Origin of the sequence: Prevotella ihumii, assembly GCF_900155655.1 — a bacterium.
Classification (GTDB): Bacteria; Bacteroidota; Bacteroidia; order Bacteroidales; family Bacteroidaceae; genus Prevotella; species Prevotella ihumii.
The window spans coordinates 2219433-2277103 of record NZ_LT706987.1; the positions used below are offsets into that span (position 1 = coordinate 2219433).

The window sequence follows — 57671 nt, forward strand, 5'->3', positions numbered from 1 at the left end:
CAAATGGATGAAGGAAGTTCTTTCAAGACCCCTGCCCGACATGACGGAGGAGGAACTCACGAAAATGCTACCTTCAAACTTCAAATAACAAATAACCCTTATATGCTGCCAGACATATAAGGGTTATTTGTTGGTGTGAAAGTCGGCTAATATTGGATGCTTACAATCCTTTTATTCAAAGTTACAATACTAATTATTAATACTACTTTACTACAAAGAGATATAAAGCATTGAAAGAAAAAAGGTTAGACCGTAGTAAATAATGATATAAGGTATTACTACCTCATTACTACCAACCGACCATATACATGTGCAATGATTACTACAAAGATAGTTTGTACTACATATTTTTCTTTCATTGCCAATGACTTACAAGAATATCACATTGTAGTAAGTACTAAACTTAAAAGTTACAAGTATGACAATAGATGAAATTAAAGCAATATCAATTAAAGATTACTTAGGTAGTATGTCTATATACCCTATAAAAAATTATGGCTATTATGGAATGTATAAAAGTCCATTCCGAAATGAACATACTCCAAGTTTCAAAGTTGATTATAACCAAAATCTATGGTATGACTTTGCACTTAATGAAGGTGGAAGTCTTATAGATTTAGTTATGAAATTACATAATTGCAGTTTAGTACAAGCTATAGAGTTGTTTAATAGCAAACAAAATAATCTACCAAAATTTTCCATAGCTAATAGCAAAACATTTTCTCCAAGCCAATCACGTATAGAGGTTGTCGGCTCTACCAACTTATGCCATCCAAATCTCATAGAATATTTCACACATAGAGGAATCAATCTGAACATTGCGAAAAAATATTGTAGGGAAATCCATTATAGAATTGGTTATAAGAGTTTTTACGCAATAGGCTTTCCAAACAATTCTTATGGGTATGCGTTGCGCAATCCATACTTCAAAGGATGTTTGCCACCTTCCGATGTGTCGTATGTTCCCAATCCTTCAGAACAAATCAATCTATTTGAAGGTTTTATGGATTATCTTAGTCTGCTTACGATGAGTCCAGATGAAGAGAAGAAAGCTACACTGATACTTAACTCGATTAATAATATCAAAAAGTCAAGATTTTTTCTTTCAAAGCACAAGCTCATCTGTTCATATTTAGATAATGATGAAGGAGGAAAGCGAACTTTAGAACAACTTAAAAGAGATGGTTTTACTGTCCAAGACTGCTCTTTCGTATTCCAGAATTATAAAGACCTAAATGAGTATTTATGTGCTGAATTCAAGCATTCAAAGAAAACAGAAAACAAGAAAATCAAAGGGATTAAGCTATGATTGTAGGATTTGCTTTGCGTAATCTGTTTTTCGAGGAGCAAGTTTATGTTTTGGGCATACCAAAACCACTTGCTCCACCTCCTGACAGTCGTTGCAGAGAATTATCCCGCTGGTCTCCATCAAATCAAATTAAAGAAACAAGTATGATAAAAACAGAATATAAAAAAGGTGGTCGTCCAACCAAGGGCGTAGCCGAAAAGAAGAAATACCGTATCACGGTGAAACTGAATACGCAGGATTACTATACGCTCAAAGGCAAAGCCAAAAGCGTAGGAGTAACCATGAGTGAGTTTGTAAGAAAAATTCTTGATAAAGGAAATGTCATTGAACGACTGACCGTAGAGCAAGCAGACTTCATCCGCAAGCTGTGTGGAATGGCAAATAACCTCAATCAATTGGCACATCGTGCCAATGCGGATGGGTTTCATGCCGTTGCTCCTTTCCACAAAATCATCATTGGCAAGATTGACGAAATTCTAAATCTGATACGAAAATGATTGCCAAGATAATGAAAGGTTCAGGCTTCAAGGGTGTTATTAATTACATCCTTGACCCGAAGAAAGGAACGGAGCTCATTGATAGTTCCGGAGTGAGAACGGAGAGCATCAACCATATTGTCCAAAGTTTCATCGACCAGACAAAACTGAATCCACGAGTAAGCAAGGTTGTGGGGCATATCTCCCTGAGTTTCTCGGCACAGGATTCTTCCAAGCTCAGTAATGAATGGATGGCGCAGATCGCTCGTGAATACATGGAGAAGATGGGAATAAAAGATACGCAGTACATTATCGGTCGCCATTTCGATAAGGAGCACCCTCATATACATATCGCTTTCAATCGGATAGATAACAACGGCAAGACTATCTCTGACCGTAACGATAGGTTCAAAAGTGAGAAGATTTGTAAGGAACTGACCACCAAATATGGTTTATACTTTGCTGATGGCAAGGAGAAAGTCAAAGAGTATCGCTTAAAAGAACCTGATAAGACCAAGTATGAAATTTATCAGATGTTGAAAGCAGAGATTGCTCAGTGCAGGAATTGGAAAGACCTTCTTGCTCACTTGAAAAAGCAAGATATTGATGTCCGTTTCAAGTACAAAGGCAACTCACAGGAAGTTCAAGGTATTATCTTTGAAAAGAATGGCTATCGTTTCAATGGCTCTAAGGTGGACAGGAGTTTCAGTTATTCCAAGATTGACTTTGCCCTGCAACAAAATGATAGGGAACACGGTCAGCAGATGCAAGGAACGATGAATCTTATATCTAATGTTGCAGATGTTACGAGCCAAATAGCCAACGACCTTATAGAAGGAGGATTGGGATTGTTCCAGATTCATGGCACTGTCCCTGCGGAGGTTTACAATACGCTCGACAAAAAGAAGAAAAGAAGAAACGTAAAATACATTTATAATTATGGCAGATAATAATACATTTGTCCTCTTTGAGGAAATCAAAAACAAACTGGAGACAATTTACAGGGAACTAAAGGAGTTGAAAGAAAAGGAGAACGGTTCTATTTCCCTCCCTGTTCAATCTACACCAGCACAAAGTGACGAACAGAAGGAACAGGAATTGCTCAATCAGTATGAACAGCGAACAAAAGAAGTGATTAACAAGTATATTGGTGTGCAAGTGCGCATCAAGGACGAGGAGGCTAAATCCATAGACAAATTGGTGGCAAGTGTCTTGACTATGCTGCACGAATGGCAGGAGAATAAAGAGCATCCAATACCGCAGGAACATATTCACAGGCACAGTTTTGACCTCAAGTCCTCGAAAGTCTTTACTTATATGGTAGCAGTGTCTATCCTTTGTCTTGTTTCTTTGGTCGGCAATTACTCCTTGTGGCAAAGTAAACAGCAATACAAAGACGATGCCTTGAAATTTCGTATCATTAGAGTATGGCGAGGTTGTAGCCCTAAGGAAATCCTATGGCTCAATGATGTGTTTGACATTCATCGCAATGAAAAAATTATCAAACTAATCAAGGAAAAAGCAGATTATTACGACATGGAATTAAAACAAAAGGCGGATAGTTTGATGCAGAATAACCTGCAAAATAAGAAAAACAAATAGTGTTGAACACATAAACTCTAATAAGAGGGGAAAATTCCCCTCTTATTAAGTATTTTATACAAGAAAATTTACTATATTTGCAAACAATCAGATGATATTTATGGAAAGTCCAACTAATAGAATTAAAGAAGTGCTTATCGAGAAAGGGATTAAGCAAACATGGCTTGCAGAGAAACTCGGTAAGAGTTTCACTATTGTGAACTCCTACGTTTGCAATCGTCGACAGCCAAGCCTAGAATTGCTATTTCAGATAGCAGAAATCTTGCAGGTTAATCCAAAGGAATTGATTAACACCCCAGATGACTAATAAGAAGTTTTTCGATATACACCAAGAATAAAGTTTAGACATTATAAAAAAGAATCATGGCAAAACAAAATACAGCTGATATTGGATTTGAAAAGGAAATATGGAAAGCAGCAGATTTGCTTCGTGGCAATCTTGATGCTTCCGAATACAAATCGGTAGTATTGGGATTGATTTTTCTAAAATACATCTCCGATAAGTTTGAAACCAAATATCAAGAATTAGTCAATAATGGTGAAGGATTCGAGGAAGACCGCGATGAATATATGGCGGATAATATTTTCTTTGTCCCACAAGAAGCACGGTGGAGTGTGGTAGCAAAAGCAGCCCATACACCAGAAATAGGTACGATAATCGACAATGCCATGCGTCTTATTGAAAAGGAGAATCTCCGTTTGAAAGGCATTCTGCCCAAAAATTTCGCCCGACCAGAATTAGACAAAAGGCGTTTGGGCGATGTGGTAGATTTATTTACTAATATTCAAATGAAAGAACATGGAGATTCCAAAGATATATTGGGACGTACATATGAATATTGTCTTTCTAAATTTGCAGAAGCAGAAGGGAAATTAGCAGGAGAATTTTATACACCTGCTTGTATTGTTCAAACACTTGTCGAAGTTCTGAAACCTTATCACGGACGAGTATATGACCCTGCTTGCGGATCTGGTGGAATGTTCGTACAGTCTGCCAAATTCATAGAAAGGCATCAAGGCAATATCAAAGATATTTCTGTCTATGGTCAAGACAGCAATCCTACGACATGGAAGATGGCTCAGATGAATCTTGCCATTCGAGGCATTGAGGCTGATCTGGGTAAGTTTAATGCAGATACATTCTTTGACGACCAACACCCCACATTAAAAGCAGATTTTATCATGGCTAATCCGCCTTTCAATCTCAGTGATTGGGGAGCAGACAAGTTGCAAGATGATGTGCGTTGGAAATTTGGCATTCCACCATCTGGCAATGCCAACTTTGCATGGTTGCAACACATGATTCATCATTTATCTCCCAAAGGGAAAATAGGTATGGTATTGGCAAATGGTTCTTTATCTTCACAGACAGGAGGGGAAGGAACGATTCGTGAGAATATCATCAAGGCCGATTTAATAGAAGGTATCGTTGCCCTACCCTCACAGTTGTTTTATACCACAGGTATTCCTGTTTCTCTATGGTTCCTCAATCGAGAGAAGAAACAGAAAGATAAAATTCTGTTTGTAGATGCAAGAAACATGGGAACAATGGTTACCCGCAAACTTCGTGAGCTCCAAGAAGCAGATATTAAAAAGATTGCAGACACTTTTGATAAATATAGTGATGGTACACTTGAGAATGAAAAAGGCTTCTGTGCAGTTGTAGCCCTTGACGATGTGGCAAAACAAGACTATATTCTTACCCCCGGACGCTATGTTGGCATTGCAGAACAGGAAGACGATGGTATTCCTTTTCAAGAGAAGATGGACAAACTCACAACTGAATTGTCCGATTTGTTTGCCCAATCTCATGATTTGGAGGATGAGATACGAAAACAGTTGGCAAGCATAGGATTCATTATCAAGTAAATGACCGCATGTTCTTCCATATTATCAATTCATTAATATAGAAGAACATGAAAGAAAATTTGATTTTAGAAATTAGCAATGCAATGGCAGGTATATTAAGTGTAGAACAAATGGCACAACTCAATGGAGTATTATTGCAAGTAATTAGTAACTACTCCATTACGGCAGGCGACGAGCTGATGCAGGAGAACAATGCATCTAACGAACGTCTGTTAGAGATATTCTTGTCAGCTAAGCAAGTTGAAGGTTGCACCACACCTACCATAAAATATTATGGCTCGACCATCAATCAGCTTTTCAAGAAAATGCCAAAAAAAGTTACGAACTATACAACAGAGGATATTCGTGCTTATTTGGCTGTATTTCAACAGAAACACAAATCGAGTAAAGTTACAATAGACAATATCCGTCGTATCTTTTCATCTTTCTTTTCATGGTTAGAGGATGAGGATTACATCATTAAAAGTCCTGTACGTAGAATACACAAGGTTAAGACAGGAACACAGATTAAGGAAGTCCTTACTGACGAAAATTTGGAACAACTGCGCGATAACTGTTCAAGGGTACGAGATTTAGCAATGATAGACCTATTGGCTTCTACTGGTATGCGTGTTGGAGAACTTGTAAAGCTCAATCGCGAGGATATAAACTTCAATGAGCGTGAGTGTATCGTTTTCGGTAAAGGCAACAAGGAACGTATCGTATATTTCAATGCTCGTGCAAAGATACATTTACAGCAATATCTCGCAGAGCGGAAAGACAGAAACAAAGCATTGTTCGTGTCCCTTGCCAAGCCACACAATCGATTACAAATATCAGGAGTTGAGACAAGATTAAGAAAGATTGGGAAGCTTTCAAAGATTGTCCGTGTCCATCCACACAAGTTCCGTCGGACACTTGCGACTATGGCTATAGATAAAGGTATGCCCGTGGAGCAAGTACAAAAACTCCTTGGGCATGTTAAAATTGATACAACCATGCACTATGCAATGGTTAATCAAACAAACGTCAAACTCTCTCACCGCAAATTCATCAGTTAAATCAAAATGCAAACAGCATATCACACATATAGCTCATATCAACCGCTATTTCATAAAAATAGGCGGATAAATGATAATTTAAAACTAACAGCTTAAAAAATAAGAACCATGCCATTCACAGAAGATAATTACGAAAAAGCACTGATATCCCTCTTTGAGGGAATGGGGTATCAATACCTGTACGGTCCAAATATTGAAAGAGACTACTATGTGCCATGTTATGAAGCACAATTAGAAGAAAGTCTGCAAACTGTTAATCCAAAGAAGCCACATGCAGCTATTCATGAAGCGATTATCAAACTACGCAATATTGATATGGGTAGTTTGGTGCAGAGGAATGAAACATTTACAGACTATTTGCAACACGGCATAGAAGTTTCTTATTTCAATGGCAAGGAAATGCGCAATGAAATGGTTTATTTGATAGACTTTGAACATACGGACAAAAACACTTTTCAAGTTATCAATCAATGGACATTCATTGAAAATGCAGAGAAACGTGCTGATATCATTGTGTTTGTGAATGGTTTACCATTGGTGGTTGTAGAATTAAAATCACCTTCCCGTGAAGAGACGGACGCTTCAGAAGCATATCTTCAACTCCGCAATTATATGAAGGATATACCATCGTTGTTCGCTTTCAATATGTTCTGTGTAATGAGCGATATGGCTCTTTCCAAAGCTGGAACAATTACCAGCAAGGAAGACCGTTATATGGACTGGAAGACAAAGGATGGCAATTATGAAACAAACGAAGAACTGCACTACGATACCTTTTTTGAAGGAATATTTCAAAGAGAACGGCTTTTGGATATCATCAAGAATTTTATTTGTTTCTCCAAAGAAGAAAGAGGGAGTGCCAAGATATTAGCTGGATATCATCAGTATTTTGCTGTGAAGAAAGCCATCGAACGTACCAAACATGCTACAGTAAGTAATGGTAAAATCGGTGTATTCTGGCATACGCAAGGCAGCGGAAAATCATTGTCAATGGTTTTCTACGCCCACTTGCTGCAACAAGAGTTATCACAACCTACTATTGTTGTGATTACCGACCGCAACGATTTAGACGATCAACTCTATACCCAATTTTCTAAATGTAAGGAGTTCTTGCGCCAAACTCCAATACAAGCCAATAGTCGAGAGAATCTAAAAGAGCTATTGAGTGGACGAGAAGCTAATGGCATTATCTTCACAACCATGCAGAAGTTTGAGGAATCTGACGAACCTTTGTCAGAGCGAAGAAATATTATCGTGATGACTGATGAGGCGCATAGAGGACAATATGGCTTTGAGGAGAAAGTCGACGCCACTACAGGTAAAATCTCTATCGGCACGGCAAGAATCATTCACAATTCACTACCCAATGCTTCATATATTGGCTTTACTGGTACACCTATCTCTACTAAAGATCGAGATACCGTAGAGGTTTTTGGTGATTATATTGATATTTATGATATGACGCAGGCGGTCAACGATGGTGCTACTTGTCCTGTATATTATGAATCTAGAGTTATCAATCTAAATCTTGACGATGCTACCTTGCAAGCCCTTGATGACGAATACGAGCTGTTGGCTGAAGAAGGTGCAACGACAGAACAAATAGAGAAAAGCAAGAAGGAGATGTCACACTTGGAAGAGATACTCGGTGCACCAGCTACCATCGATTCTCTTTGCCAAGACATTCTCAAACACTATGAGGAAAACCGTCAATATGAATTGACAGGTAAGGCCATGATAGTGGCATATTCGCGTCCCATAGCGATGAGTATTTATCACCGACTATTGGAGCTTCGCCCAAAATGGACGGATAAAGTGAAAGTTGTCATGACGGGCAGCAACCAAGACCCAGAAGAATGGCACGACATTATCGGAAATAAGCAGTATAAGAAAGAACTTGCCAAACGATTTAAGGATGACAACGACCCGATGAAGATTGCTATTGTAGTCGATATGTGGCTCACAGGCTTCGACGTTCCCTCATTGGCAACTATGTATGTTTACAAACCAATGAGCGGACATAACCTAATGCAAGCCATTGCACGAGTGAACCGTGTATTCAATGGTAAAGTGGGTGGATTGGTTGTTGACTATATCGGTATTGCCAAAGCCTTGAGAGAAGCCATACGTGATTATACGGGGCGCGACAGAAAGAACTTTGGAAACCCAGACATCAAAGGCGTGGCTTTTACAAAGTTCAAAGAGAAGTTGGAAGTGTGCCAAGACTTATTTCATGGTTATAATTATAGTAAGTTCCACACAGGGACAGATGCTGACCGTGCTAAATTAATCAAAGGTGGTGTAAACTTCATGTTGGCAACCGACAAACAAGAACAACTGCCATTATATATGAAAGAAGCAGCATTGCTGCACAATTCCATCACTCTTTGCCGAAGCCTGTTGAATGAAGAGCAACGCTTCTTAGCTGCATTCTTTGAAACTGTGCGCACTTTGCTTTCCCGAATGACAGGAAAAGGAAAAGTTACTAAGAAAGAAATTAATGCTCGTATCAGTGAATTGCTGAAACAAAGTGTAAAAAGTGAAGGTGTAATCAATCTTTTCTCTGATGTTAAAGCCGAATTTTCCCTCTTTGATACAGCTTTCTTAGATGAAATTTCTAAGATGAAAGAAAAGAATATAGCTGTAGAACTGCTCAAAAAACTATTGGCGGAGAAAGTGGCACTCTATCAAAAGACCAATATCGTGCAGTCAGAGAAATTCTCTGACCTGCTCAATCGCTCTTTATCGAACTATTTGAAAGGATTACTCACCAATGAAGAAGTTATCCAAGAACTTTTGCAGTTGGCAAAAGATATTGCTTCAGCCGATTCAGCAGCTAATGAACTTGGACTCACTCCTGAAGAAAAGTCATTCTACGATGCCTTGACCAAACCGCAAGCAATCCACGACTTCTATAGTAATGAAGAATTGATAGCTATGACGAAAGAACTCACCGACTCTCTACGTAAGAACCGCACTATTGATTGGCAAAAGAAAGAGTCAGCCCGTGCAGGTATGCGCAGAATGATTAAACATCTACTTAAGAAATATCATTACCCACCAGAGGAAGCTGCCAATGCTTTAGAAACTGTTATTAAGCAATGCGAGCAGTGGACGGATAATGAGCAAGAGAATTATTCAACAAAATCAGCCAAGATGTATGAAATCCACGAGGGTGAAATGCAAATGGCTGCCGAACCATAAAATTAACTTTTAAATTTTATCTATATGGCAAAACATCAGGTTTTTTACAGTTTTCATTTTGCAAATGATGCCTGGAGAGCAGGACAGGTAAGAAATATGGGAGTTTTAGAAAGTAATCCCCCTGTCTCTTCTAATAAATGGGAAGAAGTTAAGCGAGAAGGAAATATTTCTATCAAACGCTGGATAAACAATAATATGAATTATAGATCATGTGTTATTGTATTAATTGGTAGCGAGACTTCGAAGAGGCAATGGTGTAAATATGAAATTGAACGAGCTTGGAAGGAAGGGAAAGGTATTGTAGGTGTCTATATACACAATCTTAAGGACGTATTTGGTTTTCAAAGTTTACAAGGCGTAAACCCTTTTAGTTTATTTTGTATTGATAAGACTATAAATTATATTGTTGAGCGTAATATTCCTGCAGATAAAGATGAGATTAACCTCTCTAAAATTTGTAAAGCATATAATCCTCCGTTCAGTTCTAGTACATCTGTCTATGATTATATAAACTGTCATATAGACGAATGGGTAGATGAAGCCATAGTAATTAGAAACCAATATCCTAAATAGACATGGCTATATCAAGAGAAGATTTCGTTAATAAGTACTTAGAAGCTTTGAACGAGGGTGACGCTGCCATATTTGCTGGTGCAGGACTATCTGCTTCAAGTGGTTGTGTTAATTGGAAAGAATTGTTATGTGATATTGCAAAAGAATTAAGTTTGGACATAGATAAGGAACAGGACTTAGTTAGTCTTGCGCAATATTATTTTAATAAAAATCGAAATCGAACAAAATTCAATGATATTATAGTAAATGCCTTTGGTAATGAAAAAAGACCCAATGATAATCATAAAATACTTTCTGATTTACCTATTGCAACTTTTTGGACAACGAATTATGATAAACTTATTGAAGAGTCTTTAAGACAAAAAGGAAAGCGATATGATGTAAAAGCAACTTGCTCCTCGCTTACAAGGAGAGTAAAAGGTGTAGATGCTGTGATATATAAAATGCATGGTGATGTTGATAATCCCGACTCTATTATTTTAATACGTGATGATTATGAGAATTATTCTCACAAGAATCACCCTTTTATTGATGCTTTAAAAGGAGATTTAATGAATAAAACTTTCCTTTTTATAGGATTTAGTTTCACTGATCCAAACTTCTCCTATATAAGTTCACAACTTAGGGTGCAGCTGGAAGGTAATCAGAGAGAACACTATTGTATTTTAAGAGATATTTCTATAGATAACTATCCTGATGAATCCGATTATCGTTATGAAAAGGTAAAGCTTCAATATTTTATTGATGATTTAAAAAGATTCAATATAAAGACAGTTCTCGTGGAGCAGTATTCTGAAATAACAGACATGTTACGAGAGATTAAATTTAAGTATAATAGTAAAACTGTGTATATATCTGGAGCTGCTGCTGAGTTTGAACCAGATGGAAGACAAGCATATGAATATTTTATAAGTAAATTAAGTGGTGCTTTAATAAATAAAAACTATAGGATAGTCTCAGGTTATGGATTAGGTGTAGGGAGCTCTGTTATTAGTGGAGCTCTAACAGAAATATACCAAAATCAGAAGAAATCATTGACAAATCAGATTATTTTGCGGCCATTTCCTCAAGGTGATGATGAAATAAAAAAACTATGGCAACAGTATAGAGAAGATATGATATCCTATAGTGGTATTTCAATCTTTATCTTAGGCAATAAACTAGAAAATGATAAAATTGTTTTATCAGATGGCATGCGTGCAGAATTTGACATATCCAGAAAACAAGGTAATTTCTTGATACCCGTAGGAAGAACTGGCTATATCTCAAAAGAACTGTGGAAAGAATATATGGACGAAATTAGTTCAAAAGAAGAATTTGCACTATATAAACAGTCTTTCCAAAAGATTGGAGACGAATCAACCCCGTTAAACGAATTAATTAATGAAGTCTTAACAATAATACAAAATATTAAATAATATGGCACATAAAACTTTTATCTCGTATAAATATAGTGAAGCTCAATCTCTAAGAGACAAAATAATAGGAGCACTTGGAGATGATGCGAAGTATTATCAAGGAGAAACTAGTGATTCTCCAGATTTAACAGACACTTCTACAGAAAACATCAAAAAGAATCTTAAGGATATGATGTTTGATACCTCTGTGACTATTGTTATAATTTCACCTAATATGAAAGAAAGCCATTGGATAGATTGGGAAATAGAATACTGCCTCAAGAAAATATCAAGAAAGGACAGAACATCTCAACGGGATGGAGTGGTTGGAGTGATAATGAAAAGCAATGGAGGGTATGACTGGTTTAAACAGATTCAAACTAATTCTGATGGATGTAGGGTTAGAACTTATAAAACCGAAAAAGTATTTGATATAATAAACAATAATAGATTCAATCAAAATCCTCAACAATATTCTTGTAATGTATGTAAATGTATAGATGCCTTAACAGGTTCGTATATAGCCTTTGTTGAAGAAGATGATTTCTTGAAGAATCCGCAGCTTTATATTGACAATGCGTATGATAAGAGTGAAAACGATGCATCAGGCTATGACATTTCACCTACACGATAATGTCTTAATAAATATAAAGGTGACAACATTCAAGATGGTTTCTAATCAAAACTACTCAAATTGAGGAAACATTTTTGTACCATAAGAATGTAAATCATTGGTAATCAGTGTTGGATATCTTTGAGGAGGTGAAGTAAAAAGAATTAAATAATTAAAGGAAACAAATAATGGCAGCAATGTTTATTCACGTTGCTGCCATTTTTCTTTTAGAAAATCTTAATCAAATTATTTGTTTAACCCAAATCGGTCGTTAGCCCAGTCAGACCAGTCGGACGTGTCAGACCAGTCAGACCAGTCGGACTTGTCTGACACGTCCGACTGGTCTGACTGGTCTGACTGGTCTAACGACCTCTAAGTTTGCAGAAGAATGCGACGCAGTCGCATAAACATTAAATAGTCTCCCCTTGAAAAGTATTTAACCATCTGGTTATCAATAAAATAATCGTTTTCAAACTTGTATATTTCTACAAAGTTTTGTATCTTTGTATAGTAAAATCTTGCAATTCAACGATGTATAAATCTCCATCCAAAGTCCGTCAGGCATCATTATTCTGGGATCTTGAGACAATGCTCTCTCCCAAGAATTCCCTGTACAAGTTAGCCAATCTGATCAATTGGGATCTGTTTGAGCAGTCTTTTGCCCCTCTTTACAGCAAGGACACTGGCCGCATGGCCAAGCCCATCCGTCTGATGGTCGGTCTGCTGATCTTGAAACACCTTCGTGACGTTTCAGACGAGAGCGTCGTGGAGCAGTTCTCGGAGAACGCCTACTTCCAGTATTTTTGCGGGATGGAGGCATTCCGCACCGACGCTCCCTGCGTTCCCACCGAGCTTGTCGAGTTCCGCCATCGCATCGGTGAATCTGGTATGGAGCTGATACTCAAGGAAAGCATCCGCATCAATCTTTTAATCGGTGATCACAGAAAAGAGGAGACGCAGGGGAAAGACGGCAAGGATGGACGTGGACGCAAGCCCGATGCGGAGCATACCGCATTCATCGACACGACGGTGCAGGAGAAGAACGTGACCTTCCCTACGGACTCGAAACTCCTGAACAAGGTGATAGCCTTTTGCCACAGCGTGGCGGAGAAGGAAAACCTCAAGGTCCGCCAGAGCTATGCCAAGGAGATAAAGGAACTGAAGCTCGTTCAGCGTTTCAGGGGTAGGAAGAACAGCAAGGCCAAAGTCAGGAAGGCCGACAAGCGGATGCGNTCCAATGGGTTTTGCTGTTATGTTGATTTAACATTTTAATTCCCCAAATAGAATTGTTTGATATTTCTTATTATATGTTCTAAATATCTTTTGTTGATGTTATGGAAAGCCAAAGTTCAACTTTGACAATGCCAAACATATATGTTTTACCACCTCAACATTGATGTTTGGCAAAGCTAAAGTTCAACTTTTACCTTCTAAAATACCACTTAACAGCACTTTTCTTGTTCACATTCTTCTTTTATTCGTTCTATATTTCCGCAATCTAAGCAGTATATTCTTGCACACTTTTTCTTGTTTACTTATTACTCATTATTAATCAACAGTTTACAATTGCACACCCATTTATACCACTTTTGTGTATCACGCTTCTTTTCAACGTATGTACGAGAATTATGACCCTTGTATTTAACACTTATCCGAAGTAAAACGGAAAAAGAGAAAAAGATAAAAGAGAAATACGTCATCTATCGAATAAGGTAACAATTGGTATAGTAGCTAAAAAATAATTCCCCAACGGGTTAACCCCCAATCGGTCGTTAGACCAGTCAGACCAGTCGGACCAGTCAGACTGTAGGATGAACCGGCCATATATGTTTTGGAGTGAGTTTGTGCCCCTTTGTAAATCAGAGTGCTCGTGGTTTGCTTTTCTCGGTTTGTCCCATTTACCTCATTGTTCTGTTTTTCTGCTTCCTACTTTTTTCCCCCTCGTCTGCTTAATGCCTATTCTCTGCTTGTAAATAATCTTTCCCAATGCAATAAAAAATACTATATTCTTGGTATCAAACACTTAATTTATTATCTTTGCAAATATTAAGTAGTATTCCCTGCATTTTACACCCCTCTTGAAAAATAGGCTGTACTCACCTTATGTATATATGGTAACAACAAAAAAGACAACAACAAAGAAAGCTTCGACAACGACAAAGCCAAGAAAAAAAGGCGCAAAGGCTAAGAAAGCTCCCGTAAAACGTACCATAAGCGACGAACTCATCCCTATAGAGGAAGAGACGTGGCTATTGCAGCCTATTGCGGTAACGATGATGCGCCACGACTATTCGCTTATACAAGTAAGAATATTGGTTTCGATAGTCGAAAGTTTGCAAGCCATTCTCCACGGCATACTCAACAACAAGCGCAATCCACAATTAGACCTCTTCAAGACCGACGAGCTTGACGAGGACGGACGTATGCCTATAAAGTTGCCTTTCAAGGAGTTAGGTGTTGACCCTAACCACTATCCACAGCTGCGCAACTCGCTAAAGATGTTGGCAGCCATACCTGTGGAAATTCCATACAAAACTGCCGAAGGGCGAAAGTACACCAAAGCCACCAACCTTTGCGATGTGTACATACCCGAAGACCGTTCGTACAACAAGTATGCTGTGCTAAAACTCGACCAAAGTGTGGCAGAACGCCTCGTTTCGTTAGATTTTGGTTATCACCGCTTGGGCAAGCAAATTGTCTTTGCGTGCAAAAATCGCTACACACAGCGCATCTATATGTTCATAGAGTCGTGGATAGACAAAGGCAGGACGGTAATCAAGACATTGGAATTTCGTAAGATGTTGCGCTTGGAGAACAATTATAAAAAGTTCTCTGACTTTTGTCGTCGTGTGCTCGAACCAGCTAAACAAGAATTGAAAGAACTTGCCGATAAGGGCTTTTGCGACTGCTATTTCGAGTATGAAAAGAAGTACGACCACGGTCAGCGTGGTGGTGAGCCAGACGAATTGATATTCCATATCTATCGTTCTAAGAACAAGATGGACGCACAGTTGGAACAGATGAACGAGATGCAACGTCGCCAGTTCCAACAAATGCTCATTCAGTACTTCGGCTTTTTGCAACCCAATGCAGCGCAAATGGCAAATCGCATAACAGCCGAAACCTATCCCGAAGTAATGCAAAAGCTGATGGAACTGCGCCAACGTTTCAACACTACCTACGTAAAAGACAAGGCTGCCTACACCTTTAAGAGTTTAGACCAACTCTTAAAGGAAAAAGAAGTACCTAATACGGTGGTTGAGGAAGTGGAGTAGGGAAGAGGAAGAAGTAGATGGTAGAAAAATAGAGTTGTCTTTTATATCTCTCTAATATTTACTTTTAACCCAAATCGGTCGTTAGACCAGTCGGACTTGTCGGACGGGTCGGACTTGTCGGACTTGTCTGACACGTCCGACTGGTCCGACTGGTCTAACGACCGATTTGGGGTAAAAATAGGGCGAAAATGAGTGAAGCTAATAGCCTGTTAGTGTTCTTCTATTATGTTGATAGCATAAAGTTTTATGATAAAAAATATTTAATTCTTGCGAGTTTAATAAAAATATTATTATCTTTGCGCCAAAATAATGAAGAAAGCAGTAAACATATTATGTATTATGTTGCTGTCCGTCTTTTTGGTATGGACAGGAACAGGTGTTGTGCTTGCACGCTGCGAGCACACAGGGCTGCTATCTGCACCAAAGCCAATTGATAATAATGACGAGTGCTTGACAGAGAAGCAGCACGGCTGTATGGAAGTACTTGTAAAAAAGTTGGCACCATCAAAGCAAGCTCAATTTAAGAGCATCGACTTAGAGCCTATTCAGCTCGCTTTATTGTCGGTTTTTGTTACGCTTACTGCGCTTTTGCCCCTTTCTTTTCACGCAAAAGCCAATGCGAAGGAGGCTGTATATCAATGGTATAGTCCGCCTCGTGCCTATCTTCGCTCGCTCACCACGCTTTTAATTTAGCCCTCTTTATCAACACAAAAGAAGTTTTGTGTTCGGATTATTGTGCCTTATAGTTTGATGAACTATAAGCAAATAGTTGTTGCTTGCATTGCAATGTGAGCAAGGATAAAGATTAAATTAAAAGACTAAACAATGAAAAAACAAATATATCTCATCGGACTATTGTCTGTATGTGCAAATACTATCTATGCCCAAACGCAGGACATAGACACACTTTCGTCGTTGAAAGAACAAACTTTAGAAGGCGTAACCGTATCGGCAAGAGCCAACACTGTACGCCGAATGGGCGGTGCAATAAATGGTCAAGACATTCTACGTGGCGAACTATACAAGGCTGCGTGTTGTAATCTTGGCGAAAGCTTTGTGAGCAATCCATCGGTAGATGTCAACTATTCGGACGCTACAACAGGTGCAAAGCAAATAAAACTGTTAGGACTTAGTGGTACATACGTGCAAATGTTGACCGAAAACTTACCCAACTTTCGTGGTGCTGCAATGCCTTATGGTTTAGGTTATGTGCCAGGTAGCTGGATGAAGAGTTTGCAAGTGAGCAAGGGTAACTCGTCAGTAAAGAATGGTTACGAGGCAATGGCAGGACAAATAAATGTGGAGTATGCTAAGCCTGAAGACGAACAAGGGGCTACCATTAATCTCTTTGGAAGCACTATGGGCAAGTTGGAAGCCAACCTTGATGCCAACTACCACATTAATGGGAATAAGAATTTGAGTACCAATATATTGGCTCACTTTGAAAACAATTGGGGACATCACGACGGAAACAACGATACTTTTCAAGACAGCCCACAAGTGCGACAGTATAATTTTCAGAACCGCTGGTTGTGGCACACTGATAAGTATATTTTGCACGCTGGTTTAGGACTATTGAAAGAAGACCGTATGAGCGGACAATATGCACACGGAAAGCACGCTGCACACATTGTAAATCCGTTCAAAATAGATATTGCTACTGATAGATACGAGGCATATATGAAGCACGCTTTTATTCTTAATCCTGAAAAGGGTAGCAATATAGCCTTATTGGGTAACGTGTCGATGCACAAACAGGCAGCTGCTTATGGTGCAAAAGTGTATAATGTGAATGAGAAGAGTGCGTATGCATCGCTGATTTACGAAACCAATTTTACACAAGCACACAATCTATCAGTGGGCTTGAGTTTGAACCACGACTACTTGCACCAGTCTACAGGTTTGCAAGATGTAGGGATAGCACTGCCCAATTATGGCGATGTTTATGGCATCCCACGCCTTATAGAGAGCGAAACTGTGCCAGGGGCGTATGCGCAATATACCTATAATCTGCACAACAGATTGGTGGCTATGGCTGGTTTGCGCATAGACCATAGCAATGTTTATGGCACATTTGTAACGCCTCGTTTCCACTTGAAATGGACACCTGCTGATGTGCTTACCATTCGTCTTTCGGCAGGTAAGGGATATAGAAGTCCACACGCATTGGCAGAAAACAACTATCTGATGGCTTCAGGTCGCAAACTTGTGATTGACAATGTAGAACAAGAACGTGCGTGGAACTACGGGGCAAACTTTGGTTTCCTTATTCCGATAAGTGGTAAGACCTTGAAACTGAACGCTGAATATTACTTCACCGACTTTAGTCGACAGACCCTTATCGATTACGACATCAATCCATTAGAACTGCACATTCGTGGGTCACGAGACAAGAGTTATTCGCACACCTTCCAGATAGACGCTACTTATCCGCTCTTTAAGGGAATGGAGGTTACGGCGGCTTATCGTTACAACCTTGTTAAGGCTACATACGGGGGCGAATTGCAGTGGAAACCATTGCAAAGTAAGTACAAAGGATTGCTCACAGCAAGCTATAAAACACCTTTAGGCTTGTGGCAGTTTGATGCTACCTTAGCTCTTAATGGTGGGGGTCGTATGCCTAAAGCATACCTAAATGCTGACGGTACACCATCGTGGGCTGATAGTTTCAAGACATACGCACAAGTAAATGCACAGGTAACACGCAATTTCCGTCACTTTTCAGTATATGTGGGAGGTGAAAACCTTGCAAACTATAAACAGCAACACCCTATTGTTGGAGCTGATGCGGTGTGGACAAACACATTTGAACCGACATTGATTTATGCGCCAGTTGAAGGGGCTATGGCTTATGTGGGTGTGCGTATCAATTTGGGAAATCGTATGTAAATCGACATAAAGGCTGTTTGGGGCAGCATTGTCTAAATAAAAAACTATAATTAGAAAGGACAAAACAATGAAAAAGAGTATTTTCACATTTATGCTATTGCTTTCAGCATTAGTAGCAACGGCTAAGGACATTAAAACCGTAGTATTCACCACCACACCACCGATGCACTGTGAGAGTTGTGAAAACAAAATAAAAGGTAATCTCCGCTTTGAGAAAGGTGTAAAGGCTATTGAAACCAACGTGGAAGAACAAAAAGTAACAGTAACCTTTGATGCAAAAAAGACCAATGCAGAAAAGTTGGGAAAGGCATTTGAGAAGTTTGGATACACAGCTAAAGAAGTGACCAAAGACGAAAAAGTGAAGGTTAACGAAGGCGAAGAATGTAAGAATATGTAGGAATAGGAAATCACGCAGTGATGCGGTTTATAGTTTATATTTAGTATGAGTAGAGGGCGTTTCGGTTAGGAAACACCCTCTTTTTATCTTCTCTTTATACACATCTTTCTTTAACTAAAATACTGCTGAAAGAAAGTTCCTTTTAAAATAGATTTTAACCCAAATCGGTCGTTAGACCAGTCGGACTATTCGGACTGGTCGGACTTGTCTGACACGTCCGAATAGTCCGACTGGTCTAACGACCGATTTGGGTTAAAGGAACGAATTTTAAGTTAAACAGAGATGTGTATAACGAGTAGCTTATTATAGGGCTATGAAGGTTTTTATCTTACCACTTTTTTAGTATAAAAATGGATTGAGAAAGGTTGATACACGAGCTATTCTAAGTCTAAATGTTCTACATCGATGCCTTCAGGGAGGAAGATGCGTGCATTATCCTTAAACTTAGCTGTATTTTCGGTTGTGAAGTATTGCACCTTACCTTGCTTAGTACAGCGTGCGTCCATATCTTTATGGCGCAAGAGATAGTCTTTCAGACTGCTTGCAACGTATTCGCCTTGAGCTATAATGCGGATGCCATCGGGCACATATTGCTTTATCTTGGGCATAAGAATGGGGTAGTGGGTGCAACCAAGGATAAGGGTATCGATGTTAGGGTCGCGCCATAAGATGTGATTGATGCGCTTTCGCACAAAATAGTCAGCCCCATCGCCCTCGGCTTCGTTGTTTTCGATGATAGGAACCCATAATGGACAAGCTACGCCCGTAACCTCGACATCGGGCCAGAGCTTTTGTATTTCCATATTATAACTCTCGCTCTTCACTGTGCCTTCGGTAGCAAGAATACCTACGTGTCGGGTTTGTGTAAGCTCGCCTATAATCTCTGCTGTAGGACGGATTACTCCCAAAACTCTGCGGGTAGGGTCTATCTCAGGCAAGTCGTTCTGCTGAATGGTGCGAAGAGCCTTAGCCGAAGCCGTATTGCACCCAAGGATTACCAAGTGGCAACCCATAGAGAAAAGTTTGAGTACAGCCTGGCGGGTGAATTGATACACCACATCGAAGGAGCGTGACCCGTATGGCGCACGTGCATTGTCGCCCAAATAGATATAATCGTATTGGGGTAGGAGGTCGCGAATTCCTTTTAAGATGGTGAGACCGCCATATCCAGAATCGAATATACCGATAGGGCCTGGTGTTTTAGGGAGTTTGTCGTCCATCATTTGTCTATTTTAAAACCGTTTTCAATGCTTCGGTAATATCTTCACCTACAGCATTGTTGACATAAGGAAGTGTGTTGTTGTCAGCGTTTAGAATGAAGGCATAACCGCTCTCACGTCCCATTTGTTCTAATTCGGTTTGGAGGCGACGATGAGCAGGGGCAAAGGCTTCTTTCTCTGCCTGTTCGAGCAAGCGTTGTGTTTCTTTCTTGAAAGCGACGTTCTTGTCTATCATTTCTTGCAATTCAGCCTGTCTTTTCTTCAAAATAGATGGTGCAAAATTGCGTTGTCCTTCGAGAAAGTCTTCGTATTTGGCGTGGAAATCGTTCTCCGAGCGTTTGGTTTCTGCATCGTATTTGGCACGAAGTGCAGCCATTTCTTGTTGAGCTATGGCGTACTCTTTCATTGATTTTAACACCTCATTGTAGCGGAAATAACCAAACTTAAGCGTTTGTGCCGATACCATTAACGGTAAGGCTACGAGAAGAATGAGTAAGGAAAGTTTTTTCATTGTTGTGTATAGTTTTTTTGTCTATATAGGGTGAGAAACAAAAATGAGACTACTGCAAAAGTGTTTTCGCGGTAGTCTCATCTTATACCGCACCTGTTGGGGGTGACGGAACTTGTAGTTGCTTGATTACTTCATCTTGGCCAACTGAGTTTTAACCTCAGCTGTGATGTCCTTGCTGATAGCCTCATTGATGTAGAGAGGTTGACCTGCTGCCTTTTCCATAATGTAAACATAGCCGCCAGCCTTTGCTACAGCTTCGATAGCACCACGTACTTTGTTGAGTACAGGACCGAGCTTCTTCTGTTGTTCTTCGGTGAAGGCCTTTTGGTTGTCTTGAGCTGTCTGCTGAATTTTAGCATACATATCTTGCAACATCTTCTCGGTTTCAGCCTGCTTGGTTGCATTCATTGTGCTCTTAGTCTTGTCGTACTCTTCAGCCTTGCGTTGCAATTCGCTCTGCATATCTGTGAGTTGCTTCTCAAATTCTTTACCCTTTGCTTCCAATTGTGCCTGAACAGCTATTGCTTCAGGGAGTGATTGGAGGAGTGCCTGTGAGTCTAAGTGACCAAACTTCTGTGCAAACATACTCATAGGAGCACAGAGCATCAACATTAAAATAAGCTTTTTCATTTTGTCTTTTATTAATTAAATATTTATTATGTTCGTTATTTCGTCCCTACATCATACCTCTTTGCGAGGTTGTTGACTTATGAAGGGTGATTATTTGTTGTTCTTATGCGGTTAGTTGCAATCATTGATTGCCGTAACCGAGCTTCTGTAAGATTTCGTTGCTGATGTCTATCTTTGGCGAACCATAGATGATACCAGCTGTACCGCTCGAACGGTCGATAACAAGACTATAGCCGCGCTGATCCGAAATGTCTTTAACAGCGTTGTAAATCTCGTCTTGGATAGGCGAAATAAGGCTTGTACGCTTCTTAAAAAGTTCGCCTTCAGGACCGAAATATTTACGTTTCAATTCGGCTGCTTGCTTCTCTTTCGCCATTATATCTTCTTGTTTCTTCTTCTTTTGTTCTTGTGAGAGGAAGACAACTTCGTTCTGATAGTTCTTATACATTGTGCTCGCTTCTGTGTTGAGTGCTTCAACTTCGGCTTGCCACTTCTTGCTTACTTGGTTCAATTGTTCGTTGGCACGTTCGTAAGCAGGAATATTACTGAGCACGTATTCCATATCCATCAAGGCAAACTTTTGCGCTTGGGCTGCTAAAGCAAAGATTGCTACTAAGCAGAGTGTTATTAATTTCTTCATAATCTCTATTCTCTTTTTGTTATTTAGTTGTCTACACGCTTGGACATATATGCGTCCATTACTTGCTTGTAGGATTGATTAAACTTGTGAGGGTTTAATTAGGACAATCGTACGATTAGAACTCTTGACCCAAAATGAAGTGGAACTGGCTGCCACCCTTCTTTCCAAAGACTGTGTCGAAGCCGTATGCCCAGTCGATACCCATCATACCAATCATTGGCAAGAAGATACGTACACCAACACCTGCTGAACGTTTCATACTGAAGGGGTTGAACTTCTTTGTGTCCTGCCATGCATTACCTGCTTCCAAGAAGGTGAGACCATAGATAGTGGTGTTGCCTAAAAGGAATGGATAACGTAGCTCTAACGAGAAGCGGTCGTAGGCGTAAGCCGCCATGCTACTATTAGGTGTGAGTACGCCGTTGTCGTAACCTCGCAAACCAATTGTTTCTTGTGCGTAACCTGTAGAGTAACCGCTCATTCCGTCACCACCCATATAGAATGTTTCGAATGGACTCTTTTTGTAGCGGTTATAGCTACCAAGGATACCAAATTCGACGCGTGTCATCAACACAAGGTTCTTCTGTCCGTTAGTAAGCGATGTAAAGGTACGTGCCTTAAACTTCCACTTGTGATATTCAATCCACTTGTATTTCTCTTGCTGTTCTGCTTGGAAAGTAGGTGAATAGGGGTCTCTGGCAAGGTTTTGATAATCCTTCTTGATGAACTTAGACCAAGGTGGAGTAACTGCTAATGAAAGCGAGAACTCTGAACCCTTACGTGGGAAGAGTGGATTATCGGTTGAAGAACGATTGATAGCAATGTTAAAGTTGAGGTTGTTTGCAGAACCATTCGACATAATGAAGTAGTTCCAATTCTTCAACATATAGCGTTGATATGCCAATTGCACAGTGAGGGTGAAGTAGTCATCAGGCCAAGTGAGGCGTTTACCCCAACCAACACTTCCACCTAACAGCTGAATAAACTTGTTAGGGTCGAGATAGTTTTCGTAAGTATTGGCGTTGTAATTGCCGTAGCCGTACATGTAGTTGTAGTAATTTTCCATATAGCCACGCTTGTAGAAGTTACTATTTACGTCTGTTTGCTTTGAATAGAAAGCTCCTACATTGAACTGTATTGGGCGTTTACCACCAAACCAGTTGGTGCTATAATTCAATCCATAAGATTGGTAGTATCGTCCGTTGGTCTGTGCATTGAGCGACAAACTTTCGCCATCGCCAATAGGGAGAATGCCTCTACGTTCTTTGTTCTTACCAAAGAGATTGGCTATAGAGAAGTTATTGAGCTTTAAGCCAACTTTACCGATTACACCAGTCTGTCCCCAACCCAATGAAAACTCGATTTGGTCGTTGGACTTTTGTTTCAAATTCCAATCAATATCAACCGTACCATTTTCATAGTTTGGCTTTGGATCTGGACTTACCGACTCTGGATCGAAATGCCCCATAGATGCAAGTTCACGTGCTGTACGTGTCAAAGCCTCTTTTGAGAAAAGGTCGCCTGGTTTTATACGCATTTCTCGACGAACTACATTTTCGTAAATGCGGTCGTTTCCGTTGATACGAACACGATTTACACGTGCTTGTTGTCCTTCGAAAATACGCATTTCAAGGTCGATAGAGTCGCCAACGATATTCACTTCAGTGGGTTGAAGGTTGTAAAACAAGTAGCCGTTGTCCCAATACTTGTTGCCCACAGCATCATCGTCTTCGGTCAATCGCTTGCTCATATACTTCTGATTGTACACATCGCCTTTCTTTATATTGAGCAATTGGGATAGATAATCTGTAGAGTAGACCGTGTTACCCACCCACGTGATATTGCGGATGTAGTATTTCTTGCCTTCGTCTACTTTGACAAAAACATTTACGTGCTTGTCGTCAACGTCCCAAATGCTGTCTTTCACGATGCTTGCATCGCGATAACCATATTCGTTATATTTGTTAATGAGGTTTTCTTTGTCTTCTTTCCAACGTTCTTGGCTAAATTTCTTTGATTTAAAAAGCGTGCTTAGTTTACCTGCTTCATTGGTTTTTTTGAACGCACCTTTTGTGAAAAGACCGCCTTTAAGTTTCTTATCTTTAATCTCTTTGTTGCCTTCAATAATGATGCTTCGTACCTTTTTCTTTTCTTTTTTGTCTACTTCAATGTCAAGAATAACTTGGTTTTTGGCAGTCACATCGTTGCGTTGACGTATATTTACGATAGCGTTTTTATAGCCTTTTTCCTCAAAATACTTCTTTGCTAACAATTGTGCGCGGTCTATGATATTAGGTGTTACTTGTCCACCTTTCAATAGTCCGAGCTTCTTTTCCATATCTTCACGCTCTGATTTTTTGAGTCCAATATAATTGATGAGCGAAATACGAGGGCGTGTTGTTAAATGTATCTGAAGATAAGCCTTATCTCCCACAAGCGAATCCACAGTAATAGCCACATCAGAGAACAAACCGTGTTTCCAATAGCGTTTCACCGCATCGGTAATGGATGACCCCGGAATTTCCACATCTTGACCGATGGTAAGCCCTGAAAGTCCTGTTAGCACGTAGTCTTCGTATCCTTCAACGCCCGTTACCGTCAATCCAGCAAGTTTATAGGTCTGTGGATTACCAGCATACGATATGCTTGGTTTCACAATCTTTTGTTGTGCGCTTGCTTGTAAACTGAAGCCACACACAACAGCGATGAGCATCAATACTTTTTTTATATTACTCATTGATAGCGTGTCTATTTGTTTTCTTGTTCTAATTCTACTTGTTTCTCTGTCTTTCCGAAGCGGCGTTGGCGACTTTGATAGTCGGCTATTGCTTTATGCAAGTCGGCTTCCATAAAGTCGGGCCAATAAGTGTTGCAGAAGTAAAGCTCAGAGTAAGCCAACTGCCATAACAGATAATTGGAAATACGAAGTTCGCCTCCAGTGCGTATAAGCAGCTCTGGGTCGGGCATAAAGTTGGTGCATAGATGCTTGCTAATGGTGCTTTCGTCTATCTCGTCAATACTCAAAACGCCTTCAGCTACCTTTTTTGCTATGCTTTTGGTTGCCTCTGTCATCTCCCATCGAGCCGAATAGCTAAGCGCAATCACCATTGTCATAGCATAGTTCTTCGCCGTATGCTCCATTGTTTCTTGAAGTTTCTGCTGCACAGCTTCGGGCAACCGTTTGATGTCGCCCACCACTTGGAAGCGTACATTATTCTTCATAAAGATTTCGTCTTCAAGCGATGTGAGCACTAATCCCATCAATGCCGCCACTTCGTCTGAAGGTCTATTCCAATTCTCTGTAGAGAATGTATAGAGCGTGAGGAACTTTACGCCTAATCGAGTACACTCTGATGTTATTCTGCGCACGGTGTCTACTCCTGCCTGATGCCCATACGAGCGTGGCTTATTGCGTTCTGTTGCCCAGCGACCATTGCCATCCATAATGATTGCAATGTGTTCTGGAATGCGTTTCATATCTAATTCTTCTGCCATAAGTAGGGAAGATGGTTATTTCTTATTTTAATGTATCTATTGTCTTTCTTGCACTTCTTCTTTATTCGTCATCGTTGTGACAGGTCTTACACTTCTTCATAAAACTGTAAGTGAAGGTGAGTTGCAAGGTTGAGTAACAGTCTGTATTCTTAAACAATCCGCTACTCTTTATATCGTAAGGGTCTTTTTGCCCATCAAGTTCATCGCTCAGACAGAAGTGCATAGCCCATTCTAATCCGATATTCGTACGTTCGCCAAGCTTATATTTTACACCTAAACCTATTGGGATATTTGCTGAAAAGATGCCGCTTCCTTGCTCTTTTGTAGTAGCTTCTTGGTTCTTTCCTTTGCTAAGATAGGTAGCTCCTATGCCTCCAAATACGAAAGGTGATAAGCGTTGTGCGCCACGATACTCGTGTCCTGTTCCGTATGGAAGGAAGTTGTACTCGTACACAAAGCCTACATCTATTAATGTATTGTCAAACTGATAGGGTGTTTGTGCAAATTTAGGATAATAGGTCTTGACATCATCCGACGAACCTTTCATTTTACCATACGACACATTCATCTTCAATCCCATATACGGACTAAAGATATAGCGTGCTACGAGGCTTCCCATAGGTTGTAAATCTTTGGTAATCGAGCCATTGAAATCGCCCAAATAGCCCATTAAGCCTGCGCCAGCACCCAATTCCATCTTATATTCCTCTCCTTCCTGCGCCATTGTTGGAACAGAAAGTAAAAAGGCTAATATATAAAATAGAATTTTTTTCATACTATCTTTTATTATTTTCCAAGTCGTTTTTTATTTAACAAAAATCTTGTCTATCTGTTTCCAACCTAAGCAGTTGAGACGTCCACGCCACACCTTGCTACCACTCACAATCCATATATAGTTTTGTGCATCTACCGTAGCAGCGAATGTTTTCATAGGTGTTTCGTTAGGATATTTATAGAGCTTATTGGCTTTCCAAATTACACCGCCGTCTGTGCTTTCTTTCATTGTGAGAAATGCGTTGTTGGCTGTTCCTAAAGCAAGAATATTATTGTTGTAGTTTACAAGCGCACTGTGTGTGAAATAAGGGAGTTGGAATTGAGCCTCCAACGTATTATTAATCATTGTCCACGCCTGTGGTTTTGCATATTCAGAGTAGTCGATAAGTTTTGTCCAACGCACCATACCATTGCTTGCAGTTGTATTTCCTATGAGCACGACTCGGTCTATCTTCTCGTTGCTCTGCAAAGGTTCTGCAATAAAACTTGTGTTGTTGGTAGGCAATTTTGCCTTATCATCGCTCAAATCGTCAATGTTCCAAGTTGCTCCATTGTCGACAGAGACCCACATATTACCATCATTGCCTATTGCAAATAGCTGTGTAGTGCTTGCTGCAACAAGTTGTTTCAAGTTTGTACTGCTACCCATCACGTTCCATACTGCACCATCTTTAGAGCGCATCACTTGGTTTTGACTGAAGGTATATAGGTATCCAGCACTTATTATCACACTTTGATACGCATTGGCATCAAAGTTTTCTCCTATCTTTGTCCACGCATTGCCATCATTCTCGCTCGTGGTGTATGCTGTGGTATTGCTTCCGTTGCTTCCAAATACGTATATTCGTCCGTTGTTATATACAGCTTTTGTATTGGTAAAAGCTTCAAATTCAGCGTTTGAAGCCATATTTTTCCACGTAAACAAGTAGCCTTTTTCTTTGTGTACATTCACCTTAACGGTGTAATTGCGAAAACGCTTTCCGTCTTGTGCATACACTTGGAAAATGCTATCTTTAGTAAAGTCGATAGAATCTTTTTCTATATAGCTGTGTGCGTTTTCGTCTTGAGCCGATTTTAGGCGTACCGAGCCTGCATTTTTAGTCTTGAGTTTGGCTACGATGGCTGTTATTTTTGTACCATAAGGCAATGAGTCGGGGTTGTAAATCAGCCCTTTTGCTTGGTCAATATAAAACGAATTGGGTGCAAGTTTTACCTTTGTAATGTATGTAGTATCTTTTCCTTTTGCATTTACCGAGTCTCTCATTACCTTTATTTCATCTATTGAAAATCCAGTTATGGCAGTGTCAGTAAACGTTATTTCCGCTTGTTTTTCGTTATCTTTCAAGCACGAAGTAAGCGAGAGTGCAATTGTTAACATTGCAACCAACGAATATATCTTATTTTTCATTAGCGTCTATTTATAGAAATTTAGTTGCAAATTTAATTAGAATTCCTTAGAAACGAGCCGTTTTCACAAGTTTATTATGTAAAATATGGAAATTAAGAGATATTTTAAGTTTGTTTAGCGCATCTCACACAAAAAGCCTTGCCCCCAGAATTGAGGGCAAGGCCATTTTATTATGTGTTGTGTACTAAGTCTCTAATATTGAGATTAGAGTTTTGGACCAGCAGCTACGAGAGCCTTACCAGCTTCGTTGCCTGTGTACTTCACAAAGTTCTTGATGAAACGACCTGCTAAGTCCTTAGCCTTTTCTTCCCACTTTGTTGCGTCTGCGTATGTATCGCGTGGGTCGAGGATGTTGGTATCAACACCTTCCAACTGTGTAGGAACTACGAAGTTGAAGAAAGGAATTGTCTTTGTAGGAGCGTTGTTGATTGCACCACTCAAGATGCCATCGATGATACCACGTGTATCCTTAATAGAGATACGCTTGCCAGTACCGTTCCAACCTGTGTTAACCAAGTAAGCCTTAGCACCATTCTTTTCCATCTTCTTTACCAATTCTTCAGCATACTTTGTTGGGTGAAGTTCCAAGAAAGCCTGACCGAAGCAAGCAGAGAATGTAGGAGTTGGTTCAGTAATACCACGCTCTGTACCAGCCAATTTAGCTGTAAAGCCAGAGAGGAAGTAGTACTTAGTCTGCTCTGCATTGAGGATTGAAACTGGAGGAAGTACACCAAATGCGTCAGCACTCAAGAAGATTACCTGCTTTGCAGCTGGACCTGCTGAGATAGGCTTAACGATGTTAGTGATGTGGTGGATAGGATAAGAAACACGAGTGTTTTCTGTTGTGCTACCGTCAGCGAAGTTAATCTTGCCGTCTTTTGCTACTGTAACGTTCTCAAGAAGAGCATTGCGCTTGATAGCAGCGTAGATGTCTGGTTCAGACTCCTTGTCAAGGTTGATAACCTTTGCATAGCAACCACCTTCAAAGTTGAATATACCATTGTCGTCCCAACCGTGTTCGTCATCACCAATGAGGAGACGCTTAGGATCTGTAGACAATGTTGTCTTACCTGTACCAGAAAGACCGAAGAAAATAGCTGTGTTTTCGCCGTTGAGGTCGGTGTTAGCAGAGCAGTGCATAGATGCGATACCCTTCAATGGCAAGTAATAGTTCATCATTGAGAACATACCCTTCTTCATTTCACCACCATACCAAGTGTTGATGATAACTTGCTCGCGGCTTGTTACGTTGAAGGCAACACAAGTTTCAGAGTTCAAACCGAGTTCAGCGTAGTTTTCCACCTTAGCCTTTGAAGCGTTGTAAACGATGAAGTCTGGCTCTTGTGCAAGTTCTTCGTCGTTGATAGGACGGATGAACATATTTGTAACGAAGTGTGCCTGCCAAGCTACTTCCACAATGAAGCGAATCTTCATACGAGTATCCTTGTTAGCACCGCAGAAACCGTCAACAACGAAGAGACGCTTGTTAGAAAGCTCCTTCTTAGCCAACTTGTTAACTACTGCCCAAGTAGATTCTGACATCTTCTTGTTGTCGTTTTTGTATTCTTCAGATGTCCACCACACTGTATCGTGTGATTTTGCATCGTCTACAATAAACTTATCCTTAGGTGAACGACCTGTGTACACACCTGTCATTACGTTAACTGCGCCGAGTTCTGTTTCCTGACCTTTTTCGAAGCCTTCGAGGCTTGCCTTTGTTTCTTCTTCAAACAATACTTCGTATGAAGGATTGTAAACTACTTCTGTAGTGCCTGTGATACCATACTTTTCAAGTACGCTTTTATCAAACTGTGCCATTCTTTGTTAATGTATTTAGTTGAATAATTAAAAATTTCCTTGTTTTATTTTGTTATCTTAAAGACAGGGCAAAGGTACTACATTTATCAAGTATGACAAAAACTTACTTGCAAAAATTGATGCAAAAGCACCGCTGTTTAGGTTAAATAATTAAAAATTAAACTCTCACTACTAATATTTGCTATTCGGAGGTTGCAAAAATTAAAGTATTTTCTTAATTTTGCCGAAATTTTGCGCTGAAGGCTCGTAAAGCTATGCGCCAATAAACTAATAAAAAACAATGGAAATCATCAACTTTTCGGAGCAACACTCTATTATTAATCAGTACATGGCGGAAATCCGCGACAAAAACTATCAGAAAAACCGACTTCTATTTCGCAACAATGTGATGCGAATAGGCGAGTTTGAAGCTTTTGAAATATCAAAGACCCTCCAGTATGAAGTAAAGGACATTGAGACTCCACTCGGAATTTCCAAAGTGAGCGTACCAACCGACAAGGTGGTACTGGCTACCATTTTCCGTGCAGGACTTCCTTTCCACAACGGATTTCTTAACATCTTCGACCACGCAGGCAATGCTTTCGTAAGTGCATATCGTGAATACAAGGACGAAGCACACAAGGAGGTAGGTATTCACGTTGAATATCTTGCTACTCCAAACATCGATGGCAAGACCCTTATCATTGCCGACCCTATGCTTGCTACAGGTGGTTCAATGGAGTTGGGTTACAAGGCTATCCTTACCAAGGGTACACCTCGCCACGTACATGTAGCTTGTGTATGCGCATCGCCTGAAGGTATTGCACACATCAAGGAAACCTTCCCTGACAGCACAACCACTATTTGGTGTGCAGCTATTGACGAGGGATTGAACGAGCACAAGTACATCGTTCCTGGTTTTGGCGATGCTGGCGACCTCTGCTACGGCGAAAAGATTTAAGATCTCTGCTCCATTTTTTTAGCAACGATACAACCAAGAGTTTATAACCAAAGCTTTCGTTTCGAAACACTATATATAAATAGGTGAAACCGAGAAGTGAAATCTTTGGTTATGCACTCTTTTTTTATATACCTAAAGTGTTGTGTTGTTAAATAAGAAATATAGAACAATAAAACCTTTCTTCTTATTCTTTCCTTTTCTATGATTTCTCCTAAGTCGGTTTCAAACTCTTTATAATAGCTTTGTTGTTTTATCTGTTTTCTACCTATTATATGGCAGGTTCTATAAATTACCACCGCATATAGTCATTAAATTTTTTTGAAATACGTTTTGTTGTCTTTTGGCTTCTTTTTATATAAAACAGGCTGCGCCTCAGCAATTCAAACAAGTTTGATTGCATTCGGCTTGCTCTGTTTTTGGTTCAAAATGTAAGTTCGTTCAGTCGTGTAGCTCGCTACACTCCTTTGCTCTCTTGCATTTTGACCTCAAAAATAAGCTCAAAATCTAACAAAGCTAATTTATAGAACCAGCCATATATGACTTTAGTTGCCTAAAAGCTAACTTGTTCCACCTCCAACATATATGTTTTGCTTTTTGGGTTCGATGTTTTGTTATTGCAATATTATGTATGGATAAATCGAACAACCACCTTTTTCTTATTTCTGTTAGAAGTTAGTTTTATTCAAGGCTGCATATCGAAACTCTTGTGTTCGAAATCAAAAGCGTATCTACGTTTGGCTTGTATAGTGGATATATAGTTTGTGCGAGATGAGGAACTTGTAAAACACAAAAATGAGAGTTCAATCAATGAACCCTCATTTTGTCATATATAGCTCTACCAAGCCATAATGCATATATCTATAGTTATTTGTGGCACTTAAGTGGCAAAGCCTACATAATTGAATTATTTATCAAGAATAATATAACCTAAAACCTTATTAAACTTTTAAAAACCTAAAATCTTATTAACCTTTAAACCTAAAATTATTTTGAATTGATAAGTAACTAATCAAAATTAAGCGACATGTTTAGAGAAGTTTATACGCAACCCCTTTCCGATATCTGCCAAAGCTCTGTTGGTGGTATAGAAAAGTATGTCAGTAGTTATATAATCTTGTGGTCTTATCCACTTGCCTTTAAGAATACGCCAAAGTGTTTCCGCAATATTCAATTGTGGCGAATATGGAGGCAAGAAAAAGAGGAAAAGTCCTCTTTGCTCCCATATTGGGCGAAGTTCTTTGATCTTCTTGTTTCTATGTACGGAAGCATTGTCAAGGACAACAAAAGTGTCCATCTCCAAGTTGAACGAAAAATCATCAAGGAAACTGAGGACTTTATCTGCCGTCATCTTTTCGAATGTGGTGAATCCATTGTAACGGTTATCACGGTCTATCATTCCAAAGATATTGAGTCGTGCCACCCTTTGGGAGGGGACATAAACATCCTCCCCTTGCAGTTGCCAACCGTAAGGGACATATCCTTCAGTACAAGTGTGGCTCTCATCAGCATAATAGAGCCTAATGCGTCCTTCAGACGCTTGATTTTCAAGTTTTTGCAACTTCTCGACTTTGTATTCATAGAGTTGCGGCGAGGGTTCTCCCCTTGGGCGTTTTCTTATTCGCTTATATCTTGCGCCAATGCTGATAAAAAACGTTTGAATGTTGAGTCGCTTGCCTCTTTGCCCGAGGCTTGCTCCCATGCCGCTCTTGCCTTGCTCACGCTCTGTCTGTCTTGCTCTATTGCACGACGCACAGCTTCCTCGTCCGAACAGTCCATAATAGGTTTTCGACCTCTGCCAGAACGGGTATTCAATCCGTCTATTCCTTCGGACTTGAAACGTTTTACCCAAGCGTTTACGCTCACGTGGCTCATTTCCGTTTGCACGCCCGCTGCTGCAGAAGACAGTCCGTCTGCTTTCAGTAACACAGCACGACAACGCATGCGGAAGCAGTGCTTTTCGCCTAAGCGAAATCCTTTTTCGAGTGCGAGGCGTTCTGCCTCCGTCAACTCCAATACTTTTGGCTTTCCCATTGCATATAAAACGGAAAAATACAATAAATATTTTATGTAAACTAATTTTGCTCACTTACTTATATTGTGGAAATTACCTATTCTTTTTTCTTTTATCATCACATTATTATAATCATTCAACATCTAACCATTCTTCTGTTCTTGTTTTGAGCTATTAGTTTATTTACCCTGAGTCTTCTTACACTTATCTGACTACCTATATTCGATACTGTAAATTATCTACATATTGTTATTTCCTGATGTCTTCTTACCTGTAAAATGGCAATCCTAATTCGATTTATCCACTAATGTATATTCTTCTATTTCTTTTATCTGATGCAAAGGTACGGCAAATAGTCGAAACCTTTGGTGAGTTTTTCCTAATCGGTGGTAGGGAATTTCCTATTTGTCGGTAGGAAAACTTCGCCTCCTCTGTTTTTACATCTCAATTAACTTTAAACCCAAGTCGGTCATTAGACCAGTTTAGGTGCTTACTTTATTATTTTTGAAACTTATGAGATGTCTTTTTTCTTATTTTGGCTTTATTTTACCTATATCTGCAGTCACATAGCCTGCTATGCTCCTTTGATATATGCAAAATAAATCTCAACATAATCGCAAAATACATTCTCATTCTAACGACCGATTTGGGTTAAATTCGTTCGGTTTATCAAGGGGTTAGAGGGTATGAGAAGAAGTTTTATCCAAGTGTTTGTGGGGAGTGTAGGGGCTCGATTTATTCGCAAGCTCATCAACACGTATCGAGCTCCGCTTAACTGATGAGGAGTGGAACTTGGTAATTCGAGCCCCTACATACCTTGATTTTAGCTCCGTAACGTTCTAAAATATTGGCTTATTCCTTGGCTTTCTAAAGGTTTTGTGTTAACTTTGCCGATATGGAAAATATGAATATACTGCAACAATATAACCCCGTGAAATATACTATTAATGTACGTGGACGCCTCTTAGACCTTAGTCGTCCATCAGTAATGGGTATTCTGAACGTTACGCCCGACTCGTTTTTTGCCGACAGCAGAAAGCAAACCGAAGACGAAATACGTCGTCGTGCCAACGAGATTGTACAGCAAGGGGCTGCGATGATTGATGTTGGGGCTTGCTCTACACGTCCAGGAGGCGAAGTTGCAAGCGAAGAAGAAGAAATGCGTCGTTTGGCTTTTGCCCTACCTATTATAAAAGAAGCGCAGCCCGATGCTGTGATTTCTATTGATACTTTCCGTGCTTCGGTAGCACGTCGCACGGTCGAAGAGTTTGGAGCAGACATTATTAATGATGTAGAAGAAGGTGCCGACCCCGATATGTTTCGTACTGTGGCAGCACTTGGCACACCTTATATATTAATGTCAAAGGCAGCTACGCTTCACGATATGTTGATTGATTTTGCTCGAGAGGTGCAAGAACTGCGTGCCTTAGGACAAAAAGATATAATCCTTGACCCTGGTTTTGGCTTCGGAAAAGAACCTGCTGTGGAGGGCAACTATGCGTTGATGAACGAGATGGAACGCCTTCACGTGTTTGAACTCCCCCTCCTTGTAGGCATCAGTCGCAAACGTATGATACACCTACTTTTGGGTATCACTGCCCAAGAAAGCCTTAACGGCACTACTGCCCTGAATATGATTTCGCTAATGAAGGGAGCTTCTATCCTCCGTGCGCACGATGTGCGTGAAGCAGTAGAGGCAGTAAAAATTTACGAGAGCTTGCAGGGTAGGGCTGCGTTATAATTAAGATGTAAAGACAAATAACATTTTCAAACTATGTTTTTCGACTTCGGATTAAAAGATATTATTGATATAGTACTCGTGGCAACGATGCTTTATTATCTTTATAAGGTGATGAAAGAGTCGCGCTCGCTCAATGTCTTTTATGGCATTATGATATTCGTTGTAGTGTGGCTCATCGTTACACAAATGCTTGAGATGCGTCTCTTGGGAAGCATTATGGACAAGTTGGTGTCGGTGGGAGTTATCGGCATCGTGGTATTGTTCCAAGAAGAAATTCGACACTTCCTATACAACCTCGGTGCACATCAAAAGGTGATGAACCTAATGCACATCTTTAACCGAGTAGATAAAAACAAAAAGGAGGTAGATCGTGAAGCCATACTCCCCATAGTTATGGCTTGTATGAATATGGGTAAAGGCAAGGTGGGCGCACTCATCGTGATAGAACGTGGCATCAGTCTACAAGACATTGTAGAAACAGGCGACTATATTGATGCTCGCATTGACCAACGGCTGATAGAAAACATATTCTTCAAAAACTCGCCTTTGCACGATGGGGCGATGGTCATTTCTAAGAAGCGTATCAAGGGTGCAGGTTGTATTCTTCCCGTGAGCCATAGCCAGGACATTCCAAAGCATTTCGGACTTCGCCACCGTGCAGCTATGGGCATCTCGCAAGAGTCGGACGCCGTGGCAATTGTGGTATCGGAAGAAACAGGAAAAATATCTGTTGCCATCAAAGGTGAATTCCAAGTGCGCTTATCGGCTGAACAATTGGAGAGCATTTTGGCAAAAGAACTATCTGAAGTGTAGGACGATAACAACTGCCCAATGAACAATACAAATATATGATGATGTAGTTATAAGGTGAGAAATGACAAGTTTCTCACCTTATTTTTTTACACAAAAGGGTAAAAAATATAACGATGAGCGACATTTATTCGTTTTTTTTTCTTGCAAAGAAATGTTCTTTTCTTACCTTTGTGCAAACGATTAAACTAACTTGATACCTACTTATGAAAAAGCAATACGCTATTTTGGGAATGTTTGTGCTATGTGCAACGCTTGCCAAAGCTCAACAAAACGTAACAGGATGGGTGACGGACGAGCAACGTGCGCCCATAGAGTATGCCAATGTTATTGCACTTTCGGTGCGCGACTCTTCGCTCATTACAGGTGTAATTACCGATAGTTGCGGCGCATTCCGCATCACTTTACCCAATGATACACCAGCCTTTTTGCGTGTGTCGAGTGTGGGCTACAACCTTCAAACCTATACTTTACCACTCACAGCAGACACTTTACGGCTCAAAGGTGAGGCAGCAGCCTTGGAAGGTGTTACCGTTACGGCACAACGCCCTAAAATGGCATTGCGCAACGATGCACTCGTAACCACCATTGTGGGCTCTACGCTTTCTAACGTGGGGTCGGGCAACGACGTGCTCAAACGTATTCCGTTGCTGTCGGGCAAAGAAGGCAGCTATTCTGTGGTAGGCAAAGGCGCAGCAGTTATCTATATTAACAATAGAAAAGTAACCGATGCCACCGAATTAGAACGTTTAAGTTCGGCAGACATCAAAGATGTAGAGGTTGTTACCAACCCCGGGGCTCGCTATGATGCCACTGTGCGTGCCGTAATCCGTATTCACACCATCAGAAGGGTGGGCGACGGTTTCGGCTTCGATGTGCGTTCTAACACTCTATATTGGAAACATTGGAACAGTTTTACACAATTGAACACACGTTATCGCCACAAAGGCTTGGAAATAGCTGCATCTGTGGATTACGATGTAACTAACAGTTATCAGAACCAAGAAACGGTTCAAGAGCTGCAAGTAGACGATTTGTGGACCAACAAGTGGACGGGAAAGAGCGATTTCAAAAATAAAGATGCGTCTTTCAACCTTTCGGCTGCCTACGACTTTAATACCAATCACTCTGTAGGTGTAAGGTTTGACACCTCAAAACACTTTGATGGGGATAACGACCATACAGGTTTTTACGCTACCGATGTGCTGAAAAACAACCTTGCTTACGACCATATCAATTCTGAAATGTATGGTTTCAAATATGCTATACCTACCAAAAACCTATCAGCCTACTACGTGGGACAGATAAAAAAACTAAGTATTGATTTTAATACCGATTACTATTTTTCTGAAGACATCACGAAGCAAACCACCATAGAGCAAAGCACAAACTATGAAAATCGTACGGTAACTTCTGAAGGCAAGAGTCGTAGCAACTTCTTTGCTACCAAATTGGTGCTTACTCACCCCGTATTGGGTGGAAATCTGTCGGTAGGTAACGAGAACACCTATACCAACAAAACGCAAAATTATGCCACCTTGGAAGGTTTTGTACCCAATGCAGCATCGAGAATAAAGGAAGCCAACTATGCCTTTTTTGCAACCTATTCGCGTATGACACCCATTGGAAACATACAAGCAGGGTTACGCTACGAACACGTAAATTCCGACTATTACGACCACGGCACATATAGTCCAGACCATAGCCGACGCTACAATAGGTTGTTCCCGTCATTCTCATTCGCTACGCAAATCAAGAATGTGGGCTTACAATTGGCTTACACGGCTAAAACAAGTAGACCGTCATACGCCCAGTTGGGTACAGACGTAACCTATCTGAACCGCTTTACACGTCAGAGTGGTAATCCTATGCTGAAACCTGCCAATGTCTATGATTTGTCGTTGATAACTACTTGGAAGGTCTTTACCTTGGTGACAAGCTATACCGAAACCCACAATCAGATAATGTACTCGTCAGAACAAGAAAGCGAAGACAAGAGTATCAGCACCCTGCGTTATCGCAATATCGACAAATTACCCAAATTCTCATTGGCACTTGTTGCATCGCCTAAGTTTGGGATATGGTCGCCACAACTCACCTTGTTCTGTCAGAAGCAATGGTTCGATATAAACCGATTGGGCAGTAAGTTTAGTCTCAACAAACCGATATGGGGTTTCAAGTTTAATAATACCCTTGAGTTTAAACACGATTGGGTAGCTGAAGCCTTTATGGGTTTCAATTCAAAGGGTATGGCAGAGAACGGTGAGGTTATTCGCAATGTGTGTGAGGTGAACTTGTCTTTGCAAAAAACATTGCTCAAAAATCGCCTTATATTGACCTTGGGTGTGGAAGATTTGTTTAACAGAGCTACACAACAAGCGACACTTTACACCGAAAATTATAAGGTGACACAGTATCAGGAATACGATACCCGTCGTGCTTACTTCAAGGTAGTTTATAAGTTTAATACTACACGAAGCAAGTATAAAGGCACGGGAGCGGGACGAGACGAACGCAATAGATTGTAAATGGTAAACTCTAAACTCCACATTCGGGGTAGGCAATGCCTACCGAATGTGGATTTTTTGTTTGCAATAACAAGGTTGTGTGTGCATAAATAATCGGGCTACTTCTTATACACATCTCTGTTTAACCCAAATCGATCATTAGCCCGCAAAGGCTTTTTAAAGCGTTTAGCTGTTATGCTTTTCTTCGTCTTTGCACCTTATTTTGGCTCTTTTTGTTAGTTTTTTCAGTTGTTTAGCTCGCTAAGCGTCTTCAAAAACAACCAAAAATAGCTCAAAATAAGCTCGCAAATCTCGAAGAAGTCTAACGACCGATTTGGGTTTAACTTAAAATTCGTTCCTTTTATCAAGAAGTTAGAAGCGTTAAAGGGCGTTATGTCCAAGTGCTTGTGGGGGTAATGTAGGGGCTCGATTTATCGAGTTCCGTTCATCAACACGTATGAAGCTCCGCTCATTAATATGTACCGAGTTTCGCTTTATTTGTGAGGAATGGAACTTGATAAATCAAGCTCCTACACCATTTGTGCACATTAAAAACTGTTTTTAAAAGGGCTTTCTTTTAGCAATATTTCTCCTAAACAGAGATGTGTATAAAGCGTAGAATTGCGAGGGGGTAAATGTTCTATTTCTAACCTCTCTGTCTTTGAAAAACGAAGCATCAATCTTACGAAAGCCAAACATATATGTTTGAGGTTGTCAAAGTTCAACTTTGAGTGTGTAAAACATATATGTTTGGGAGGTTAAAACATATATGTTTTGAAATGGGTTTGTAAATATTTGTGTTTCAGATAGTTGTAAATAGGCTTTTGGGAGACGTATCCTTTTTCGCTATTGTTCTATTTTTCTTTTGCTCATTTCCTATTCTTTGCAATGAGTAGTTTGTTGGTGTGCTAATGCCCATATTGTATTAGAAAAAGAATATTTCAAGCCGATATTTGCTTATAATATCAATAAGGTGTAAAAAAGCTCCATTCTTTTTGGTGTTATACTACTAAATTGCTATCTTTGCATTTCAAAATAGACATTTAACAACATAAAATAAAATAAACAAAAATGGATTTATTACAGCAAATTGTTGCTCGTGCTAAGGCTAACAAGCAACGCATTGTGCTTCCAGAAGCGGAGGAAGAAAGAACGCTCAAAGCTGCCGACAAAGTATTAGCCGACGACATTGCAGAATTGATTCTTATCGGTAACCCTGAGAACATTAAGAAATTGGCTGCAGAATGGGGCTTGAACAACATCGACAAAGCTACCATCGTAGACCCTGAAAACAACCCACGCAGCGAGGAGTATGCTGAAAAGCTTACCGAACTTCGCCAAAAGAAGGGTATGACCATCGAGAAGGCTCGCGAGTTGGTAAAGAACAACCTTTATTTGGGTTGTATGATTATCAAGACCGAAGGTGCTGACGGACAGATTTCGGGTGCACTCTCAACTACTGGCGATACGCTTCGTCCAGCTTTGCAGATTATCAAGTGTGCTCCAGGTATCAGCTGTGTAAGTGGTGCAATGTTAGTATTGACTCACGAAGAACAATATGGCGAAAACGGTATTGTGGTTATGGGCGACGTTGCTGTAACTCCTAATCCTACCGCAGAGCAGTTGGCACAAATAGCTTATACTACCGCAGCTACTGCACGCAGTGTGGCAGGTTTTAAAGACCCTAACGTTGCAATGTTGAGCTTCTCAACCAAGGGCTCTGCTCAAGATGCTATCAATAAGGAAACAGGTAAGAGTGTTTACATCATCGATAAGGTGGTTGAGGCTACAAAGATAGCTAAGGAGAAGTATCCTGAACTCAAGGTAGATGGTGAACTTCAGGCTGATGCTGCTCTCGACCCTACTACTGCTGCAAAGAAAGCTCCAGGCTCTGACATCGCAGGTAAGGCTAACGTACTTGTAGTGCCAAACCTCGAAGTGGGTAACATTGGTTACAAGCTCGTTCAGCGTCTTGGTGGTGCTACCGCTATTGGTCCTATCCTCCAAGGTATTGCACGTCCTGTAAACGACCTTTCACGTGGTTGCTCGGTAGACGACATCTATTATATGGTAGCTATCACAGCTTGTCAAGCACAAGATGCTAAGGCATAAATAGGAACGATTGAGAAGTTAAGAGGAGTTAGAGGGAGTTATGAGGAGTAAAGCCATTATCTCCATTGTCTATCATCAGACTGTGTAGGGGTTGTTGGTCTCATCTTACGTTCCTCACTTATCCGACTTTCTGTTTTTCCACAACAATTACAATTAAAAGAGAAAATAAAACTTACATTATGAAGATATTAGTTTTAAATTGCGGTAGTAGTTCCATTAAGTACAAATTGTACGATATGGCAGACGAGAGTGTGCTTGCACAGGGTGGTGCAGAGCGTGTAGGTCTTGATGAAGCATTCGTTAAGGTAACACTTAAAGATGGCAGCAAAGAAAAGATTATGCACGATATGCCTGACCACAAGGAAGGTGTAAAGTTTGTATTCGAACTCTTGCTCGACCCTAAGTACGGTGCATTGAAGAGCTTGGACGAAATTGACGCAGTAGGTCACCGCGTTGTGCAGGGTGGCGACTTGTTTGAAAAGAGCTGTATCGTAACCAAAGAGGTAGAGGAAGGTATCGAAAGCCTTATCGACCTTGCACCTGTTCACAACCTTGGCCACCTCCGTGGTCTTCGTGCGGTAGATAGCTTGATGCCTAACACACCACAGGTAACTGTGTTCGACAATGCTTTCCACAGCACAATGCCTGCACACGCTTATCTTTATGCTGTACCTTACGAAATGTACGAGAAGTATCACGTGCGTCGTTATGGTTTCCACGGAACAAGCCATCGTTACGTTTCACAGCGTGCGTGTGAGTTCCTTGGTGTAGACTATAAGAGCCAAAAGATTATCACTTGCCACATTGGTAATGGTGCGTCTATGGCTGCTATCAAGGATGGAAAGGTTATTGATACCTCAATGGGTCTTACTCCGTTGGCTGGTATGATGATGGGTTCACGTTGTGGCGACATCGATGCTTCGGCTGTTACCTATATGATGGAAAAGCTTGGCAAGACCCCACAAGAAATGGCAGACTACTTGAACAAGGAAAGCGGTGTACTTGGTATCACTGGCATTAGCTCTGATATGCGCGAAATAGAAGCTGCTGAGGCTGCAGGTAACGAGCGCGCTATTCTTGCTATCAAGATGTACGCCTATCGCATCAAGAAGTACATCGGTGCTTACGCTGCTGCAATGGGTGGTGTAGATATGATTATTTGGACTGCAGGTGTAGGCGAAAACCAGATAGGTTTGCGTTTGGATTCTTGCGAAGGTCTTGAGTTCCTTGGCATCAAGATGGATAAGGAACGCAACAACTGCCGTGGTGTAGAGCGTGTTCTTTCTGCTGACGATTCTAAGGTGAAGGTGGTACTTATCCCAACCGATGAAGAAATCGTTATTGCTCGCGATACCCAAGAGCTTGTTATGGCTGCAAAGAAGTAAAAGCCACTGCTATTATATATAAGGTGCTCCGATAAGGGAGTATAGAAAATGAAAACGGCAAGTAGTCTGCATAAACTACTTGCCGTTTCTTGTATATTAAACCCCAAATAAGAAAGACACCTCATAAGTTTCAATAATAGACGAGGAAACTCTTAAACCCAAATCGCTCATTAGCCCGCAAAGGCTTTTTAAAGCGTTTAGCTGTTATGCTTTTCTTCGTCTTTGCACCTTATTTTGGCTCTTTTCGTTTATTTTTTCAGTTGTTTAGCTCGCTAAACGTCTTCAAAAACAATCAAAAATAGCTCAAAATAAGCTCGCAAATCTCGAAGAAGTCTAACGACCGATTTGGGTTAAATGAGCCTACCGACCAATAGGTCTTAAAACTCCTATGGTTATAATAAAAAAAATAAGTGCTAAACGCAAATAGAAGTTTATTTGCACTTAGCACTTTTGCTTTTTATTTTGTGATTAGTTGCTTAGCGCAACCACTCTTCAGGATTGAGCTTGGTACGTTCTTTGCGAAGTTGGAATTGTACAACGCCATTTCCGCCTACTGTACCGAGCGTTTGCCCCGTTCCAACACTTTGTCCACGGCTTACACTCACCTTGCCCAATCCGCAATAAACCGAAATGTAAGCACCGTGACGTACCATTACGATGGTTGAACCTGCAACGTATGAAACGGCTGTTACCTCACCCTTGAACACACTGCGTACAGGAGTTCCCGATGCAGCCTTGATGTCGATACCGTGACTGCTGAGTTTTACGTTGTTCATACCATTCACGTTGTATGTACCAAAGTGGGTTACGATGCGTCCCGAAACAGGCATTGGCAAGCGTCCCTTGTTGTTGGCAAAGCTACCTGTTGCAGCACGGTCGGCATTGGTCATAAGGCTCGACTCTTCGTTGGCTTTCTTGGCTGCAGCTTGTTCACGGTCGGCACGCTCCTTATCGGCAGCGGCTTTGCGTTCAGCAGCTATACGGTTGGCTTCAGCCTCACGTGCTTCTTGATTGGCACGAGCTTTTTCTGCTTCGGCACGAGCTTGTGCGCGCTGTTCTTCTAATTTGGCTGCTGCCTCACGTTCTTGGGCTTTCTTTAGCTCACGAGCCTTCTTCGCAGAGGCTTCTTCTGCTGCTGCTCGGCGTGCTTCTTCAGCCTCACGGCGAGCCTTCTCTGCCTTTGCTGCTGCTTCACGGCGTTGGCGTTCGGCTTCGGCAGCACGTGCTTGTGCTTCCGCCTTTGCCTTTGCTTCACGTGCTTTAGCCTCAGCTATGCGGCGTGCGTTCTCTCTTGCTGCAGCTTCGGCTGCCGCCTTCTTTCTTGCCATTTCGGCTGCACGTCGCTTGGCAGCGGCTGCACGGGCAGCGGCTTGTGCCTTAGCTTCGGCAATGGCGCGTTGGCGTGCTTTTTCTATTTCGATGGCAACCAAATGGTCGATTTGAGCATTGATGGCCTGTTGCTTCTTTTGACGGTCGGCAATTACCTTTTGCAATACCTTTTGGTCGTTTTGAAGCGATACTACAACGTTCTGTTGCTCCACCTTCTTGTGCTCCATTTGTGCGTGCACTTGGCGACCTTTGTAGAGTAATGTGCTCTTATGGGTGCGCACATCTTGCAGTTGTTGGTGCTTTTCGTCTACCTGTTCTTGCTTCTGTTTGAGCAGTTCGCCCTGTGCACGTTGGTAGGCTGCATATTCGCGTACGAAACGTAAGCGGCGATACATCTGTGTAAGGCTCTTTGCAGAGAAGATGAACATAAGTTTGTCTTGGATACTGCGATGGCGAGCCATATAGCGCATAGAACGAATAAAGCGTGAGCGACGTTCGTCCAATTGTGCCTCTAACGACTTCAACTGCCCTTTCAAGATGCTCATATTGCCCTCAAGGTGCTTTATATCTGTGGAGATGGTATCGATGGTCTTTTGGTGTTGACCTATCTCTGTATCTAAGGTGATAATCTTTTGCAAGCGGTCTTCTACGTCCTTTTGCTTCACCTTTAGTTCTTTTTCGTTTTCTTTTATCTCCTTTTGGATTTGCTGGTTTTGCTGTTGCAAGCCCTTTATTTCTTCTGTTGCTACGTATGAAGGTTGCTTTTTGCCTCCTTTTACATGCTTGCCCTTGGCTTGCTTGGTGTTGACAGGTTGTGTCTTACCTCTCTTTTTGGTAGGTTGAGGCTTTTGCTGTACGTTTTTTGCTTTGGCTTGCGTGCCACTTTTGGGAGCTTTTGCACCCTTTGAGGTCGTTTGTACAGAGGTTGCTGCTGTTTTCTTATTGCTTTTTGCCGTTTGTTGGGTTGAGGGTCGTGTTTTCTTTGTCTTTTGCTTTTGAGCAAACGACATCGACAATCCTAACGTCAACAAAACCAAAATAGATACTATTCGCTTCATTTAGAGACTTGTTAGTTTACCTAATATTTCTTCAACGCTTACTTGCTGATATTTTGTAGATGGGGTGGTGAAAGCTTCCCAATCGGCATTGTCGGTCAGTCCGTCAAGCTCGAAGGTTGCTTTGAGGGTTTTCTTGGCTTTGGTAGCTGCAGTTTCTATCACCAATTCGTGGTTCATAGGAAACTTTTTCGACCCAAAGTTTTGGAAGTTAGCATAGTTCCAAGTGAGTGTAGATGCACCATGTGTAGGGCTAACATACTTTGCTTCAGCTTGTGTGATAAGTCCTGAGAGCGATTCTGCCAACCACTTGTAAGTCATTTTTCCATCTTTCAAGGTTACAGGTACAATAGCCTTGTTGGGCGACTGTAAGGCTGTGAGGTCGGCAGCGAATTGGGTTAGACTGCTTTCGCCTACTCGCTGCTGTCTTGGTACAAAGAGTTGGTTCCAAAAGAGTGCTTGGAGCGAGTAGAAGTTGATACCATTATCGCGCAAGAAAGCCACATCGTTGTAGCTTGCTTTTACGTATTGTTTGTGTATGCGGTCGATAAAGAGCACGTAATCTTTTGTAAACTCGATGCGTCCTACCTCGCTGCGAAGGATAGGTACTAAGAGTTGCAAACGTATCACTTCGTCTTTACGCATACGAAGTGTACCTGGTACGGTAATATTTTTTGAACCTGTATTGAGCGTGAATGAGAGGTCGGACACCACATTGTTTTGATACAAAGCCTTGTCGGAAACCTTCTGCACAAACTGCAACATCTGTTTTTTGGCTGTAGCCTCAGCGTTGTTGCTTTTTTGCTCAATAGGTTTGGTGGGCTGATTGACAACCGCTTGTTTTTGTGTGCTACACCCTACAAAGAGCAAGGAGAGTGCAGCTGTTATCCATATCTTGTTTGTTTTCATTCTGCAATGTATTTTTTAAGTTCTATTTTTTGCTTTAGCGTGTCGCTCTTGCGCCCTGCTTCTACAGCTTTCGTCCAATACTCAAGTGCCTTGTCTTTATCTCCTGTGAGGAAATAGATGTCGCCTGCGTGCTCTAAAACCACTGCTGAAGGCTTTTTGTCGTACTTTAGCATCTGTTCGATGTAGATTTTAGCCTCCTCATAGCGTTCTTGGAGGAAGAGAATCCACGCATAAGTGTCAAGGAAATTGGTGTTCTCAGGCTCGGCTTTGATGGTTTTATAACTCATCTGCTCTGCCTTTGCGAGGTCTTTTTTTGCTACGCTGAGATGGTAAGCATAATTGTTGAGCGCACCATAATTGTCTGGTTTCCACTGCAAACAGCTGTCGTAAGCGATGAACGACTCTGCTTCCATTCCCTTTTCGTGATAGATGTCGCCCATTACGGCATAGAAGTCGGACACCATATTGGGATCGCTGTCCTTATTGATAAGTGTAACACCTTTTTTGAACGTAGCTAATGCGCCATCGTTATCGTGTTTCAGATAGCGTGCAAAGGCTTCGTAATAGTAAAAACCCATTTCTTCAGGGTTGTACTCGTGGGCTGGTTGTGCTAAGGCTATCACTTTGTCGTAGTCTTGACTTTCCCATAAGTCGCCCAAATATTGAAGTCGTGCTCGTGCATTATCAGGTTCTATCGCCAAGGCTTGCTCGTACAGTTGGTGTATCTCTGCCTTTGGCTTGTTGTTCATAATGAGATAAGCTGCTTTCATCAGTGTGATGTCGGCATCCTCTTGCGGTAAGGCGAGTACACGGTCGAAGAGTTTCAGCACTTCGATGCTGTCTTTGTTTTTGTTCTCTTGATTTTCTACGACTACTTGTCGCAAGAGAGCCATCTTGGTTTCTTTCTCTGTCTTCTTCGATTTCAATAATGTTTCGATGATTTCGTCTACCATCTTGTTGTTCTTGGCATCACGATAGTAGTCTAAGAGCGAAAGTTTGGCGTACGCATTGTCGGGTTCTTCCTTCAGTACGTTTTGATATTCTTTGAATGCTTCTTTCTTTTTCTTGTTTTGAAAGAGCCAGTTACCCAACATTACACGATAGTTTAAATCCAATGGATTTTTCTCTACAAGCGACATTAGTTCGGCTTGTTCCTTTCGTTTGTTGCCCATTTGCTCGTAAAGTTGCATCTTTGTGAGCGAAATTTGTTCATTATTGCCCACAAGTAGTGCCAATCTGTCGAGCGTTTCTATCATCTTTTTGTGGTTGTTCTTTTGTCCGTAGAGTTGATAGAGTATTTGTAGAACGTCCTCACGAGCCTTATTGGTTTCGTAAAGTCGTTCGTAAGTTTCTAAAGCTTTATCAAATTCAGACTGAGAGAGGTAGTATTGACCTACTTTCTCTAAGTAAGTAGAGTTTTCGGGTGCAAGTTGTGCCGCCTTCTCATAACATCTGCGTGCTTCTTTGTTGTTTTTCATTGCCACAAAGTAGCCTGCCAATTGGTAATACACCTCTGGTGCGTTGGGGTTGATGCTACGTGCGTGGGTCAATAGGTCGAAAGCTGCACCGAAATTGCCCATACCTTGCTGTCGTACGGCTTCAAGAAAGAAGTAATTGTAGCGTTGGTAGTCTTCGCTTGTTTGTGCTTTTACAGGGAGCAAAAGCAATGCGAAGAGTACGCTTAATGTTACTTGGAATAGGTTATGCTTAATGTTGAAGTTCAAATTGATAATCCTCCTTAATTCGTTGTGATGTGTTTTGTTTTTGAAGCGTATGTTTCTTGAAAATAGTTTCATACGCTGTAAAACCATTGGTTGCGGTGATTCCTTATTGAAACGTAGGCTTTTGGGCTTTCCGAGGTGTAGATACACGCAGTCTTACTTCACGCCTGTATGTCCGTAACCTCCTGCTCCACGTTCTGTTTCATCAAGTTCTTCCACCAATTCAAACTGTGCTTGTTCGTGTCGAGTTATAACCATCTGTGCAATACGTTCGCCTGCATTGACGACAAAGTCTTCTGTTGAGAAGTTGATAAGCAACACTTTTATTTCGCCACGGTAATCTGCGTCTACCGTACCAGGACTGTTGAGCACCGTAATGCCGTGCTTCAGTGCCAAACCACTGCGTGGACGCACCTGTGCTTCGTATCCTTCGGGCAATGCAATGTGAAGTCCTGTAGGTACAAGCATACGTTCCATTGGTTTTAAGGTAATGGGTTGGTCTATATTAGCACGCAAGTCCATTCCTGCACTTTGGCTTGTGGCGTATGTTGGCAAAGGTTGATTGCCTTTGTTGATTACTTTTATCTGTATCATATCTTTATTAAATAATGTGCAAAAATAATGAATTATAGTCAGAAAGATGAACTTTCATCCCTAAAAAGCCCTAAATTAGGCATTTTTTACGTACTTTTGCGTAGGGTATAAACAAAGCAAATTATTAGAACCCACTTTATGATTATGATGCATTGGGCAAAACTTATTTCCAACAAACGACTTGGACAAGAAGACCGTCACGCTGAGCGACACGATGACAGGTCTGAATTTAAGCGTGATAGCGACAGACTTATCTATTCCGCACCCTTTAGACGATTGCAGAACAAGACACAGGTCTTCCCTCTCCCGGGGAGTGTTTTCGTACATAATCGTCTTACTCATTCACTTGAAGTGGCATCTTTGGGCAAGTCATTAGGCGATGATGTGGCGCGCAAGCTCATCAAGAAGCACCCCGAATTAGGCGGAACGCTTTTTGAAGAGATAGGTACAATTGTGCAAACAGCTTGCTATGCTCACGATATGGGCAATCCTCCGTTTGGACATAGTGGAGAACAGGCCATTCAAGCCTTTTTCAAAGAAGGGGCAGGAGCTTATCTTGAAGAAAAATTAAGTCCACGTTTATGGGCTGATATTACCCATTTTGAAGGCAATGCCAATGCTTTTCGCTTGCTTACGCATCGTTTTTTAGGCAGACGAGAGGGAGGTTTCGTAATGACTTATTCTACCCTTGCCAGCATTGTAAAGTATCCTCATTCTTCCTCGTTGGCAGGCGCACACGGCAAGTTTGGGTTCTTTGAAACCGAAGAAACTACTTATCGAAAGATAGCCGATGAACTTGGCATTATCTGTCACGCATCCACCGAAGACGGAATACGCTATGCACGCCACCCATTGGCCTATTTGATGGAAGCAGCAGACGATATTTGCTACGAAATAATGGACATTGAAGACTCGCATAAGCTCAAGTTGTTATCGTTTGAAGAGACTGCCGATTTGCTCTTAGGGTTCTTTGACGACAATACAACGACAAGTATTCGCCAACGCATTGAGGCAGAGGGAGTAACCGATAAGAATGAGCAAGTAGTTTATTTCCGTGCTTGTGCGGTTGGTAAACTTGAGTCGCTTTGTGTTGATGCTTTTGTCGAGAACGAAGAAGCAATCCTTAATGGTACGTTTGAAGGTTCGCTTATCGACCATATCCCCGAACTCCAAAAGAAGAATTATCGCCATTGTATAGATGTGTCGGTTGAAAAGATATATCGCAGCAAAGCCGTCCTTGATGTCGAACTATCGGGTTACAAAATTATGGAAACCCTTATGGAAACCCTCACCGATGCAGCTGTAAACCCTAAAAAGTTTCATAGCAAACAACTCATACGTCGCTTTTCAAGTCAATACGATATACAAAATCCAAACTTGGAAGACCGCATTATGGCAGTACTCGACTATATCAGTGGTATGACAGACATTTATGCGCTCGATATTTATCAAAAGATTAACGGAATTAGTTTGCCTATCATTTAGAAAGTATAAGGTGATTTGAAGGCAATGTTGGACAAGTCGGACAAGTCGGACGGGTCGGATTTGTCTGATGCAAACCACTAATTTCTATCTATTTAGCAACGTTTCTCATTGCTCATTAGCATTATGGAAAATCAATACAAAAAGACCTTTCCCGACCTGATGGTCGATAAAAAGATAGTTTACGTTCACGGCTTTATGTCGGCAGGCTCTACCCACACGGCTCAAATCCTCCGTGAGTATATGCCAAAGGCGACAGTTATCGCGCCAGATTTACCCCTTCACCCCGAAGAAGCTATGGCTTTGCTTCGACAAATTCAAGCCGACGAACGCCCCGACCTCATCATTGGCACCTCAATGGGCGGAATGTACACCGAAATGCTTTATGGTACAGACCGCATCTGTGTAAATCCTGCCTTCCAAATGGGGTCTACCATTTCCGAAAACAATATGGTAGGCAAGCAAACCTACCAAAATCCACGTGTAGATGGTGTACAGGAGGTTATCGTAACCAAGGCTTTACAAAAGGAATATAAGGACATTACAGAGCAGTGTTTTAATGCGGTAACACCCGAAGAACAAAGTCGTGTGTACGGACTCTTTGGCGATAACGACCCTGTGGTGCATACCTTCGACCTCTTTCGTACACATTACCCCAATGCCATTCACTTCCACGGTGAACATCGCCTCATCGAGAAAGCCATCTTCCACTATCTTATGCCCGTAATCCGTTGGATAGACGACCATCAAGCGGGTAGGGAACGCAAGACCATTCTTATAGATTGGACTACCTTGCGTGATGCTTACAACAAACCCAAGTCGAGCCTTCAGAAATGTTATGAAATGCTCTTAGACCATTACGAGGTCTATTTTCTTGCGCCAGCACCTACCAACGACCCCTCTTTTATCCCCGAAGCACAAGCGTGGATTGAAGAAACCTTCAGCGCACCAGCGTGGAATAGGGCTTTATTCACCAATACTCCCCAACTGCTCTTAGGCGATTATCTCATAACGACAGCAGACTTGCCCAACTTTATGGGGACAGTTCTTCCCTTCGGGAGCGACGAATTTAAAACGTGGGAGGAAGTTATCATCTATTTTGAACGATTAGGCGGACAATAACGCAGCTATCTTTTTATCCAAATGAGTACAGCCGAAGAGTTATTTGCACGCATAACCGACATCTTAGATTTACCAACCAATGAAAATGGAAGTCAGAACCATTTGATGCACGAAACATTGGTTTTATGTTGCCACGAAGGACTGAAAAGCACCCGACATAGCTTTGGCAGTCTTGCTTCACAGGTAGACAACCTCTGTAACCGCCATCACATCAAGCCGCAAGACATTGTGGCTATCCATCTGATGCGCACCCATAGCAATTCCATTGCCCCCATTTTGCCTACCGACCTCCTTTACGATTGCCGCGCATTGGCTATTTTCATATCGGCTGTGTTCAATGAGGATATCCCTTCCGCCTTGGTTGGTCGTATTCCTGCGGTGGGCAGACGCACCGAGAACATTCAGCTTGCCAACTACAAATACATACGTTGCACAGTGCGTTCTTTTACCGATAGCACCATCAATGTGAGCGTACTCAATCAAGAACACGGCGAAGAAGAACTCATTGTCGACTATCTTAATACGCCCGACTTCATAAACCTCAGCTATTTGCGCCAACTATTGCGCATAGGGATGCAACTCAACCTCTTGGAATGTAGTCTGAAAGGCAAACGAGTTATACCTCGAATAGTTGTTGTAGAACCCGATTTCCTGCTCGACATCTCCACCATAGCCAATTGTTTTGAAGACTATGGACACCACCCCTTGCTCTACACCGTAAACCGCTTGCAGACTCGACCCAACAACCCTCCCATCTTGCTTGGTAACTTTGCAAGTGCTGCCCTTGACGACATCATCAACAACGAGACATACGACCTGAAAGAAACTATATGTTCCAACTTCCGTGATAAGGCTATAGACTTTGCAACCTGTCCTAATTTCAGTCCTATTGCATATATAGAAGACTGCAAAGTGCAAGTAAAGAACATTCAACAGATTGTAGACGAGCTCTTTATCACACACGATAAAGCAAAAGCCATTCTCGAACCCTCGTTCGTATGCGAACAATTGGGAATACAGGGGCGTGTAGACCTTATGACAACCGATTTTGCGTTATTGGTGGAACAAAAGTCAGGAAAGAATTTCTACTTAGAAAGCGATCGCAACAACAAGCACGGCTCACGCCAAATAGAAAAGCATTATGTGCAGTTGTTGCTTTACTTCGGCATATTAAAATACAATTTCAATCGCAGCGGAAAGACCACAGATGTCTATCTGCTTTATTCTAAATACCCACTCCCAAACGGACTTCTCGAAGTCTTGTCGTACCAGCAATTGATGTACGAAGCTATAAAGTTTCGCAATCAGGTGGTGGCAACCGAATTTTGGTTTTCGCAGAACGATTTTTCACGCATCATTCCCCAACTCACCCCCGATACGTTACGCACCGAAAACACCAACGACAACTTCTTTGAGCGTTACATACGCCCACGTCTTACCGACACACTTGCCCCTCTTCATCATCTTTCTCCTTTAGAGCGAGCTTATTTTTCACGTATGATGCGCTTTGTTGTCAAGGAACAAATCATCTCTAAGGTGGGCTATCAGGAAGGTACAGGCAGTGCCAACGCCGACCTATGGAATATGCCTTTATCGTCAAAAATAGAAACTGGCAATATCTATATAGGGCTGACCATAGCGCAAAAGGAGCAAAGTACATCGTATAGCGGCTACGATACCATAACCCTCAACGTGCCAACGCAGGGCGATGACTTCTTGCCCAACTTCCGTCGTGGCGATATGGTCTATCTCTATGCCTACCGCAAAGGTGAAATACCCGATGTGCGAACGAGCATACTCTTTAAGGGGGCGTTGCAAAAGATACAGACCCATAGCATTGTGGTGCATCTTAACGATGGACAACAAAACCCTAATATCATCAGTGGCGAATGTTTTGCTATCGAACACAGCAGCAGTGATATAGGCAGTAGTGCAGCCTTACAAGGATTGCATACCCTTATCACGGCTCAACAAGACCGCAAAGACCTGCTTCTTGGACAGCGTTCGCCTCAAAGAGACACATCGCTAAAGCTCTCAAAATCGTACAACACCACTTACGATGACATACTTTTACGTGCCAAGCAAGCCAAAGATTATTTTCTTCTTATTGGTCCCCCTGGGACAGGAAAAACCTCTATGGCACTGCAATATCTTGTACGCGAACACGCTGACAAGCAACTCCTTTTGCTCTCTTACACCAATCGTGCCGTGGACGAAATTTGTGGAATGCTCTCCGATCACGATATACCTTATATCAGAATGGGTAATGCGTACAGCTGCGCCCCACAATATCAAAACCATCTGCTTACCAATGTGATAGCCGAGAAACCTACCTTGGAACATATCAAACAGACCTTATCTGAAGCACGAATTATTGTGAGTACAACGGCAAGTCTTGCCGCACGCCCTTTTATCTACCAAATCAAGCATTTCGACTTGGCGATTATTGATGAGGCGAGCCAAATTTTAGAACCCAACATTGTAGGTATCTTGTCGGCACACAACCCAGTTGGACAATGTATAGACAAGTTTATCCTCATAGGCGACCACAAACAGCTCCCTGCCGTAGTACAACAGGATGCGGAAGAAGCAGCTGTGGACAACCCTTTATTACAGATCATTCATCTTGATAGTTGTGCCAACTCGCTCTTCGAACGCCTTTTGCGTACAGAGTATGCCAACGGCCGCACCCACTTTATCGGCACTTTGCGAAAACAAGGTCGTATGCACCCTGACATAGCAGCCTTCCCCAACGAAAAGTTTTACCGTCGTGAACAATTGGAGTGTGTACCTTTGGATCATCAGAGAGTCATCTCTCTACCTTATAAGGTGGATAGCGAAGATGCTACGGACGACTTTCTAAAGGCGCATCGTATGGTTTTTATCCCGTCAAAACCTTGTCGCCAACCCAATATTTCAGAGAAGGTGAATACCGAAGAAGCTAAAATTGTGGCAGACCTTATCCGTCGTCTGCACCGACAAATGGGCAGCGATTTCAACCCACAAAAGAGCATTGGGGTAATTGTGCCTTATCGCAACCAAATAGCAATGGTGCGCAAGGAATTAGAACGGCTCAATCTGCCTCACATAGAACAGATAAGCATTGACACCGTGGAGCGATACCAAGGCAGCCAGCGAGATGTTATCATCTATTCGTTTACGGTTCAAAACCGTTTCCAATTAGATTTTCTCACTGCCAACACCTTTATGGAAGATGGACAGCCCATCGACCGCAAACTGAATGTAGCCATTACCCGCGCCCGCAAGCAACTTATTCTTACGGGCAACGAAGCCACATTGCGACAAAACACATTGTTTGCAGAGTTGATAGACTATATAATGAAAAAGGGTGGAGTACACCAAATGAACGTGTAAAACAAAGTTGTTCGTTATGTTTTAACCCAAATCGGTCGTTAGACTTCTTCGAGATTTGCGAGCTTATTTTGAGCTATTTTTGGTTGTTTTTGAAGACGTTTAGCGAGCTAAACAACTGAAAAAACAAACGAAAAGAGCCAAAATAAGGTGCAAAGACGAAGAAAAGCATTACATCTAAACGCTTTAAAAAGCCTTTGCGGGCTAACGACCGGTTTGGGTTTAACCCAAAATCGGTTTTGGGCTTAATGTTCTTTCCAAAATGATGGAGTGAAGAGTACCAAAACGGTGAACAGTTCTAAGCGACCTACGAGCATTAAGAGTGAACCTATCCACTTAGCAAAATGAGGCAATTCATTCCAAGACATTGTTGGACCAATTTCCAATCCTAAGGTTGGTCCAACGTTGCCTAAGCAACTCAATGTTATGGTAACAGCATTCGTTGAATCTATTCCTGCTGCAATCATTACAAAGCCACAAACAAAAACCAAGAACAAATACATTCCGATGAAAGCAAGCAGTGTAACACGTTTAGACATCTCAACGTTGTAGCCATCTATTTTCATAGGCAACACAGCGTTAGGGTGCAGGATTTGTCGCATCTCATTCCGTACAATCTTAATCAACATCACACCACGCATACTTTTAATACCACCACTCGTTGAGCCCGAACAAGCGCCAAAAAACATACAAGCCGCCAAGACTACCCACGTTACGTGTGGCCATTTAGCAGCATCATCGCTGAAAAGACCAGTTGTAGTGATAAACGATACCACTTGAAATACCGAACTGCGGAAAGCATGTTCTACATCATAATTGTTCTTGAAAATAAGTTCGAGTGCAATGAATATTGTAAAACTTGCCACTAAAACTGTATAAAAGCGAAATTCACTATTATGGAAGAATTGTTTAAACTTTATGCCTGCTACCGAAGTATAAAGTAAGGTGAAATTCACACCCGAAAGAAAGCAAAACAGCGTACATACGTATTCTTCAGCAGGAGATTTGAAGGTCATAATAGAACCGCTTTCTGTAGCAAACCCACCCGTAGCGGTACTGGTCATCGAGTAATTGAACGCATCAAACCACCCCATTCCACACGCTTTATAACTCAATATACAAGCAGTAGTAAGAATGAAATAAACAGCCCATATACCTTTGGCACTTGTACTTAATCGTGGGTGCAATTTGCTCTTTATAGGACCTGTGCTCTCGGCTGCAAATATTTTTACTGAGCCCCCCATTAATGAAGGCAAAATGGCAATGGTGAAGAACACAATTCCCAATCCTCCAATCCATTGCGTTAATGAACGCCAAAACAAAAGCCCCTTGGGCAGATGTTCAGGAAAGTCGATTACCGTTGCCCCTGTAGTGGTAAAACCCGACATCGTTTCAAAGTAAGCATTCGTAAACGAAGGAATATACTTACTGATAAGGAAAGGCAGCGTACCATAAAGTGAAAAGAGTATCCACGAAATGGTTACAAGAAAATAGGCATCGCGTCTACTAATGCTATTGTTGGTATGACGTCCTAAAAAACGGAAGATAAATCCTGAGCTTACTGTGATGAGGATTGTCCAAACAAACGACATCACATCGTCTCCTTGATACATCAAAGCAACTATCAAGCAAAGGCATAGGAGTGTGGCCTCTATCCACAGCAGCGAACCTATAATCTTTGAAATGGTTTTTAAATTAAGCATTGCTCATTTATACTAAAAGGTAAAGGAAGTATTAATTGAACAATTGTTCAATCTTCTTCTTATTTACGTTATGGCAGAATGTCACAACAATATCGCCAGCTTGTATTTGTGTATTACCCGAAACAAGCATACCTTCATCGTGACGCACCAATCCACCAATGGTCATACCACTTGGCAACTTGATGTCCTTTATAGGCTTCTGTGTTATCTTCGAACCCTCCACTGGTATAAATTCTGCCACATCTGCATTCACAGCCATAAGGAAACGCACATTGTCCACATTGGCATCTAACAGCATCTGATAAATATAGCCTGCCGCAATAGCTTTTTTATTGATAATCGTACCTATATCCAAGTTTGCAGCCATATCTACATAGTCGAAATTTTCTACAGATGCAATTGTCTTTTTTATACCAAAGTTTTTTGCCGCCATACAAGCCAAAATATTGGTTTCTGCATTTGGCGTTACAGCAACAAAGGCTTGTGTGTGTCTGATGCCTTCTTCCTCTAATAAAGCCATATCACGTCCATCGCCGTTGATAACGAGCTGGTCTTCATCAAACATTTCGTTCAAGTATTCACAGCGTTCAGCATTGCGTTCTATTACCTTTACGTTCATATATTCGGGTATCATCTTTACCGAGCGCACGGCCGTACGACCACCGCCCATAATGATAACATCCTTTACATCTACATAATTTTCCTTACCTGTAATTTTTCTAATGTAAGGTATATAGTTCTTTGTGGTCATAAAGTATGCCAAGTCGTTCGACTTCAAACATTCGTTACCACCAGGAATAATCGTTTGGTCTTCACGCTTAATTGCTACAACGTGATAAGGGTCGGTTGGTCCACTTATATCTTTAAGTGGCTTGTCGAGAATTTTACAATTCTGTCTTAGCTTTATTCCCAATAACACAAGTGCCCCTCCGTGTACATCCCATCGTTGTCTTACCCACGACATCTTTAATCCGTTGATGATGTCCTTTGCAGCCAACATCTCTGGATAAATAAGACTATCCACACCCAACTTCTTGAAAAACTCTTGATTGATAGGTTCCATATATTCAGGATTATCAATCTTTGCCACCGTTCTTTTTGTTCCAAGATGGTGAGCCATCGTACAAGCTGTTATGTTGTCAGCTTCCTTTGGAGTTACAGCAATAAAGAGGTCTGCTTTCTTTGCTCCAGCTTCTTTAAGTGCTTTAATGCTTGTACACTTAGCCTCCATTGTCATTAAGTCGTAGTTAGACCCAATGGCTTCCAAGTTTTCTGCAACCTCATCTATAAGAATTATATCGTAGTTGCTTCTTGAAAGGAGCTGTGCCAGATAAGTGCCTATGGCGTATGCGCCAGCAATAATTATCTTCATACCTTCTATTACTTACACTTCGAAGTCCTATTTCAGACTATTTCTTATTTCTTGTTTTATGCTTTCTATATCTATTTTGCAGATGGTGCGAAGCTGTTGTACCGTGCCTTGTTCTATGAATTCATCGGGCATTCCCATTCGTTTGATGGTTGGTTTAAATCCATTGTCGCCCATCCATTCCATCACCGCACTACCTAAGCCACCATTACGCACGCCGTCTTCTATGGTGATAATCTGCTCGTAGGTTGTCCCCACTTCTTTTAATATCGCCTCATCTAATGGTTTCAAGAAACGCATATCGTAGTGTGCCACCTGACCTTCGCAACTATTAGCAGCCTCAAGGTCGGCTATGGCTTTCTGAACATCGTTACCTAAAGGGCCAATGCTCAATACTGCCACCTTTTTCTTATCGTTTTTACTCAATACACGTTCACATAGCTTGCGTCCTGTTCCCACCTTTACTTCTTCTAATGGGCAACACCAATCCACCAAAACGCCATTGCCACGTGGATAACGTATAGCAAAGAAGCCCTTATCAGGCAACTGTGCCGTGTACATCAATCTACGTAACTCGTGCTCGTCCATAGGCGAAGCTATCGTAATATTAGGTATTGGGCGAAGGAAAGCCATATCAAAAGCTCCGTGGTGGGTTGCTCCGTCCTCGCCAACCAAACCTGCACGATCCAAACATAGCACAACAGGTAGATTTAAGATGGCTGCATCGTGAATAATATTATCGTACGCACGCTGCGAGAAAGCACTATAAATATTACAGAAAGGCTGCAATCCGTCTTTTGCCATACCTGCCGAGAAGGTCATAGCGTGTCCTTCTGCAATACCCACATCAAAAGCACGGTCGGGCAACTCTTGCATCATAATATTCAGCGAACAACCTGAAGGCATTGCTGGCGTAACGCCCACAATACGAGAGTTTTGTCGAGCCAACTCTACAAGCGTATGTCCGAACACATCTTGAAACTTCGGAGGCTTGTTTGCTGTATCTTGCACAAGACGCATACCTGTAGCGGGGTCAAACTTACCAGGAGCGTGCCACACCGTAGCACTCTTTTCAGCTGGTTCGTAGCCTTTGCCTTTTACGGTATGAAGGTGGAGCAACTTTGGGCCTTTCATATTCTTTAGTTGACGCAATACTCGCACCACTTCCTTCACATCGTTACCATCAAAAGGTCCGAAATAGCGAATGTTCATTCCCTCAAAGAGGTTTTGCTGTTGCGCTATAGCCGACTTTATAGCGTTGTTTAGACGAATGATACCTTTACGGCGTTCATCGTTCAATACCCCCTTAGCGTGCAACCATTGTGAAGCTCTGAAACGTAAGTTGTTGTAAGTTTCGTTCGTATCAAGGTTTAAGAGGTACTGTTGCATACCTCCTACTGCACGGTCAATCGACATATCGTTGTCGTTGAGAATGATAAGCAGGTCGTTGGGCTTTGACGATGCATTGTTCAGTCCCTCAAAGGCCAACCCGCCACTCATAGCCCCATCACCTATAATGGCTACAACGTGGCGTTCAGGGTGATGTGTCATCTTTGCAGCAACAGCCATTCCTAAGGCTGCCGAAATAGAATTTGAAGCGTGTCCACACGTAAATGTGTCGTATTCGCTCTCCTTGGGCGATGGGAAAGGCATCAATCCATTGAGCTTACGATTTTCCGAGAAACGTTCTCTGCGTCCCGTCAATATCTTATGTCCATAAGCCTGATGGCCTACGTCCCACACAATCCTGTCTTCTGGAGTTTTAAACACGTAATGACAAGCCACTGTAATCTCTGTGGCACCAAGGCTTGAAGCTAAGTGCCCAGGGTTTACAGCCACCTCTTCTATGATATTCTCCCTCAGCTCGCTGCACAATTCAGGTAGCTCGTCAAGCTCTAATTTGCGCAAGTCGGTAGGAGCTTCTATTTTGCTTAGTAGTTTGTATTTTTTCTCGTTCGACATTATAAAGTAATGTAGATGAATGATTGCAAAGGTACACCAAATAGATTGAACGGCAAAATAAATACCACCTATTTTATAGGGTTGGGTGCAAACACTTCATTTATTATCAGAAAGGCACAGACAAAAAAAAGAGAGCTCATCATCACTGATTCGCCCTCTCTCTGTTATAACGAAGCATTGATATGTAAGATAAGTTTTATCTATACACACTAAACTCATCATCACTGACTTGTTTTGCTTCTTTCTAAGTATTTTTGAACAGTATTCTCTCTTTTGCTGTCCTACTCAGATATTAACATCAGAAAAAAAATTAAAAGGATTTTTAAATCTATTATAGGAACATTTTACTTCTTCTCTATACTGGGCAAAGCCTATACCTTGCACCATTATATGTATGGTGGTAGCTG

At 41.3% G+C, this 57671-nt stretch carries 44 protein-coding genes; 26 read left to right on the forward strand and 18 right to left on the reverse strand.

Features of this window, described 5'->3' with window-relative positions:
• Positions 1-418 precede the first annotated feature (418 nt).
• The 17 genes from CZ367_RS09905 (at position 419) to CZ367_RS09980 (ending at position 18644) form a co-directional block, all read left to right on the forward strand.
• Positions 419-1309, forward strand: coding sequence for a toprim domain-containing protein (locus tag CZ367_RS09905; protein ID WP_077196731.1), 891 nt, complete (start codon positions 419-421; stop codon positions 1307-1309).
• 143 nt (positions 1310-1452) lie between these two features.
• Positions 1453-1806 carry a MobC family plasmid mobilization relaxosome protein gene (locus tag CZ367_RS09910; RefSeq protein WP_077196732.1) on the forward strand — a complete coding sequence of 118 codons (354 nt, stop codon included), beginning with the start codon at positions 1453-1455 and terminating at the stop codon, positions 1804-1806.
• On the forward strand, positions 1803-2735 hold the full coding sequence (locus tag CZ367_RS09915) for a relaxase/mobilization nuclease domain-containing protein (RefSeq protein ID WP_144005978.1): 933 nt from the start codon (positions 1803-1805) through the stop codon (positions 2733-2735). The genes CZ367_RS09910 and CZ367_RS09915 overlap by 4 nt, the downstream gene beginning before the upstream one ends.
• Positions 2725-3387, forward strand: coding sequence for a hypothetical protein (locus CZ367_RS09920; protein WP_077196733.1), 663 nt, complete (start codon positions 2725-2727; stop codon positions 3385-3387). The genes CZ367_RS09915 and CZ367_RS09920 overlap by 11 nt, the downstream gene beginning before the upstream one ends.
• Before the next feature lie 100 nt (positions 3388-3487).
• On the forward strand, positions 3488-3694 hold the full coding sequence (locus CZ367_RS09925; RefSeq protein ID WP_036875357.1) for a helix-turn-helix domain-containing protein: 207 nt from the start codon (positions 3488-3490) through the stop codon (positions 3692-3694).
• Between the two features lie 56 nt (positions 3695-3750).
• Positions 3751-5256: a class I SAM-dependent DNA methyltransferase gene (locus tag CZ367_RS09930; RefSeq protein WP_077196734.1), complete on the forward strand. Its 1506-nt coding sequence runs from the start codon at positions 3751-3753 to the stop codon at positions 5254-5256.
• A 47-nt stretch (positions 5257-5303) separates the two neighbouring features.
• The gene (gene xerA, locus CZ367_RS09935) at positions 5304-6296 is read left to right on the forward strand and encodes a site-specific tyrosine recombinase/integron integrase (RefSeq protein WP_077196735.1); all 993 of its coding nucleotides are present in this window, start codon (positions 5304-5306) and stop codon (positions 6294-6296) included.
• 108 nt (positions 6297-6404) lie between these two features.
• Positions 6405-9500: a type I restriction endonuclease subunit R gene (locus CZ367_RS09940; protein ID WP_077196736.1), complete on the forward strand. Its 3096-nt coding sequence runs from the start codon at positions 6405-6407 to the stop codon at positions 9498-9500.
• A 24-nt stretch (positions 9501-9524) separates the two neighbouring features.
• On the forward strand, positions 9525-10073 hold the full coding sequence (locus tag CZ367_RS09945) for a TIR domain-containing protein (RefSeq protein WP_077196737.1): 549 nt from the start codon (positions 9525-9527) through the stop codon (positions 10071-10073).
• Between the two features lie 2 nt (positions 10074-10075).
• Positions 10076-11491 (forward strand): SIR2 family protein, encoded by a 1416-nt coding sequence (locus CZ367_RS09950; RefSeq protein ID WP_036861313.1) that lies wholly within the window; start codon positions 10076-10078, stop codon positions 11489-11491.
• 1 nt (position 11492) lies between these two features.
• Positions 11493-12104 (forward strand): TIR domain-containing protein, encoded by a 612-nt coding sequence (locus CZ367_RS09955; protein ID WP_077196738.1) that lies wholly within the window; start codon positions 11493-11495, stop codon positions 12102-12104.
• Positions 12105-12333: 229 nt separating this feature from the next.
• The gene (locus CZ367_RS16490) at positions 12334-12459 is read left to right on the forward strand and encodes a hypothetical protein (protein ID WP_262500736.1); all 126 of its coding nucleotides are present in this window, start codon (positions 12334-12336) and stop codon (positions 12457-12459) included.
• 314 nt (positions 12460-12773) lie between these two features.
• The gene (locus CZ367_RS09960) at positions 12774-13355 is read left to right on the forward strand and encodes a transposase (protein WP_449421167.1); all 582 of its coding nucleotides are present in this window, start codon (positions 12774-12776) and stop codon (positions 13353-13355) included.
• Between the two features lie 839 nt (positions 13356-14194).
• The gene (locus CZ367_RS09965; RefSeq protein WP_077196739.1) at positions 14195-15358 is read left to right on the forward strand and encodes a replication initiation protein; all 1164 of its coding nucleotides are present in this window, start codon (positions 14195-14197) and stop codon (positions 15356-15358) included.
• 309 nt (positions 15359-15667) lie between these two features.
• Positions 15668-16051, forward strand: coding sequence for a hypothetical protein (locus CZ367_RS09970; RefSeq protein WP_077196740.1), 384 nt, complete (start codon positions 15668-15670; stop codon positions 16049-16051).
• Positions 16052-16183: 132 nt separating this feature from the next.
• Entirely contained in the window at positions 16184-18247 is a 2064-nt protein-coding gene (locus tag CZ367_RS09975) for a TonB-dependent receptor plug domain-containing protein (protein WP_077196741.1), read from the forward strand.
• Positions 18248-18314: 67 nt separating this feature from the next.
• Positions 18315-18644 (forward strand): heavy-metal-associated domain-containing protein, encoded by a 330-nt coding sequence (locus tag CZ367_RS09980; protein WP_077196742.1) that lies wholly within the window; start codon positions 18315-18317, stop codon positions 18642-18644.
• Positions 18645-19021: 377 nt separating this feature from the next.
• Here CZ367_RS09980 and murI read toward each other — a convergent pair whose 3' ends face one another.
• From murI to pckA, 9 genes are all read right to left on the reverse strand, one after another.
• Positions 19022-19864 carry a glutamate racemase gene (gene murI / locus CZ367_RS09985; RefSeq protein ID WP_077197423.1) on the reverse strand — a complete coding sequence of 281 codons (843 nt, stop codon included), beginning with the start codon at positions 19862-19864 and terminating at the stop codon, positions 19022-19024.
• A 7-nt stretch (positions 19865-19871) separates the two neighbouring features.
• Positions 19872-20375 carry an OmpH/Skp family outer membrane protein gene (locus CZ367_RS09990; protein ID WP_077196743.1) on the reverse strand — a complete coding sequence of 168 codons (504 nt, stop codon included), beginning with the start codon at positions 20373-20375 and terminating at the stop codon, positions 19872-19874.
• A gap of 126 nt (positions 20376-20501) precedes the next feature.
• Complete coding sequence (locus CZ367_RS09995) at positions 20502-21005, reverse strand: OmpH/Skp family outer membrane protein (RefSeq protein WP_077196744.1); 504 nt, start codon at positions 21003-21005, stop codon at positions 20502-20504.
• A 121-nt stretch (positions 21006-21126) separates the two neighbouring features.
• The gene (locus CZ367_RS10000; protein ID WP_077196745.1) at positions 21127-21645 is read right to left on the reverse strand and encodes an OmpH/Skp family outer membrane protein; all 519 of its coding nucleotides are present in this window, start codon (positions 21643-21645) and stop codon (positions 21127-21129) included.
• 115 nt (positions 21646-21760) lie between these two features.
• Positions 21761-24382 carry a BamA/OMP85 family outer membrane protein gene (locus tag CZ367_RS10005; protein WP_077196746.1) on the reverse strand — a complete coding sequence of 874 codons (2622 nt, stop codon included), beginning with the start codon at positions 24380-24382 and terminating at the stop codon, positions 21761-21763.
• 11 nt (positions 24383-24393) lie between these two features.
• Positions 24394-25140 carry an isoprenyl transferase gene (locus tag CZ367_RS10010; protein WP_077196747.1) on the reverse strand — a complete coding sequence of 249 codons (747 nt, stop codon included), beginning with the start codon at positions 25138-25140 and terminating at the stop codon, positions 24394-24396.
• 61 nt (positions 25141-25201) lie between these two features.
• Positions 25202-25915 carry a type IX secretion system protein PorG gene (gene porG / locus CZ367_RS10015; protein WP_077196748.1) on the reverse strand — a complete coding sequence of 238 codons (714 nt, stop codon included), beginning with the start codon at positions 25913-25915 and terminating at the stop codon, positions 25202-25204.
• Positions 25916-25945: 30 nt separating this feature from the next.
• The gene (locus tag CZ367_RS10020) at positions 25946-27322 is read right to left on the reverse strand and encodes a DUF6242 domain-containing protein (protein ID WP_077196749.1); all 1377 of its coding nucleotides are present in this window, start codon (positions 27320-27322) and stop codon (positions 25946-25948) included.
• A 204-nt stretch (positions 27323-27526) separates the two neighbouring features.
• The gene (gene pckA / locus CZ367_RS10025; protein WP_077196750.1) at positions 27527-29140 is read right to left on the reverse strand and encodes a phosphoenolpyruvate carboxykinase (ATP); all 1614 of its coding nucleotides are present in this window, start codon (positions 29138-29140) and stop codon (positions 27527-27529) included.
• A 280-nt stretch (positions 29141-29420) separates the two neighbouring features.
• On the opposite strand from pckA, the gene upp reads away from it, so the two are divergent.
• Positions 29421-30080, forward strand: a complete 660-nt coding sequence (gene upp, locus CZ367_RS10030) for a uracil phosphoribosyltransferase (RefSeq protein WP_077196751.1) — start codon at positions 29421-29423, stop codon at positions 30078-30080.
• Positions 30081-31095: 1015 nt separating this feature from the next.
• On the opposite strand, the gene CZ367_RS10035 is transcribed toward upp, so the two are convergent.
• Both CZ367_RS10035 and CZ367_RS10040 read right to left on the reverse strand, forming a co-directional pair.
• A complete protein-coding gene (locus CZ367_RS10035) occupies positions 31096-31779 on the reverse strand; it encodes an IS630 family transposase (protein ID WP_144005935.1) in 684 nt (227 codons plus the stop codon).
• Positions 31695-32111 (reverse strand): helix-turn-helix domain-containing protein, encoded by a 417-nt coding sequence (locus CZ367_RS10040; RefSeq protein ID WP_202613108.1) that lies wholly within the window; start codon positions 32109-32111, stop codon positions 31695-31697. Before CZ367_RS10040 ends, CZ367_RS10035 begins: the two co-directional genes overlap by 85 nt.
• An 875-nt stretch (positions 32112-32986) precedes the next feature.
• Between CZ367_RS10040 and folP the strand changes: the two genes are divergently transcribed.
• From folP to CZ367_RS10065, 5 genes are all read left to right on the forward strand, one after another.
• On the forward strand, positions 32987-33832 hold the full coding sequence (gene folP, locus CZ367_RS10045) for a dihydropteroate synthase (protein WP_077196752.1): 846 nt from the start codon (positions 32987-32989) through the stop codon (positions 33830-33832).
• A gap of 33 nt (positions 33833-33865) precedes the next feature.
• Positions 33866-34645 (forward strand): diadenylate cyclase CdaA, encoded by a 780-nt coding sequence (gene cdaA, locus CZ367_RS10050; protein ID WP_077196753.1) that lies wholly within the window; start codon positions 33866-33868, stop codon positions 34643-34645.
• Positions 34646-34848: 203 nt separating this feature from the next.
• A complete protein-coding gene (locus CZ367_RS10055; protein WP_077196754.1) occupies positions 34849-37170 on the forward strand; it encodes an outer membrane beta-barrel family protein in 2322 nt (773 codons plus the stop codon).
• Positions 37171-38220: 1050 nt separating this feature from the next.
• Complete coding sequence (gene pta / locus CZ367_RS10060) at positions 38221-39261, forward strand: phosphate acetyltransferase (protein ID WP_077196755.1); 1041 nt, start codon at positions 38221-38223, stop codon at positions 39259-39261.
• Between the two features lie 179 nt (positions 39262-39440).
• Entirely contained in the window at positions 39441-40646 is a 1206-nt protein-coding gene (locus CZ367_RS10065) for an acetate/propionate family kinase (RefSeq protein ID WP_077196756.1), read from the forward strand.
• 476 nt (positions 40647-41122) lie between these two features.
• Here the strand turns inward: CZ367_RS10065 and CZ367_RS10070 are convergent, their stop codons facing one another.
• The 4 genes from CZ367_RS10070 to dut all read right to left on the reverse strand — a co-directional run bounded on the left by CZ367_RS10070 (position 41123) and on the right by dut (position 46254).
• Positions 41123-43033 (reverse strand): M23 family metallopeptidase, encoded by a 1911-nt coding sequence (locus tag CZ367_RS10070; protein ID WP_077196757.1) that lies wholly within the window; start codon positions 43031-43033, stop codon positions 41123-41125.
• Entirely contained in the window at positions 43034-43939 is a 906-nt protein-coding gene (locus CZ367_RS10075) for a lipoprotein insertase outer membrane protein LolB1 (RefSeq protein ID WP_077196758.1), read from the reverse strand.
• Complete coding sequence (locus CZ367_RS10080; protein WP_084793507.1) at positions 43936-45735, reverse strand: tetratricopeptide repeat protein; 1800 nt, start codon at positions 45733-45735, stop codon at positions 43936-43938. The genes CZ367_RS10075 and CZ367_RS10080 overlap by 4 nt, the downstream gene beginning before the upstream one ends.
• A gap of 81 nt (positions 45736-45816) precedes the next feature.
• Positions 45817-46254 carry a dUTP diphosphatase gene (gene dut, locus CZ367_RS10085; RefSeq protein WP_077196759.1) on the reverse strand — a complete coding sequence of 146 codons (438 nt, stop codon included), beginning with the start codon at positions 46252-46254 and terminating at the stop codon, positions 45817-45819.
• A 147-nt stretch (positions 46255-46401) separates the two neighbouring features.
• Between dut and dgt the strand changes: the two genes are divergently transcribed.
• The 3 genes from dgt (at position 46402) to CZ367_RS10100 (ending at position 52233) form a co-directional block, all read left to right on the forward strand.
• Positions 46402-47739 carry a dGTP triphosphohydrolase gene (dgt, locus tag CZ367_RS10090; RefSeq protein WP_077197425.1) on the forward strand — a complete coding sequence of 446 codons (1338 nt, stop codon included), beginning with the start codon at positions 46402-46404 and terminating at the stop codon, positions 47737-47739.
• 123 nt (positions 47740-47862) lie between these two features.
• Positions 47863-48858, forward strand: coding sequence for a YqiA/YcfP family alpha/beta fold hydrolase (locus tag CZ367_RS10095; RefSeq protein WP_077196760.1), 996 nt, complete (start codon positions 47863-47865; stop codon positions 48856-48858).
• A gap of 21 nt (positions 48859-48879) precedes the next feature.
• Positions 48880-52233, forward strand: a complete 3354-nt coding sequence (locus CZ367_RS10100) for an AAA domain-containing protein (RefSeq protein ID WP_077196761.1) — start codon at positions 48880-48882, stop codon at positions 52231-52233.
• Positions 52234-52475: 242 nt separating this feature from the next.
• On the opposite strand, the gene CZ367_RS10105 is transcribed toward CZ367_RS10100, so the two are convergent.
• From CZ367_RS10105 to dxs, 3 genes are read right to left on the reverse strand one after another with little or no spacing between them, the layout of a single operon-like run.
• Entirely contained in the window at positions 52476-53933 is a 1458-nt protein-coding gene (locus CZ367_RS10105; RefSeq protein ID WP_077196762.1) for a TrkH family potassium uptake protein, read from the reverse strand.
• Between the two features lie 31 nt (positions 53934-53964).
• Positions 53965-55305 (reverse strand): Trk system potassium transporter TrkA, encoded by a 1341-nt coding sequence (gene trkA, locus CZ367_RS10110; RefSeq protein WP_077196763.1) that lies wholly within the window; start codon positions 55303-55305, stop codon positions 53965-53967.
• Positions 55306-55332: 27 nt separating this feature from the next.
• On the reverse strand, positions 55333-57264 hold the full coding sequence (gene dxs, locus CZ367_RS10115; protein ID WP_077196764.1) for a 1-deoxy-D-xylulose-5-phosphate synthase: 1932 nt from the start codon (positions 57262-57264) through the stop codon (positions 55333-55335).
• Positions 57265-57671: the final 407 nt, after the last annotated feature.

Coding starts and splice junctions, on each gene's coding strand:
- CZ367_RS09905 (WP_077196731.1), top strand. CDS start 419: ATGACAATAGATGAAATTAAAGCAATATCAATTAAAGATTACTTAGGT.
- CZ367_RS09910 (WP_077196732.1), top strand. CDS start 1,453: ATGATAAAAACAGAATATAAAAAAGGTGGTCGTCCAACCAAGGGCGTA.
- CZ367_RS09915 (WP_144005978.1), top strand. CDS start 1,803: ATGATTGCCAAGATAATGAAAGGTTCAGGCTTCAAGGGTGTTATTAAT.
- CZ367_RS09920 (WP_077196733.1), top strand. CDS start 2,725: ATGGCAGATAATAATACATTTGTCCTCTTTGAGGAAATCAAAAACAAA.
- CZ367_RS09925 (WP_036875357.1), top strand. CDS start 3,488: ATGGAAAGTCCAACTAATAGAATTAAAGAAGTGCTTATCGAGAAAGGG.
- CZ367_RS09930 (WP_077196734.1), top strand. CDS start 3,751: ATGGCAAAACAAAATACAGCTGATATTGGATTTGAAAAGGAAATATGG.
- xerA (WP_077196735.1), top strand. CDS start 5,304: ATGAAAGAAAATTTGATTTTAGAAATTAGCAATGCAATGGCAGGTATA.
- CZ367_RS09940 (WP_077196736.1), top strand. CDS start 6,405: ATGCCATTCACAGAAGATAATTACGAAAAAGCACTGATATCCCTCTTT.
- CZ367_RS09945 (WP_077196737.1), top strand. CDS start 9,525: ATGGCAAAACATCAGGTTTTTTACAGTTTTCATTTTGCAAATGATGCC.
- CZ367_RS09950 (WP_036861313.1), top strand. CDS start 10,076: ATGGCTATATCAAGAGAAGATTTCGTTAATAAGTACTTAGAAGCTTTG.
- CZ367_RS09955 (WP_077196738.1), top strand. CDS start 11,493: ATGGCACATAAAACTTTTATCTCGTATAAATATAGTGAAGCTCAATCT.
- CZ367_RS09965 (WP_077196739.1), top strand. CDS start 14,195: ATGGTAACAACAAAAAAGACAACAACAAAGAAAGCTTCGACAACGACA.
- CZ367_RS09970 (WP_077196740.1), top strand. CDS start 15,668: ATGAAGAAAGCAGTAAACATATTATGTATTATGTTGCTGTCCGTCTTT.
- CZ367_RS09975 (WP_077196741.1), top strand. CDS start 16,184: ATGAAAAAACAAATATATCTCATCGGACTATTGTCTGTATGTGCAAAT.
- CZ367_RS09980 (WP_077196742.1), top strand. CDS start 18,315: ATGAAAAAGAGTATTTTCACATTTATGCTATTGCTTTCAGCATTAGTA.
- murI (WP_077197423.1), bottom strand. CDS start 19,864: ATGGACGACAAACTCCCTAAAACACCAGGCCCTATCGGTATATTCGAT.
- CZ367_RS09990 (WP_077196743.1), bottom strand. CDS start 20,375: ATGAAAAAACTTTCCTTACTCATTCTTCTCGTAGCCTTACCGTTAATG.
- CZ367_RS09995 (WP_077196744.1), bottom strand. CDS start 21,005: ATGAAAAAGCTTATTTTAATGTTGATGCTCTGTGCTCCTATGAGTATG.
- CZ367_RS10000 (WP_077196745.1), bottom strand. CDS start 21,645: ATGAAGAAATTAATAACACTCTGCTTAGTAGCAATCTTTGCTTTAGCA.
- CZ367_RS10005 (WP_077196746.1), bottom strand. CDS start 24,382: ATGAGTAATATAAAAAAAGTATTGATGCTCATCGCTGTTGTGTGTGGC.
- CZ367_RS10010 (WP_077196747.1), bottom strand. CDS start 25,140: ATGGCAGAAGAATTAGATATGAAACGCATTCCAGAACACATTGCAATC.
- porG (WP_077196748.1), bottom strand. CDS start 25,915: ATGAAAAAAATTCTATTTTATATATTAGCCTTTTTACTTTCTGTTCCA.
- CZ367_RS10020 (WP_077196749.1), bottom strand. CDS start 27,322: ATGAAAAATAAGATATATTCGTTGGTTGCAATGTTAACAATTGCACTC.
- pckA (WP_077196750.1), bottom strand. CDS start 29,140: ATGGCACAGTTTGATAAAAGCGTACTTGAAAAGTATGGTATCACAGGC.
- upp (WP_077196751.1), top strand. CDS start 29,421: ATGGAAATCATCAACTTTTCGGAGCAACACTCTATTATTAATCAGTAC.
- CZ367_RS10035 (WP_144005935.1), bottom strand. CDS start 31,779: ATGGGAGCAAGCCTCGGGCAAAGAGGCAAGCGACTCAACATTCAAACG.
- CZ367_RS10040 (WP_202613108.1), bottom strand. CDS start 32,111: ATGGGAAAGCCAAAAGTATTGGAGTTGACGGAGGCAGAACGCCTCGCA.
- folP (WP_077196752.1), top strand. CDS start 32,987: ATGGAAAATATGAATATACTGCAACAATATAACCCCGTGAAATATACT.
- cdaA (WP_077196753.1), top strand. CDS start 33,866: ATGTTTTTCGACTTCGGATTAAAAGATATTATTGATATAGTACTCGTG.
- CZ367_RS10055 (WP_077196754.1), top strand. CDS start 34,849: ATGAAAAAGCAATACGCTATTTTGGGAATGTTTGTGCTATGTGCAACG.
- pta (WP_077196755.1), top strand. CDS start 38,221: ATGGATTTATTACAGCAAATTGTTGCTCGTGCTAAGGCTAACAAGCAA.
- CZ367_RS10065 (WP_077196756.1), top strand. CDS start 39,441: ATGAAGATATTAGTTTTAAATTGCGGTAGTAGTTCCATTAAGTACAAA.
- CZ367_RS10070 (WP_077196757.1), bottom strand. CDS start 43,033: ATGAAGCGAATAGTATCTATTTTGGTTTTGTTGACGTTAGGATTGTCG.
- CZ367_RS10075 (WP_077196758.1), bottom strand. CDS start 43,939: ATGAAAACAAACAAGATATGGATAACAGCTGCACTCTCCTTGCTCTTT.
- CZ367_RS10080 (WP_084793507.1), bottom strand. CDS start 45,735: ATGAAACTATTTTCAAGAAACATACGCTTCAAAAACAAAACACATCAC.
- dut (WP_077196759.1), bottom strand. CDS start 46,254: ATGATACAGATAAAAGTAATCAACAAAGGCAATCAACCTTTGCCAACA.
- dgt (WP_077197425.1), top strand. CDS start 46,402: ATGCATTGGGCAAAACTTATTTCCAACAAACGACTTGGACAAGAAGAC.
- CZ367_RS10095 (WP_077196760.1), top strand. CDS start 47,863: ATGGAAAATCAATACAAAAAGACCTTTCCCGACCTGATGGTCGATAAA.
- CZ367_RS10100 (WP_077196761.1), top strand. CDS start 48,880: ATGAGTACAGCCGAAGAGTTATTTGCACGCATAACCGACATCTTAGAT.
- CZ367_RS10105 (WP_077196762.1), bottom strand. CDS start 53,933: ATGCTTAATTTAAAAACCATTTCAAAGATTATAGGTTCGCTGCTGTGG.
- trkA (WP_077196763.1), bottom strand. CDS start 55,305: ATGAAGATAATTATTGCTGGCGCATACGCCATAGGCACTTATCTGGCA.
- dxs (WP_077196764.1), bottom strand. CDS start 57,264: ATGTCGAACGAGAAAAAATACAAACTACTAAGCAAAATAGAAGCTCCT.